The organism is Lutibacter sp. (assembly GCF_013041805.1).
Taxonomy (GTDB): Bacteria; Bacteroidota; Bacteroidia; order Flavobacteriales; family Flavobacteriaceae; genus Lutibacter.
Genome location: NZ_JABDRI010000029.1, coordinates 1 through 57671 on the forward strand (window position 1 = coordinate 1; position 57671 = coordinate 57671).

Sequence of the window (57671 nt, forward strand, 5' to 3'; positions counted from 1 at the left end):
CGAATGCAACACAGTGAAATGAAGCAATCTGTTGCTAAAATTAGCAGATTACTGCGTTGCTATCGCGCCTCGTAATGACGGTAAGCAACGCACCTTATCACTCTTCACTTCTCACATCTCACTTATCTTGAAGTTGTGCAGTCTATTTTTTTACTTAAACTAAAACGAAGACCAAGACTCTTTACTTTTAGAGTCGTGCAGTTGTGCAGTCTCGGTCGTAACGTCATTGCGAATGCAACACAGTGAAATGAAGCAATCTGTTGCTAAAATTAGCAGATTACTGCGTTGCTATCGCGCCTCGTAATGACGGTTATCACTCTTCACTCTTCACTGTTTCACTATTCAGCCCAAATGCGCCAGCTGGCACATTCACTAAAAACAGCCAGTGGCTGTTTTTTTTACGTTCTGTCCTACTTCTCAAACGGATGCTTTGCTAATGGTTTTTTCACAAAGGGATGATAGTCTCCTGTCGCACCAAGTGGTGTTGCGTGGCGAACCGCATGAACAATTTCTATGGCTTGACGTGGCGCTTCTAAACCATACCCATTTCCGTTGATAATTTCTTGATAAGACACCGTATGTAAATCAGTAAAACCTCCGCTAAATTCTAATTCTTCCCCTTCAATAGTGATAGAGCGATAGGTACGTTGTCCTTTTGCTTTTATTTCATCGGGTAATACATCATAATTGATAGACAAAAACCAACGTACCCGTGCTTGTTTAAATTCTAAATATCCTGCTGAACGATCGTGGGTATTTACGTGTACTGTATTTTGTTGTAAGTCTCCAAAGATCCATGAGAGCATATCAAAAAAATGGACTCCAATATTGGTTGCTATTCCACCTGATTTTGAGATATCTCCTTTCCATGAGGTATAATACCAATGTCCGCGTGATGTTAAATAGGTTAAATCTACATCATATACCTTATCCTTTGGACCGTTGGCAATCTTTTCTTTGAGAGCTATGATACTTGGATGCACTCTAAGTTGTAATATATTGTATACTTTTTTTCCGGTTTCTTGCTCTATTTTTCCTAAAGCATCCATATTCCAAGGATTTAATACCAATGGTTTTTCACAAATGGCATCAGCACCTTGTCGTAAGGCAAAACGAATATGTGCATCGTGCAAATAATTGGGTGTACAAATACTTACATAATCTAACTGTTGTTGCTTTTCAAACTTTAGTTTTGAAATATGACGATCAAAACGTTCAAATTCGGTAAAGAAATCGGCATTTGGAAAATAGCTATCTATAATTCCAACACTATCAAATTTATCAAGAGCGGCCACTAAATTATTATTGGTTTCTTTAATAGCTTTCATATGGCGCGGTGCTACGTAACCACTTGCTCCTATTAATGCGAAGTTTTTCATTGTTTTTATATATTACTTTGACCTAAACGAAGACAAAAAGGTTACTTTAATTTTGACATTGCCTAGCTTTTGAAAAAAGTTGCAATCATCTGCTACTAATGGTGAGATTACCACGTCGTTGACACTCCTCGTAATGACCGTTTATTTTTTATTCTTTTCTCTTTGTTTTCGTCTTTGTTTTCGTCTCTGTTTTAGTCTTTGTTTTCGTCTTTGTTTTATTCTTTGTTTTATTCTTAGTCTTCGTTTTAGTTATTCCCCCTTTGGGGGTTAGGGGGCTTCTTCACTCTTCAGCCCAATCGTGCCAACTGGTATCTGCTCACCAGCTCGCCCATAGCTTTCGCTATGTCGTGCTAAAAATATTCACTTAATAATTTTCTTAACGCTCTGCCCTCCCAATCTGATAATACTCAAATCCTTTGTCGGCTAAATTAAACATATTGTATTGATTTCTTCCGTCAAAAATTACAGGATTGTTTAATAGTTTTTTAATTTCTTCAAAATCTGGAGATCTAAATTCTTTCCATTCGGTTAACAATATCATAGCATCTGCTTGCTGTAATGCTTGGTATTTTGAATCGACATAGATTACCTGATTCACGTCTTTTAAATAAAACTCTTGCGCTTCTTGCATAGCTTTAGGATCGTAGGCCTGAATTTTAGCACCTCGTTTTACCAATTCTTTTACAATATAAATGGCGGGTGCTTCTCGCATATCATCAGTTCCTGGTTTAAATGCCAATCCCCAAATACCAAATGTTTTACCGTGTAAATCTTCTCCAAAACGCTTGATAATTTTATGGGCAATGACTAATTTTTGTGCATCGTTTACCTCTTCTACTGAAGTAATTAATTTTGCGTGGTAATCATATTCCGAAGCTATTTTTTTTAAGGCTTTTACATCTTTTGGAAAACAAGAACCTCCATAACCACAACCAGGATAAATAAAATTATACCCAATTCTACTGTCTGAACCTATTCCAATGCGTACTTGGTTGGCATCTGCCCCTACTTTTTCACAAATATTTGCAATTTCATTCATAAATGAAATTTTGGTGGCTAGCATGGCATTTGCAGCATATTTTGTCATTTCAGCTGAACGTACATCCATCACAATAAAACGTTCATGCGACATAGAAAATGGTGCGTATAATTGTTTCATTTTTTCTATGGCATAGTCACTCTCGGCACCAATTACAACTCTATCTGGTTTCATAAAATCGTTGATAGCGGCTCCTTCTTTTAAAAATTCAGGATTCGACACTACTTCAAATTCTACTTTGAGATCTCTTTTATCTAATTCTTTTTGAATGGTTGCCGTTACTTTGTCTGCTGTTCCAATAGGCACGGTAGATTTGTCTACTATGACCATTTTTTTGGTGATTGCTTGCCCAATTGATTTAGCCACTGCTAACACATATTGAAGGTCTGCCGATCCATCATCACCCATTGGGGTTCCTACAGCAATAAATACAACTTCTGCGTTCTGTAATGCTGATGCAAGATTCGTAGTGAAAAACAAGTTTTTATTCGTCGTGTTTTTTACCACCATAGGTTCTAATCCTGGCTCGTAAATTGGAATAATCCCTTTATTTAAATTTTCTATTTTGGTGGTATCTATATCTACACAGGTTACTTTATTTCCCATTTCAGAAAAACAAGTTCCTGATACCAATCCTACATAGCCTGTTCCTATTACTACAATGTTCATATTTTTTGTTTTTTAACTTTAATTCCACTTCGACAAGCTCGGTGTGACATTCCATTTAATTATTACCTAATTACCGTCAGTCTGAGCCTGTCGAAGACCCTTTTTGCTAAAATTACACTTTGACAAGCTCAGTGTGACATTACGTTTAATCATTACCTTATTACTGTCAGTCTAAGCCTGTCGAAGACCCTTTTTGTTACAATTACACTTCGACAAGCTCGGTGTGACATTACGTTTTATTAATTTTTTGGTTTCCCGTATTCAGTGTAATTTTTAGAATACAACATTAATTTTTCCCAATCTTCATTTACTAATGCTTCTTTCTTTTTTCTACTCCATCCTTTTATTTTTTTCTCTATTTGAATAGCATCATTCACATCAGAAAAGGTTTCAAACCAAACTAATTTTACGGGTCTTTTTGAAAAAGTATATGCTCTCTTATCTCGTCCTAAATTATGTTCATTTAATCTACGTACAATATCATTTGTTATTCCTGTATAATAAGAATTGTCTGAACATTCAACTATATATACAAAATATTGTTTCATTTACCTTTTAAAAACACTTCGACAAGCTCAGTGTGACGTTCCATTTAATCATTACCTTATTACTGTCAGTCTGAGCCTGTCGAAGACCCATTTATGTTACAATTATACTTTGACAAGCTCAGTGTGACGTTCCATTTAATCATTACCTAATTACTGTCAGTCTGAGCCTGTCGAAGACCCTTCTTGTTACAATTACACTTCGACAAGCTCAGTGTGACATTACGTTTAATCATTACCTAATCACTATTCAATCTTGACTCAAGACTGCACGATACTAGACTTTTCGACTCTTACAATTTCCCATCAACCTTGCCTTCTAGTACCCCTTTCACATCATAAATAATCCCGTTTGCATTTAAATATTGGCTAAAATCTATATCTAAAAACTCTTTATGTGCTACCGCTAACACAATACCATCAAATTTTGTTTGAGGCATTTTATTTACGGTTTCAATAGCGTATTCATGCTTTACTTCATCTGGACTCGCCCAAGGGTCAAAAACAGTAACCTGCGTACCAAACTCTTCTAAATTACGAATCACATCAACCACTCTTGTATTCCGCACATCTGGACAATTTTCTTTAAACGTGATTCCTAATAGTAGAATAGAGGCCTTTTTAATAGGAATGTCATTTTTAACAAATAACTTAATGACTTCAGAAGCCACATAACTTCCCATACTATCATTCATTTTTCTCCCTGCCAAAATAATTTCAGGATGATAACCTACTTCCTGTGCTTTTTGAGCTAAATAATACGGATCAACACCAATACAATGCCCGCCAACTAAGCCTGGCTTAAATGGTAAAAAATTCCATTTTGTACCTGCTGCTTCTAATACTGCTTGGGTATCAATAGCAAGAATATTAAATATTTTTGCCAACTCGTTTACAAATGCAATGTTAATATCACGTTGAGAATTCTCAATGACCTTTGCTGCTTCTGCCACTTTTATAGTAGGTGCTAAATGAGTTCCTGCAGTAATGACATCAGCATATAAATTATTTACTTTCTCTCCAATTTTAGGTGTTGAACCTGAGGTCACTTTTAATATTTTTTCAACGGTATGTTCTTTATCTCCAGGATTGATTCGCTCTGGCGAATAGCCTACATAAAAATCTTTATTATAGGTAAGTCCTGAAAATTGTTCAAGCACCGGTACACATATTTCTTCCGTAGCACCTGGATACACCGTAGATTCATAAATAACAATGGCTCCTTTTTTGAGCACTTTCCCAACGGTTTCACTCGATTTTATCAATGGTGTTAAATCGGGTTTGTTATTTTTATCTACAGGTGTTGGAACAGTTACAATATAGTAGGTGCAATTTTCTATATCTGAAATTTCTGTAGTACAATACAATCCGTTTACATCTGTTGGATTGGTTACTAACACTTCTTGTAACAACTCATTTTCAACTTCCAACGTGGTGTCAATTCCCTTAGTCAATTCCAACACACGTTCTTTATTGATATCGAACCCAATCACTGGATATTTAGTGGCAAATAATCGTGCTAAAGGCAAGCCAACATAACCTAGGCCAATAATTGCTATTTTAATTTGTTCTTTCATTGTTTTTTAAAATTACTACGAAGACTAAAACTTCGAGATTATTTTTAATTTTCCTCTTAGTCTTAGTCTTAGCCTTAGTCTTCGTTTTTTGTCTTCGTCTTAGCCCTTCCGTCCTCGTTTTTAGTCTTCGTTTTAGTCTTCTTTATATTTTTTTACGTACCAATCTACCGTTTTCACAATACCCGAATCAAAATTTTCATTGGCTTTCCAACCTAAGTCAGTTTCAATTTTTGTTGCATCTATGGCATATCTATAATCGTGTCCAGCCCTATCTTTCACATAGGTAATTTGTTCTTTATAACTTCTCTCTTTTGGGTGTTTAGCATCTAACAGCTCGCAAATTTTAGCTACAATATAATTGTTATTTTGTTCGTTTTTACCGCCAATATTATAAACTTCGCCACTTTTACCGGTATGATAAGCTAGATCTATTCCTTTACAGTGATCTAACACATATAACCAGTCTCTTACATTTTTACCATCGCCATATACTGGAATAGGCTCACCTGCTAATGCTTTTCTAATAACAGTTGGAATTAGTTTTTCATCATGTTGTTTAGGTCCGTAGTTGTTAGAACAATTGGTGATGACTGTTTCCAACCCATAGGTATGATGGTAGCTGCGCACTAGCATATCACTACTCGCTTTTGAGGCGCTATACGGTGAGTTAGGTGCATAGGGTGTTTCTTCGGTAAACAATCCCGTTGCCCCTAATGTTCCATACACTTCATCAGTTGATACGTGCAAAAATTTATTGTTTTCATATCCCTTTTTATATGTAAAAGGTTTTTCCATCCAATATTTATAAGCGACATCCAATAAGGTAAATGTACCTTTGATATTGGTTTCAATAAAAACATCAGGTTTTGATATTGAGTTATCTACATGCGATTCAGCAGCTAAATGAATAACGCCGTGTATGATATAATGTTGAAAAACGCGTTCCACTAATTCTCTATTACAAATATCGCCTTGAACAAATGTATAATTTGGGGCACTTTCAACAGATTTTAAGTTTTCTGAATCTCCCGCATAGGTTAACAAATCAAAATTAACGATGTTATATTCTGGGTATTTTTGAACAAGGTGTTTAATTAAATTTGAACCTACAAACCCTGCCCCACCTGTTACTAATATTGATCTCATACCTTATAATTTTAGTCGATTTAACAAAAGTTTAAAGATACCTATTTTAAAGCGATTCCACAAAAGGTTTCATTTGATATTTTACACTGAACAAACCTGTTTTTTAAATAAATATGCTGTGGTTTATATTTTTTCAATACAGGTACGAAGTGACTCTTTCCAATGCGGAATTTCAACCTTAAATATTTCTTGAATTTTTTGCGTATTTAACAAACTATACGGTGGTCTTTGAACCTTCGTTTTAAATTCTGAAGAGGCAATAGGAACTACTTTACAGTTGTGTTTGGAAATGTTTACAATCTCCTCTGCAAATTGAAACCAACTGCAGGAGCCTGTATTTGCATAATGGTAAATTTGTACTCCCTCATTTTTTAATAACGGAATTAGTTGAAGGATTGTTCTAGCCAAATCAGTTGCATAGGTTGGAGACCCTATTTGATCTTTCACTACTGAAATAGTCTCTTTTTCTTTGGTTAAACGCAGTATTGTTTTTACAAAATTAGCACCGTGTTCTGCATATACCCATGAGGTTCTAATCAATATAGAATTAGATGGATTGATACGCAACATTGCTTGCTCTCCTTTTAATTTGGTTGCTCCATAGCTATTTTGTGGATTGGTGATATCTGTTTCTTTATAAGGTATTTTTGAAGTCCCCTCAAATACATAATCTGTTGAGATATGAATCAACTTAATATGATGCTTTTTGGAAATTTTTGCTAAATGCTCAACTGCTAAATGGTTAATTTTATTGGCTACGTTAGGTTCATCCTCGGCTTTATCAACATTGGTATACGCAGCACAGTTAATAATAACTTCAATTTTATCACATTCAATAAGTTCTTCAACTGCTTTCGCATTTGAAATATCTAGTTCGCTTTTGGATTTAAAAATCAGTCGAAAGTTTGGAAAATTCGTTGCTATATTAGCTATAGAAATTCCCAATTGTCCTTTTGCGCCTGTAACTAAAATCGTAGTCATAACCGAAGTTGAAATTTATACAAACAAATCGGCCTGCTTAAATAAAGGCTGATTTTTATCCTTTTCAGAAATTATCAATTCATTTGCTGGTAATTGCCAATCTATTTGCAATGCAGGATCGTTAAACATAATACCTCTTTCAGATTCTTTATTGTAATAATTATCTACTTTATAGCTAAAAATGGCCTCGTCACTTAGTACTACATAGCCATGAGCAAATCCTTTTGGTATATACAATTGTAATTTATTTTTGTCGCTTAATTCAATCGCTTCATATTGACCAAACGTAGGTGAATGTTGTCTAATATCAACGGCAATGTCTAAGACACATCCTTTTATTACACGAACTAATTTAGTTTGAGCAAACGGTGGCAATTGATAATGTAAACCTCTTAAAACACCCTTAGTAGATTTTGCTTCATTATCTTGGGTGAATTGCAATTCACTTCCAATAAATGCTTCAAAAAGTTCCTTTTTAAACGATTCAAAAAAATAACCACGTTCATCCTTTAAAATGTTCGGTTCACAAACAATAACATCTGGAATTTCTGTTCTAGTAAATTTCATGCATTTTGGATAAATTGAATAAAGCGAAATTAACTATTTAAAATGTAATTACAATTCCAAAAGAAAACAAATACTTATTGAGGTTGGTATTTCAAGAGATAAAAGAATTTTTGATGTTTCTTAAATGAATGTAAACCGCATAAAAAAAGCATCTCAATTGAGATGCTTTTCGCGGTCTGGACGGGACTCGAACCCGCGACCCCCTGCGTGACAGGCAGGTATTCTAACCAGCTGAACTACCAGACCGTTGCTCTTAGCGGATGCAAATATAGTAGTGTTTTTTATATCTGCAAAGCTTTTTTAACAATTTTTATAAAAATCTTTTTCGACTAATTAAATACGAAACTAATATTTGATGAAATCCTTTGTGTATATCTACAGGTACGTATTCAATCTTATATTGCATACATTTCATTTTCAATTCATTAAAATAAGTTTCCACTTTAAGTTTGTAGTCCTTTTGTATTGTAGACGCATATAAATTAATTTCATCACCTGTTTCTACATCCACAAACTTTTTTGGAGAATTTTCAAAATCAAAATCTCGTTCTAATTTCCCGTCATACGTATGAAATAAAATTACCTCGTGTTTATTATATTTTAAATGACGTAATGCCTCAAATAACTCCTTTTCGTTTTTAGTAGCTTGAAACATATCTGTAAATAAAAATACCAATGATCTCCTATGAACTTTTTCTGCTATTTCGTGTAAAACAGCATATGTATCGGTAGAAGATTTTGAAGGTTTCTTTAATAAATCAGCTAAATGCGCTAACAACATTCTTCGATGTCGATCGCTTCCTTTTGTTGGGGCATAATATTCTTCCTTATTGGAATAAATACTCAATCCTACAGCATCTCTCTGACGCTTTAAAATTTCCATTAATGCAGCCGACGCTATTGCTGAAAACCCAATTTTATTTAATTGATTAATTGAAGGATTCGCAACAATTGGATAGTGCATAGAAGCTGAATTATCAACTATTAAATGACAACGTAAATTGGTCTCTTCTTCATAACGCTTTACAAACATTTTTTTTGTTTTCGCGTATAACTTCCAATCAATATGGCGGGTACTTTCACCTTTGTTATATAATCTATGCTCAGCAAACTCTACTGAAAAGCCGTGAAAAGGGCTTTTATGCATTCCCGTAATAAAACCTTCAACTACTTGATTTGCTAACAATTCAAGGTTATTTAATTCTGAAATATTTTTTACGGCTAACGGACTCATTATTTTTTTTAATCTACTTGTAAATATACTATAAAATAAAAAGGCTTAACAAAATTATTGTTAAGCCTTTTTTACAAAATTATTCTTTTATATTATAAATGCGCATCAATTTTTTGTGCATATACAGTTTTTGGAGCAACACCTACTTGTTTTTCAACAACTTCGCCATTTTTAAAAACCAATACTGTTGGAATATTACGCACTCCATATTCAGCCGCAAATTTTTGATTTGCATCAACATCTACTTTAGCTATTGTTGCTTTTCCTTCATATTCAGTTGTTAATTGATCCATAATTGGAGCAACCATTCTACAAGGACCACACCATGCTGCCCAAAAATCAACCATTACGGGTTTATCTGATTTTAATACTACTTCGTCAAAAGTTGCATCTGTTACTTCTAATGCCATGTTTTATTTTTTTAAAATTATTATTAGCTCTATTAAGCTGTACAAAAGTAAACAAATATTTCACCTTTTCTAGCTATTACATATTACTTTTATCTATGGTATTATTAACAAAATTAATTTTTAAAAAACGGCTGATGCTATCTCCTTTATGTTATCCGATTTTCCCATCGAATAAAAATGAACCACAGGTACTCCTTTGGCAATTAATTCTTTAGATTGCTCAATAGCCCATTCTATTCCAACTTGGCGAACTTGTTTGTTATTTGTACATTTTTCAACTTCAGAAATTAATAACTCTGGCAAATCTAACTTAAACACTTGCGGTAATACTTGTAAATGTCGTTCAATAGCTATTGGCTTAATTCCGGGAATGATAGGGACAGTTATCCCAATATCACGTGCCTTTTCAACGAAATCAAAATATTTTTTATTATCAAAAAACATTTGTGTTACTACGTAATCGGCTCCTGCATCAACTTTTTCTTTCAATCTTCTCAAATCCGAATCTAAACTCGGAGATTCTAAATGTTTTTCGGGATAGCCCGCCACCCCAATGCAAAAATCAGCATTATAAGTGGTTTCAATTATTTCATGTAAATATTTTCCTTTGTTCAAATTTTTAATTTGAGTGACCAACTCTGAAGCATACTTATTTCCATCCTTAGAAGGTGAAAAATATGTTTCGTGCTTCATCGCATCACCTCGCAATGCCATTACATTGTCTAATCCTAAATAATGACAATCTACCAATACATATTCTGTTTCTTCTTTGGTAAAACCTCCGCACAATACATGTGGTATTGCATCTACATTGTACTTGTATTTTAATGAAGCACAAATACCAACTGTACCTGGGCGCATTCGTGTGATTTTTTGTTCTAAAAGTCCATTCTCTTTGGAGATATATACGTATTCCTCTCTTGAAGTCGTTACATCAATAAAAGGTGGCTTAAACTCCATTAATGGATCTATATTATTATACAATTGCTGTATATTTTGTCCTTTTTGTGGAGGCACAATTTCAAATGAAAATAGTGTTTTACCTTTAGCGTTATGTATATGTTCCGTTACTTTCATTTGTTTAATACTATTTAAAAATTTCTGTATTCATTGATTTATTATGACAACATACTTTTTACCCACTCTTTATAATTGTTGGACGTTCCCTTTTAGGTCTAATTTTCAGCTAAATTAGGGTTTAACCATTTTTTAGCCTCATCTAAACTCATGTTTTTTCTAACAGCAAAATCCTTCACTTGATCTTCTGTTATTTTCCCAACTCCGAAATATTTAGCTTGTTCATTCCCAAAATAATAACCAGACACTGATGCTGCAGGCCACATTGCTAAACTATCAGTTAATTCAACTCCAATGGTTTCTTTTACACTTAATAATTCCCAAAGTGTTAATTTTTCTGTATGGTCTGGACACGCCGGATAACCTGGTGCTGGTCTAATTCCTTTGTAATTTTCTTTAATTAAATCTGCATTTGTTAAATCTTCGGAAACTGCATAGCCCCAATGCTCTTTTCGAACCTTTTCATGCAAATATTCAGCAAAAGCTTCTGCCAATCTATCAGCTAAAGCTTTAATCATAATGGAATTATAATCATCGTGGTCTTTTTCAAACTCAGCGGCTAATTCAGCTGTTCCAAATCCTGTTGACACACAAAATGCGCCAATGTAATCTTCAATAGTTGATTCCTTTGGCGCAATAAAATCAGCTAAAGCTATGGAAGGAATCCCTTCTTTCTTTTTTAATTGTTGACGCAAGGTTACAAATTTAACATTCACTTCTTGTCTTGTTGAATCTGTGTACACTTCAATATCGTCCTCAGCAGCATTTGCAGGAAAAATTCCAAAAACAGCTTTTGCCGTTAACAAATTTTCATCTAGAATTTTGGCTAATAACAATTTAGCATCTGAAAACAAATTTGTTGCTTCTTTTCCTACTACTTCATCTGTTAATATCTCAGGATACCTGCCGTGCAATTCCCACGTTCTAAAAAATGGACTCCAATCAATATAATCTACCAATTTACTAAGATCAAAATCTTCAATTACCTGTGTTCCAAGATAATTTGGTGCCTCGATTTTTGTTGCATTCCAATCTATCTTAAATTTATTATTTCTTGCTAGTTCCAGCGTCAAATATTCTTTGCGCTTAGAGCGGTTTAAAAAGCCATCACGTACCTTTACATAATCGGCTTTTATATCGAAAACATATTGCTTGTTTGTTTTAGCATTCAACAAATCACCAACCACCGTTACTGCTCTAGAAGCATCGTGAACGTGAACCACAGCGTTTTTATACTGCGGATCAATTTTTACTGCTGTATGTGCTTTTGAAGTAGTAGCCCCACCAATTAATAGCGGTACTTCAAAATTTTGGCGCTCCATTTCTTTTGCTAAATATACCATTTCATCTAATGATGGCGTAATTAAACCACTTAATCCAATAGCGCTTACTTGTTCGGCTTTGGCGGTTTCAATAATTTTTTCTGGTGGAACCATCACACCTAAATCAATAATATCATAGTTATTACATGCTAAAACAACACCTACAATATTTTTACCAATATCATGAACATCACCTTTTACAGTTGCTAATAAAATTTTACCATTCGACTGACTTACTCCATTTTTTTCGGCCTCAATATACGGTAATAAATACGCGACTGCTTTTTTCATCACTCGCGCAGATTTTACCACTTGTGGTAAAAACATTTTTCCAGAACCAAATAAATCTCCAACAACATTCATCCCTTTCATAAGATTCACTTCAATAACTTCAATCGGCTGTGAAGCTTGTAATCTAGCTTCTTCTACATCCTCTAAAATATATTCATCTAGACCTTTCACTAATGCATGTGTGATACGTTCTTGTAAGGATTTTTCGCGCCAAGACAAATCTACTTTATGTTCTTTAGCAGAAGTCACCACGGTTTCAGCAAATGTTAACAAACGTTCTGTAGCATCTTCTCGCCGATCTAAAATTACATCTTCAACGTGCTCTAATAAATCTTTAGGAATTTCATCATATACCTCTAACATTGTAGGATTTACAATTCCAATATTCATTCCCGCTTTGATCGCATGATATAAAAATACCGAGTGCATGGCCTCTCGAACCGCATTATTACCACGGAAAGAAAAGGAAACATTACTAACCCCTCCACTTACGCTTACATTTGGTAAGTTAGTGCGAACCCAACGCGTGGCTTCAATAAAATCAATGGCATTTCTTTTATGCTCATCCATTCCGGTGGCCACAGGAAAAATATTTAAATCGAAAATAATATCCTCTGATGGAAAGTGAACATCATCTACCAATATTTTATAAGAACGCTTTGCTATTTCTATTCTTCGCTCATAATTATCAGCTTGCCCAACTTCATCAAAAGCCATAATAATTACAGCAGCACCGTACATTTTTATTTTTTTAGCTTGCTCAATAAACTGTGCTTCTCCCTCTTTTAATGAAATAGAATTTACTACACATTTTCCCTGAGCTACCTGCAAACCAGCTTCAATAATTTCCCATTTCGAACTGTCGATCATGATAGGTACACGGGCAATATCCGGCTCGGCAGCGATAAGATTCATAAAACGAACCATGGATTCTTTTCCATCAATTAACCCATCGTCCATATTAATATCGATTATTTGGGCTCCACCTTCTACTTGATGGCGTGCAATCGCAAGGGCTTCATCAAATTTTTCTTCTTTTATTAATCGTAAAAACTTTTTAGAACCAGCAACATTTGTACGTTCACCAACATTGATAAAATTACTTTCTGGAGTAATAATTAGTGGCTCAAGTCCGGAAAGTTTTAAAAACTTTCTTTGGTTGTTAGTTGTTGGCTGTTGGTTATTGGTTGTTTTATGTAACATTTTTTCTATAATAATTTATAAATCCGTTTAATAACTTTTTACAGCTAGTAACTTGAACTAATAATAATTTTAATTCTTCAATCGACAAAAACTCTAAATCATTTGCTAGGTACAATTGGGTTTCTAATTCAAATAAAGAACCTCTTGATATATGTAAAAAATGAATTGTTTCATTTGAACTATGTCTTCCGCAACCTTCAGCAATATTTGAAGGGACAGAAACTGAACATCTTTTAATTTGACTAGTAAGCCCATACACTTCTTCAGAAGGAAACTTTTTACAAATGGCATATACCATTTTTACGAGTTTTCTAGTTTCTAACCAAACATCTAATTCTATATATGAAATCATTTTATTTATTTTAAACTAAAACCCAACAACTAACAACCATCAACCAATCTTGGCTTATAATCCTTTACCAAATCTGCAATTGCTTTAATATGTGCTGGTGTTGTACCGCAACAACCTCCAATTATATTGACTAGCCTTTTGTCTAAGTAGGTTTTAATTTGACTCGCCATTTGATCTGGAGTTTCATCATATTCACCAAAGGCATTTGGCAACCCTGCGTTAGGATGTGCTGAAATTCTAATTTTAGATTTTTGGGCTAACACCTCTAAATGAGGCGTTAACTGATTGGCACCCAATGCGCAATTAAACCCAACTGATAACATTGGAATATGCGAAACTGAAATTAAAAAAGCTTCAGCAGTTTGCCCCGATAAAGTTCTACCACTTGCATCGGTAATAGTACCACTTACCATAATTGGTATATCAATATTTCGTTCTTCTTTAATTTCCTCAATGGCGAAAAGGGCCGCTTTTGCATTTAAGGTATCAAATACGGTTTCAACCAATAACAAATCTGCTCCACCATCTAACAAGGCTTCTGCTTGTTGTTTGTACGCCACTCTTAAATCGTTAAAAGTAACTGCTCTATAGCCAGGATCATTCACATCAGGTGACATACTTGCTGTTCTGTTAGTTGGTCCTATTGAACCAGCTACAAAACGAGGTTTATTCGGATTTTTAGCCGTAAATTCTTGAGCTGCTTCCTTTGCAATTTTTGCCGACTGATAATTGATTTCATACACAAAATCTTCCATTTCATAATCGGCCATGGCAATGGTTGTTCCTGAAAAAGTGTTTGTTTCAATAATATCAGCACCGGCTTCTAAATATTTTCTATGAATTTCTTTAATAGCTTCTGGCTGGGTTAACGAAAGCATATCATTATTCCCTTTTACCGAAAGATGAAAATCTTTAAATTGTTCTCCTCTATAATCTTCTTCTGAAAAATTATATTGCTGAATCATAGTTCCCATGGCACCATCCAACACTAAAATTCGTTTTTTTATTTCTTCTTCTATTGTACTCATCTAATATTATTTTATAAATTCATAGCTTTTGCGTTAGGGATAAAGGTGACATCCTTTTTTGAAAAAAAAGATATAACCGAAAGCCCGACCGCTTGCGGTAACGCCCAAATTAGTATTAAAAAGAAAGAATTTACTTTATGAAGTTTTTCTTGTGTTATCTTCCCACAAAATTGCGGTAGAACGTAGCACCTTCTTTATAGATAAAGGGTTGCTAAGGCTTCAATAGGTCTATTCCCTCTGCCTTTCTTAATAACTTATATCAGCTTGTTTATGAACTTGACTGCAAATAAACGGAATATGAAGTTTATTTACAAGTCAAATTGTTATTTATTAATCAATAAAGCCAGCTCCTACCGTATTATTGGATTGAGGGTCTATCAATATAAAAGCTCCATTTGTTCTATGCTCTTTGAAAGAATCGAAAAATATTGGTTTATTTAATTGAAAAGAAATAGAAGCAATGTCATTTATTTTTAAACTGATTGCATTTGTTTCAATTCCTGAAAAATCGGTTTCAATTTTATTATTGATTGCTTGAACTTTAGCTAACACCTTATGAACGCCATGTTGTAATACATATTTTGAACCTGCAGTAAGCTCTTTGTTACACATCCAAGATACGGTTGCAGAAAATTGTTTTTCAATTTTTGGTAACTCCGTTGCTTTTACAATCATATCTCCTCTGCTCACATTTACATCATTTTCTAAAGTTAAAGAAATAGATGATCTGCGCGCAGCACTTTTAAATTTTTTATCGTTAAAGTAAATTTCTTTGACCTTTGTTTTCGTTTGTGAAGGTAAAACAACTACTTCATCTCCAACATTGATAGCTCCTCCATACACCTTACCTGCATAACTTCTAAAGTCATGATATGCTTCTGTTTTTGGACGGATCACATACTGTACCGGAAAACGCATTTTACCTTTGTTATAAATATTTTGGGTATCTAACTTTTCTAAATGAGAAAGTAATGTTTCGCCTTGATACCAAGACATTGTATGTGACTTTTCAACAACATTATCGCCTTTTAACGCACTTACAGGGATATAGGTAATGTTTTGATCTTCATAATCACTTTTTGTCACTAACTTTTGAAAATCTGCTTTAATTTCATTGTATCTTTCTTTTGAAAAATCAACCAAATCCATTTTATTAATCGCTACAATTACATCTTTAATTCTTAACAAATTATTGATAAAAAAATGACGATACGTTTGTTCAATAACTCCGTGACGTGCATCAATTAAAATAATAGCTGCTTGCGATGTAGAAGCACCTGTAACCATATTTCTAGTATATTCAACGTGCCCAGGTGTATCTGCTATAATATAACTTCTAGTTGCCGTAGAAAAGTAGATATGAGCTACATCAATGGTAATTCCTTGTTCACGTTCTGCAACTAAACCATCTGTTGCCAACGAAAAATCCAAATAATCATATCCTTTTTGTTTACTACTACGTTCAATAGCTTCTAATTTATCGCTTGTTAATGATTTTGTATCGTATAATAATCTTCCAATTAATGTACTCTTACCATCATCTACGCTTCCTGCTGTTGCTATTTTTAAAACTTCCATTAGCCCCTCCTTACCTCCCCAAAAGGGAGGAATATTTTTTAAATTAATTAGTTACACTTTTTTCTTAAACTTTCTATTCATCCCGTTTGGGGATTTAAAAATACCCTTGTTGTTTGCGCTTTTCCATTGCTGATTCTGAACGTTTATCATCTATTCTTGCTCCGCGTTCTGAAATACTTGAATCTCTAATTTCAGCAACCACCTCACTAATGGTGGTAGCATAAGAATCAACTGCCGCAGTGCAACTCATATCGCCAACCGTTCTAAAGCGCACCATACGCTCCTCGACCTCTTCTTCTTCATCTTTGTAAACATATTCCGAAGCTGACCAAATCATTTGATCTCGAACAAATATGTTTCGTTTATGCGCAAAATAGATGGAAGGAATTTCTAAATCTTCATTTTCGATATAAGTCCATACGTCTAATTCTGTCCAATTAGAAATTGGAAACACACGTACATTTTGACCTAATTCTATGGTTCCATTTAGCATATCAAATAATTCAGGTCGTTGGTTTTTTTCATCCCACTGTCCAAAATCATCACGCACTGAAAAAATACGCTCTTTAGCTCTTGCTTTTTCTTCGTCTCTTCTGGCACCGCCTATACACGCATCAAATTTAAATTCTTCAATAGCATCTAAAAGCGTTGTGGTTTGGAGCATATTTCTGCTTGAATAGCGTCCTGTTTCTTCAATTACTTTTCCTTGGTCTATGCTATCTTGTACATTTCTTACAATTAATTCAACACCTAGTTCTTTCACCAATCTATCTCTAAATTCAATGGTTTCAGGAAAATTATGACCTGTATCTATGTGCATTAAAGGAAAAGGAATTTTTGCTGGATAAAATGCTTTTTGAGCCAATCTTACCAATGTAATAGAATCTTTCCCTCCAGAAAATAATAAAACAGGTTTTTCAAATTGTGCGGCAACTTCTCTAAAAATATAAATTGCTTCGTTCTCTAATGCATTAATATGTATAGTTTCTGTCATACTCTATATTTATGAATGCAAACCGCATTCTCTGGTTGCTACTACTTTTGTTGGATCAAAATAGGTAAACTCATTTGGTAAGTTTCGTTCAACTAAATAAGTGTCGAGTTCAGCATCAGACCAATGATAAAATGGACTTACTTTTAATAAACCATCTTTGCTTCTCGAAACAATGTCAATACTGCTTCTAAAAGCTGTTTGACCTTTTCTTAAATTCGTAAACCAAACATCTGCTTTGTGCTCTTTCATTGCTCTATTAAAAGGTTCTAACTTTACTTGCTCTGTAAACAATTTATGAAGTGGATCTTCAATTTGAGGAATTCCCATCAATGCGTCTCTATATGCCGAAGTTTGTTTAGGAACATATAGATGAACATTTAATGCTAGTTTTTCAATTAGTTCATTTGCATGAGCATATGTTTGAGGTGTATTATACCCTGTATCGCACCAAATAACTTTTACATTTTTATCAACCTGAGTACAAGCATATAAAATTGCGACTTCATACGGTCTAAAATTAGTAGTCACTATTGGATTTTTAGCTTGACTTAATGCCCAAGTAATAATTTGTTCTGGCGACTTATCTTTTAATTGTTTGTTTATGTTCTCAATTTCTATATCAATCATTGTTTTCCCCATTTAATAAAATTCCAAATTCGTTCATGAAAAAAATACAGTATCATTTTAGTTACTACTTCTATTAAACCAATAGATAATGCCAGCGTAATTTTACCCGTAATAAGCCATGAAATAACCACAGTATCTATGGTTCCCACAATTCTCCAACTAATTGCTTTGACAACACTACGTAGTGCCTTTTCTGTGTTTTGGACTTCACGAAAGCTTTTTTCAGGCGCAGTGGCTCTTGAAGTAGCAATAGAATCTAAAATCATTTTAATGTATTCCGTTTTTTCAAAGGTCAAAAATACATGATTCAGAATACTCTACCAACTAACTAGACTTTAATTTTTAAAGAATTTTGTTTTTAAATTTAAATAAATGAAGTTTAATTTAAATATTATTTAGATAATGCCTGATTGATATCTTCTATGATATCCGAAATATGTTCCAATCCAACAGATATTCTAACCAACCCTGGTGTAATTCCCGCAGCCAATTGTTCTTCTGAAGACAGTTTACTGTGAGTTGTAGATGCCGGGTGCGTAACAATAGTTCTAGTATCACCTAAATTAGGAGATAATGAGCACATTTTAATTGAATTTAAAAATTGTTCACCTGCTAATAAACCTCCTTTTACTTCGACAGCAATAACATTACCTCCCAATTTCATTTGTTTTTTAGCAACTTGAAACTGTGGATGGGACTTTAAAAATGGATATTTAACTTTTAAAATTTTAGGATGATTTTCTAAAAATTCAGCTAATTTTAAGGCGTTCTCACAATGTTTTTCAACTCTTACAGCCAACGTTTCTAAACTTTTAGATAACACCCAAGCATTAAAAGGCGATAATGCCGGACCTGTATTACGAGAAAACAAATAAATTTCACGTACTAAACTAGATTTTCCAACTACCACTCCACCCAAAACACGACCTTGTCCGTCCATTAATTTTGTAGCCGAATGAATCACCAAATCTGCACCAAACTTAATAGGTTGCTGCACATATGGCGATGCAAAACAATTGTCGATTACCAATAGTAAATTGTGTTTTTTAGCAATAGCACCTAGCAATTCTAAATCAATAATATCAACACCTGGATTGGTTGGAGATTCTGCATATAATATTTTTGTTGAAGGCTGAATTAACTCCTCAATTTCTTCAGGTCTATTGATATCAAAATAAGAAGTATTGATATTCCATTTTGGAAAATAATTGATAAATAAGGAATGTGTTGATCCAAAAACTGAACGAGCAGAAACAATATGATCACCACTTTTTAATAAAGCTGCAAATGTTGAAAATACAGCGGCCATACCCGTAGCGAATGCAAAACCATCTTCTGCCTCTTCCATTTTAACTACTTTTTGAACAAATTCAGAAGTATTTGGATTGCTATAACGCGAATAAATATCTCGCTCTTTTTCTTCCATAAAAGTTGCCCTCATTTCTTCTGAATCCTCAAAAACAAAACTTGAAGTTAAGTATAATGGTGTTGAATGTTCTTGAAAATGTGATCGCTCTAATTGCGTTCTAATCGCTTCTGTTTCGAAATGCTTATTGCTCATAATATCGTTTATTTATTGAATCTCTTTTTTAATTTTTATCTGCTAATCGTAAAATATCACCAAAAACACCTCTCGCTGTTACGGCTGCACCGGCTCCCGCTCCTTGAATTACCAATGGTTTTTCTCCATAGGATTCGGTATAAATTTCAAAAATAGCATCAGCTCCTTGTATTTGCCCTAAAGCACTATTACTTGATACAGATACTAAATTTACATCTAAAATTCCTTTGTCTTGTTGTAAATCGCCTGATAAATCGCCAATGTATCGTAACACATGATTTTCTTGTTGATTATCTTTTAACTCTTGGTAATGTGTGTCCATGTCGCTTAACCGCTGCAAAAACTCTTGAGTAGTTCCTTGTCTTAAATCTTCAGGAATCAAATTTTCAATATTCACATCATCAAACTCGTTTTGTAAATCTAACTCACGAGCTAAAATTAATAATTTTCGTCCAACATCATTTCCACATAAATCTTCACGGGCATCAGGTTCCGTATATCCATTTTCTATTGCTTCTTTTAAAACTGCGCTAAACGGTTTGTCTTGTATGGAAAAATTATTAAATAAATAGCTTAACGACCCTGAGAATACACCGCGTATTCTGGTAATATTTTCACCTGAATCATGCAATAACTTAATGGTATCAATTAAAGGTAAACCAGCTCCAACATTCGTCTCATACAAATATGATTTTTTATGTTCCTTCATGGTTGCACGTAATTCTTTATATGAATTATATGTTATGGTATTTGCTATTTTATTTGATGATATTAAATCAAATCCATTTTCAACCAGCTGCAAATAGTTTTCAATAAACTCATTACTTGCCGTATTGTCTATCGCTATTAAATTTTCCAAATGATTTTTTTCGGCAAAATCAATGACATCAGTTACCTTATAATTTTCTAAAGAATGAACTTCAAAATCACTTTCCCAATTAGATGAAATTCCTTCTTTATCTAATAGTACGGCTTTTGAATTTGCAACGGCAAAAATCTTTAGATTGATGTTTTTACGTTTTAAAATGTTTTGTTGACTTTGAAATATTTGATTAATTAGCGTACTACCAACTAACCCTTTTCCAAAAATGGCAATATTTATATTTTTTGAAACTCCAAATATTTCACCGTGAATTACATTTGCAGCTTTGTTTAAATCGGATTTTTGAACAACTAAACATACATTTTCACCTGTAACAGTGTTGTTAATTAAAATTGGTGTGATATTATTTTTAATTAAAGCACTGTACGATTGATTAAATGAGTGCAAACTTTGACCGATAATTGAGATTACTGAAATGTTTTCTGTAATATAAATCTGACTAACATCTTTATTTTTAAATTCATTTTCAAATTCATTTTCAAGAACTTGTTTGGCCTTATACCCATCTTTTGCATCAACAATAAAGCCAATACCTCGTTCAGAAGAGCCCTGAGAAATAATACTAACACTTATATTATCCTTCGCCAGCGCATTAAAAATTCGAGCATCAACACCTACTTTACCCAGCAAACCTCTACCTACCAAATTTACCAAAACAACATCTTCATCAACAGATAACGATTTTATACCACCAATTTCAGTTTCAGAACCAATTAAAGTACCTTCATTATCCGTATCAAAAGTATTTAAAATTCGTAAGGGAATGTTTTTTTCTATTAACGGTATAATTGTTTTCGCATGTAAAATATCTGCTCCAAAGTTTGCCATTTCATTTGCCTCTTGATAAGACAATTTTTCTATCTTTTTTGAAGTAGCAACTAAATCGGGGTTTGCCGTGTAAATTCCATTTACGTGTGTATAATTTTGAAGTTCTTCGGCATTTAAAAAATTAGCAATTAATGACGCTGAATAATTACTGCCATTTCTACCAAGTGTAGTAGTTTCTCCTTCTAAATTAGAACCAATAAAACCTGTAATAATTTGAATAGCATTTTTATTATGTTTAAAATGTTGAATCACATTTTCTTTTGAAAGACTGTGAATTGGCAACGCTTTTCCAAACTGATTATTGGTTTTAATTAACTCACGCGTATCTACAAAATTAGCCTTAAACCCTTGCTTATTTAATAAATGTACAATTGTCTTACCCGATACAATTTCTCCTTGGGACAGTACTTGATCTTTAATTTTTTCGCTGTAGTCGCCTAATAATTTTACACCTCTAAAAATCTCATGAAGTAGGTTAAACTCTTCAGATAAATTAACTGTGCTGTCAATCGCTGTTTGATAATTCTTAAATATTTCAAACTCTTCTGAATAATCAATATTATTTTTTGCCTTATCTAAAATTGATTCTAAATGATTTGTACTATTTCCTCTTGCCGAAACAACAATAGCTATTTTTTCATTTGCATTAATTTTGGTTGAAATAATTTTTAAACTACTCTCTAAACCCAAACCATTTGCTAAAGATTTTCCGCCAAATTTTACAATCTTAATATTATTGTATTTTGAATTTTTATTAAAAATTGGCGCAATTATTTTTTCTAATTGTTCATATTCAATTAAAAAAGCATCGTGCCCGTGTACTGAATTAATTTCATTATAGGTAACATTTGGATTTGTTAATGCTAATTGTTTGTGTGTTTCTTTGTTTTCTTCAGCAGTGAAAAACAAATCAGAATCCACACCAATAATATGAATATTGGCTTTTATGGTATCTAACACATTTTCTGATCTCTCTTTGGTAACATCAATGGTTTTTAACAATTGATTCATTAATTTATAGGCAGATAATTGAAAGCGTTGTTGTAATTTATTCCCATGATGTAATAGCCAACTTTCTACATTAAAAATTTCTAAATCGTCATTTTTTGAACGTTGGAAGCGTTCTTTAAAAGATTCAGGGGTCCTATAGCATAACATAGCATGCATACGAGCATCATGAACTGGGTTGCTTGAATTCGACAAAAATTGCTCTTGAATTTGACAATTAGCAATCAACCAATCGGTAGATTTCCAATCGGTTGCAACCACAATTAAATGTTTTGTAATTATTGGATTTAATACCGCCATTTCCCAAGCAATCCCACCACCTAAAGAACCTCCAACTATCGAAAATAATTGGTTAATTTTAAGTTCATGTAACCCAATTAAAAATAAATGAGCGATATCTCTCGCCACAAAATCTTTATAATTTTCAATTACAAATTCATCAAAACCATTCCCAGGTATATTAAATGCTAAAATGGTATATTTTGCTGTATCTATTACTTTGCTTTCACCTACTACATCTTTCCACCAACCTTTTTCTCCAGCAACATCAGAATTACCCGTTAATGCGTGATTTATTAAAACAATTGGTGCGGTATGCAACTTTTTTCCAAATAACTGATATGATAGTTGTATGTCTTGAGGCTCTGTTCCTTTTTCAGAACTGAAATTTTGTATTGTAATGTAATTTAATTGATTCATCAATTTATATTTATATATGTTAAACAACCATCTCACTGGTTTGATATACTTAAATAAAATTGTTAGAAAAAAATGCAGGAAACTACCAAATGGCAATTAGGTTTGGTTATCTATCCGTATGGGTAGAATTTAGCACCTTCTTTATTAATAAAGGGTTGCTAAGGCTTCACAGGGTCTATTCCCTCTGCCTTTCTTGATAACAATAGTCAATAAGTGTATGAACTAAGGAGCAAATTAACGCATTAAATTCTTACAAAACAACACTTTTTAAAATAAAAATAACTTTTTGTTTTTTATGATTTTTAGTTTTTGTAAATTTGCAGTCGATAATTCAAGAGGAAGGATTTGAACTGATTGCAACCTCATTAAAAAATGCTAAAGCAGTAATTATTTACTTCTTTTAGCGACTATAGCAATCACATCAATTCGACCTTAAATTTAACTAAAAATTAAAATTATGTCATATTTATTTACCTCAGAATCTGTTTCTGAAGGACATCCAGATAAAGTTTCTGATCAAATTTCAGATGCTTTAGTTGATAATTTTTTAGCATTTGATGAAAACTCTAAAATTGCTTGTGAAACTTTGGTGACGACTGGTCAAGTAGTTTTAGCTGGAGAAGTAAAATCTGAAACCTATTTAGATGTTCAAAAAATAGCAAGAGATGTAATCAATAAAATTGGTTATACTAAAAGTGAATATATGTTTGATGGAAACTCTTGTGGTGTTTTTTCTGCAATTCATGAACAATCACAAGATATTAATCAAGGAGTTGATAAGGCTTCAAAAGAACAACAAGGAGCAGGCGACCAAGGAATGATGTTTGGTTACGCTACCAACGAAACTGAAAATTTTATGCCGTTGGCATTAGATTTAAGTCATAAAATTCTAGTTGAACTTGCTGAATTAAGAAGAGAAAATAAGGATATTACTTATTTACGTCCCGATTCTAAAAGTCAGGTTACCATTGAATATACCGATGATAATGTTCCATTTAGAATTAAAGATATTGTAGTTTCAACACAACACGACGATTTTGGCCCAAATGATGATGCCATGTTGAAAAAGATTAAAAGTGATGTTATTTCAATTTTAATTCCTAGAGTAATTGCAAAATTACCAGCAGCGATAAAAGCATTATTTAATGATAGTATCGTCTATCACGTAAATCCAACAGGTAAATTTGTTATTGGTGGACCACACGGAGATACAGGGCTAACAGGACGAAAAATTATTGTTGATACCTATGGTGGAAAAGGTGCTCACGGTGGTGGTGCATTTTCAGGAAAAGACCCTAGTAAAGTTGATAGAAGTGCTGCTTATGCAACACGTCATATTGCTAAAAATTTAGTGGCAGCAGGAGTTGCTGACGAAATTTTAATTCAGGTTTCATATGCCATTGGAGTTGTTGAACCTATGGGAATTTATGTAAATACAAACGGCACTGCAAATGTTGAAAAATCTGACGGTGAAATTGCTGAAATTGTAGCTACTATTTTTGATATGCGACCTTTTGCTATTGAACAACGTTTAAAATTACGTCAGCCAATGTATTTAGAAACTGCAGCATATGGTCATATGGGTAGACAAACTGAAACTGTTTCTAAAACATTTAAAAATGTAGATGGAACGGAAAAAACTATGGAAGTAGAGCTATTTACTTGGGAGAAACTAGATTATGTTGAACAAGTAAAAGAAGCTTTTAATATCTAGTTTATTTTAAAAATTAAAAAATTAAAAACCTCAAATTAGAATTCTAATTTGAGGTTTTTAATTTATATTAGTGACGGTCTATTCGATTTTAAATTTGATGTTAATTTCACTTTGAACTTTAATTTTTTGGAATTCAATATCAATAGGTTCAAATTTTTTATCATAAGCAACTTCCATAACTAAAGATCTTGATTGCATTGAGTAATTGTTATTATTATAAACATCAGAAATATAAATTGCCCCACCTACTTTTTGGTTTAATGGTTTTAATAAAGCGGCTGCTTCTCGTTTAGCCTTACTAACCGCTTTCGTTTTTAAATTAAGTTTCAATTCATCAATTTTTGAATACTCGGTTTTATGAAATTGCACATTTGAAATTCCAATTTCTTCAAGCCCAACAATTACCTTGCCCGCCGTTAAACCATCATAAACAACTAATGAGTATGCTTTACTTTTCAATATATCTTGTCTTTTTAGAAAGTACTTTTTAAAATTACTTGCTACATCATTTATCATTAGCTGTTTTTTTAAATCTATTCCTAAAGAAACTAATTTAGCTGCCATTGCATTTTCAAATTCCTCAACAGAAACTTTACCTTTGGTATCTTTTTCCGCTATTAGAATATTTAAATAAATCCTATCGGGTGTAACAAGCGTATCAACTTGTGCTCGAGTTTCAATATAAGGTTGATCAATAAAATTTTTGGTTTGTGCAAACGCACTCGTAATAATTAGACTAAGAACAAGAAGAAGGATCAATTTTTTCATTTTACTATTTTTAATTGTTAAACTACTTTGAATGAACAATAGTTATACCAAATTATAATTTCACTATTTATTTAAGAGTTAATACATATTTATTGAGCACAATTCACACAAAATAAACTTTCTGGTCGAATTAAAATTCTCCCTATTGGGATTGGTTTTTTACATTTTAAACAAATTCCAAATTCTTCACTTCCCAGTTGAGAAAAAACACGTTGTAAATTTCTCAATTTACTTTCAGCTTGCCTAAGAGATGCTTCCACAACGCTTTTATTGTTAATCGCATCCATACGAGAAACACGACCAATTGCGCAATCTGGCTCAATAGGTTTTGACAATTCTTTATATTCTTTAATTGTGTTTTCTGTTAAAGATATTTCTTCAAGAAGTTTTTGTTTAATTTCATCACTGTCCATAGATCAAATATAACTATTCTATGCGTATTACATCGTTTCGATTTAATATAAGAATAGTTGATGATTCATTACATTTGCATATCCATAACCAACCGTAGAGCTCCAATAACCATATTCCCAATACCCAGCAGAAGGTTCTGTGAAATTCTCTCCATATCCACCATAAAACTCTTCATTACCAACATCGGTTGCTCTATAATATCGCACCTCAAAATGAAGGTGTGGTCCGCCAACAGTTTCTGCATATAAGTGTTTTGAAATTAAAGCTCCTTCTCTAACATACTGTCCTTCTTGGTATAAAAATTCTTGAGCATCTAAATCCAAATCAATATGGGCATATATTGTTACTAGCTTTCCAATTAATTCGCCAAGATCATCTTCTATATTTTTTGTAATTGAAACATATTGACGGTATTTATCTACATCTCTTGCCGTTGAAATATACCCTTCGTGGGTTGCATATACATTAACGTTAGTTACAAAATTTCCTACGTATACATCAACCGCGGGATGATATTGGGTTGCTGGACCGATCCCTTTTTCATCACCAAATTTAGTTTTAACCACATAATTGGGTCTTTCTTCTGATGAACCTAACGGATGATAAAATTGGATTTGCTCAACCTCACTTATAAATTGATCGACTTCATTTTTAAATGGATTCGCTATAGTTGACACATAATAAGATGGAGTTAGCATATTCATATAGGTACTCTCAGTAGATATCGTATTATCTTCATTTATAATAACGTCCTCAATAACTGAAGAGTCTTTCGAACAACCAAAATTGAAGGAAACAATAAAAATTATTAAAAAATATGGAAATTTGGTAAACATAACCTTGTTTCAAACTTTATTCAATTATTATAATTAATTTTTAGACTCTTAAAATTTGATTTAGTTTAATGTGCTATTATTTGAGTGGGCGCTTTTTTATCATTCCCCCTTTGGCATCTTTTATACTATGCATTACAATAAAAGCTTCTTTGTCAATTTTATCAATTTCTGTGTGAAGTTTCGCCAATTCTAACCTCGTAATAAGTGTATAAAGTATATCTATTGATTTTAATACGTGCCCTCGCTTACCAAAACCTCTTTTACCATCATAAATAGTACAACCCCTTCCCATAGTTTCAACAATAGCAAGTCTAATTTCCTCATTTTTATCTGAAATTATAGTTACACCAACATATTCTTCTATACCTGAAACTACAAAATCTACTGTTTTTGAGGCTGCCAAATACGTTAAAATAGCGTACAAAGCAATTTCCATTGAAAATACATAAGCGGCAACTCCAAAAATTAAAATATTGAATATTAAGATAATATCCCCAATTGTTAGGGATGTTTTTCGGCTGATAAAAACCGCCAATACTTCTGTTCCGTCAATAACCGAACCTCCACGAATTGCTAAACCAATTCCCATTCCTAAAAAGAAACCACCAAAAACTGCAATTAATAATTTATCATTTGTAATTATTGGGAATGGAATAAAATGTACAATAATTGCTAATAACAAAATAGCTACAATACTACGTAAAGCAAACTGTTTACTTATGGTTGAATATGCCATAATTATAAACGGTAAGTTAATAACTACTAATAAAATAGATAATGGTAATTCCGTAGATTCTGAAATTATAAGTGAAATACCTGTTACACCTCCATCAATAAAAGTATTGGGTAATAAAAACCCTTTTAAACCAAATGCAGCTGATATAATACCTAATAAAATGAAGAAACTATCTCTAATTAAATGCGAAAATTCAACTTTTGTATTTATAATTACTTTTTCAATTTCATTTAATTCAATTTTTTTCCTTCTTAACTTTCGTTTTGTTAACTCATCTACAATAAATTGAAAAATTGGCTTCATATATACTATTTTTTAACTTTTATAATTTTTACTCAACCGAGCAATTGGAATGTCCGCTTCAAATATTCCATTTCTAAGGTCTATTCTATTTTCTAGTTTTTACTTGAAATAAAGTTAAAAACTTCACGAATTGTTTTTTTTCTAATTTTTCGTTGTAAATCCATATCTACTGATATCAGCGTGTATTGAAATTTCACCTCTAAATAATCCATTTTCATTTCAACAACTCTTAAATTATATGATTGTGGTTCTATATAATCACTAAAACCTTCTAGTGATAGAATGATTTCCTTTTCTAGTTCTTCAATATTGCTTATATATTTTAAAGCAATTTGAAAATCTACAGTCATTAATCTTGCATCTCTTTTCGTGTAATTTATAATTTCATTGTAATGCACTTTCGAATTTGGGATAATTACCGTGTCATCATCATCATTAAGGATTTTTACTTTGAGCATATTTATTTCAACAACTTTACCTTTTTGATTATCTATTTTAACATAATCATTTATTTCGAAGGTGTTTGAAAAACTTAAATAAATACCACTTAAAAAATCAATAATATACTCTTTTGATAAAATCGCTAAGGCTGCTGCTACAATTGTTAAAGAGGTAATTAATTCTTTAGGATTTACTCCAAATAAGCTTATAATTGTTAAAAGCAATCCAATTCCTATTGTGAAATTAGCAATATTTTCAATTCCAAAATGGACATTATTTTTCTTTCCTTTCTTAATTTTATTTTTTTTAGAATAAAAATATTTAATCACATTTGCTGTTATATTTATAGCAATGTAAAAAATTAAAAAAGCCATTATTGTTTGAAACTGATAATACTCAAAAATTATTTTTGAAGTAATCGCATTGAAATATTTTACATATAGTATTAGAACTAATAATATAACATTTAATAAAAATATCCATTTCTTTTTCATTTCTTAACTTTAATTCAAGAATAAGTATAGCTGCAAAGATAATTGAAGTTAGTATCTAAAAAATATATTTTTTAAACTTCATTTAATAATAGCTGTTATGGGCAAGCAATTAATTTTGAGATTATTATCTTCAAATTAACAACTAGAAAAGTTTAATTTATTTAACAAAAATCAGCAATAAAGTAAGAATAATACCACCTAGCGTAAAATACAAGCCTTTTCGAAATGTTTTAGTTTTAGGTAAAAACATCCAAAAGGATGAGATTGCAAAAAACAAAAGTGACAAACCAAAAAAGATATTTAACCAATATAATGGACTTTTTGTAGAGGCTTTATGCAATTGAGTCATTTTATTTAAAAGAAAAGGAAGTTCTTTTACCGTATAAGTTACAACTCCTGTTTTACTATTATAAGAACCATTCGAAAACTGTAAAATCTCATTTTCAGTGTTAGTAATCTTAAAATTTTTAATTTTTAATTCTTTCCCTATTTCGGCTGCTTCTAATGATGGTTGCAGTTTCTTTTCAATTTGGTTATCAACTTTTAATGCATCGGTATTTCTAAAAACCAAAATTATTCCGCTTAAGGCATAAACAGTCATAATACCTGCTAAAAAAAAACCTAAATAACGGTGAATAATTCTCATATAAAATTGAGTTGATTTTTTCCTTGTCATAAATTTTAGTTTTTTTATGTTTAAAATTTTAATTAGATACAAACTTATAAATTCTTTATCAAAATAGTAGGTTAATTAGTGTTAACTACTGTTAAGCAATTCGGATAATACAATTTATGTCCTTAACTTTGAAATATGAATAAGAAAAACTACAAATGGGTTGTTTATTTTATTGGTATTACGGTAGTTACAACAATTGCAGTACAAGTATATTGGAATTACAGAGAATATCAAATTAACAAACAAAATTTGATTAGCAAGGTACAACTAAGCCTAGATAACTCCGTAGAAGCTTATTTTGTAAACTTAACAAAATCGGGAATTATTACCTACAAATCTTTAGATTCTACAAATTTAAAAGAAAGAACGGATACGATTGTTTTAAGTACAAATTCTAAACGTAGTTTAAGAAAAAAAATGGATAGTGCCATTTACAATATGGCAAAGTTATTAGAAGACGAACGACCAATTTTAGTGAAAAGCAGAGAAGATAATTATTATCCTTTTATAACTGCAAATCGAGCATTTCCTAAAAGTATAGATAGCTTAATTTCTAAAGTATTTGTTTCTATTTCTAGAGACACTTTAGATTTAGAAAAACTAAACACGTATATAAGCAATGAGTTTGTTAGAAATAATATTAATGTTAGCTATGGTCTTAAATACAATTATCATGTAAGGCATTCGGGTGATAGTATCATAAAAAAAACGAAGGAATACCAATTAGAAAATTTATCAAACAAGTACCTAACTACAACTTCAAATTCTACATATTTACCTCATCGAAGTCAATTAGAATTATTCTTTACCAATGAGACCGCTCTACTTTTAAGAAATTCGTTTATTAGTATTTTACTCTCTCTGCTATTATCGGCAAGTATTATTGCAAGTCTTTTTTATTTATTGAAAACTATCTATAAACAAAAACAGTTAGCTGAAGTAAAAAACGATTTAATAAGCAATATTACACACGAATTTAAGACACCTATTGCCACAATTTCTACTGCATTAGAGGCTATGAAAAATTTTAATGCCCTAGATGATAAAGTAAAATCTCAAAAATATATTTCTATAGCTCACTCTCAAGTTGATAAATTGAATTTAATGGTTGAAAAAATACTTGAAACTGCAACACTCAATCAAAAGAAGTTAGTTTTACATAAATTACCTGTAGATATTGCACGTTTAATTGAAGAAATTGTAGAAAAGTATATGGTTGTAAATACAAGTAAACATTTTAGTTTTAACAATAATATTGGTACAACGTTTTTAAACTTAGATCAATTTCATTTCGAAAATGCCATTGGTAATATTTTAGACAATGCAATTAAATATGGTGGAAATTCAATTCATTTAGAATTAAATTCAGAAAATAATCGTATTTTTCTAATCATTAAAGATGATGGAAACGGAATTTCTAAAGTGTATAAAGATAAAGTTTTTGAACAATTTTATAGAATTCCAACAGGCAACACTCACAATGTAAAAGGCTTTGGTATTGGATTGTATTACACGAAAAACATTATTGAAAAGCACGGTGGAAGCATCCGTATCATTTATGATGAAAACAATTTTACATTGTTTAAAATTGAATTACTAAATGAACACTAAAATAAAAATATTACTAGCTGAAGACGAACCTTCTTTGGGACAAATAATTAAGGAAAGTTTAGAAACTAGAAATTTTGAAGTACTCCTTTGTGAAGATGGAGAAATAGCCTACAATACTTATAAAACTGAAAGCCCTTTGCTACTAGTTTTAGATGTAATGATGCCAAAAAAAGACGGATTTACATTAGCCAAAGAAATTAGAGAAGAAAATTCAGAAATTCCAATTATATTTTTAACAGCAAAATCACAAACCAACGATGTTGTGGAAGGATTTAATTTAGGTGGAAATGATTATTTAAAAAAACCTTTTAGCATGGAAGAGCTTATCGTTCGCATAAACTCTCTGCTCAAAAGAGCTAAAAAAGATGAAAACACCGAGCATATGGCTATAGGTAGTTATATTTTCAATCTAAAAAAACAAACACTACAATTAAATGAAGTAATTGAAACTTTAACCCATAGAGAAGCACAACTTTTGTTTCACCTTGTAACCAATAAAAATAAAGTTTTAGATCGCTCTTTTATTTTAAAAAAACTTTGGGGAGATGACGATTTTTTTAATGCGAGAAGTATGGATGTGTTTATTTCAAAACTTCGAAAAAAATTAAAAGGAGATTCTACTATTCAAATTTTAAACATTCGTGGCTACGGTTATAAATTAATTTATTAACAGTTTCCAATTGTTTTATTATAACATAAAAAAAATAAGTAACTTTATCACCTTAAATTTACTTAACAATTAATTATGCACGTAGCAATTGCTGGAAATATTGGAGCTGGAAAAACAACATTAACAAAGCTTTTAGCGAAACATTATAAATGGGAGCCTCATTTTGAATCTGTTGATGAGAATCCATACTTAGACGATTTTTATGGTCAAATGGAACGTTGGTCTTTTAATTTACAAGTATACTTTTTAAACAGTAGATTTCGCCAAGTTCTTGAAATAAGAGAAAGTGGAAAAAGTATTATTCAAGACAGAACTATTTATGAAGATGCTAGAATTTTCGCTCCTAACCTACATGCAATGGGCTTAATGCCAAATAGAGACTTTAATAATTACGAATCTCTTTTTGAACTAATGGAACGTTTAGTGAGCCCTCCTGATTTGTTAATTTACCTAAGAGCTTCTATTCCAACCTTGGTTGGTCAAATTCACAAAAGAGGACGCGATTATGAAAATTCAATTAGCATTGATTATTTAAGCAGATTAAATGAACGTTATGAGGCTTGGATAACAAAATATACAAAAGGAAAATTATTAATTATTGACGTCGATAATTTAAATTTTGTAGACAATCAAGAAGATTTAGGAAATGTTATTGGAAAAATTGATGCTCAAATAAACGGGTTATTCTAATAATATTTATTGTACGCTCAATACTTGACCAATATTAATATTGTTAGAATTTAAGCCATTTAGTTGCTTCAATTCTTCAACAGTTAATCCATATTTTTTTGAAATAGAATACAATGTATCTCCTTTTATTACAATATGCCTTGTAGAAGTATCAACGTTCTGTTTTGTAAATGATTTTCCTAAAACCTCTGTATCAAATTTATGCAAATCGTACTTTTCAATCAATGCTATTAACTTCGCTGGATATCTTCTATCTGTTGCATAACCTGCCGAACTTAAACCTTTGGCCCATTCCACATAATCTCCTTCTTGCAATTTAAATAAATTTGCATATCTGCTTCTTCCAGTTAAAAATAAAGAATGGTCTTTAAATGAATTTGCAGGGTCTTTATAAACTCTAAAACAATCATCCTTTTTATCGTCATCATGATAAACGCGTTTACCTTTCCACCCTTTATGACATTTAATTCCAAAATGATTATTAGATTTTCTGGTTAACTCACTTCGACCACTTGATGATTCTAAAATTCCTTGTGCTAATGTAATACTTGCAGGAATTTTATATTTTTTCATAGATTCCATAGCGGTATTTTTATAGCGCTTTATATAGTCTATTGTAGCATTTGTTATGGGACTGTTTGAAGGTTTCTTTGTTATAACCGAACTTTGTCCTCTTTTCTTAACTACAACTTGTTTTTTTGTACTTCTAGAAATCGTTTTCTTTTTTGATTTACAGCTAAATAATAAACCAATTGATAAAAGACATATAAAAACATATTTCAACTTCATAAATTATAATATTTGAGGTAAGTTCTTCTTCTTTAAAAGTACATTCATTCCTTCAATTCCTTGCAAACCACCTGTATGAATTGCGAGTATTTTAATTCCTTTTTTAAAATATCTGTTTTTAATTAAATCAACAATTCCGAATAACATTTTTCCAGTGTAAATTGGATCTAAAGGTATATTCGTTTCATTTTTAAACTTATTGATAAATGTAATTAATTCTTTCGAAATTTTAGCATAACCTCCAAAGTGATAATTAGTATTTAAACTCCAATTATCCATATTTCGTACATATGGATTAATTTCATTCTTCAGAAAATCGCCTTTTAAAGCAGGAAAACCAATGACTCTTTGATGATTTTTAGCAGAATTTATCAACCCGGAAATGGTTCCTCCAGTTCCAATAGATGAACAAATAATATCAAATTGCTTATCGTCTTCTGATAAGATTTCTTCGCAGCCTTTCACTGCAAAATGATTTGTACCGCCTTCAGGAACAAGATAAAAATCACCAAATTTATTTTCTAAATTTTTTATAAAATGTGATGTTGTTTTATTTCTATAATCACTTCTTGAGACAAAATAAAACTGCATATTATGCTCTGATGCGAATTTTAAAGTTGGGTTAGTTTCAAGTACTTCCTTTAAATTAGTGGCTAATTCATCACCTCTAATAACCCCAATTGTATTAAAATTATGTTCAAAACCAGCTGCTGCAGTTGCAGCAATATGATTTGAAAATGCTCCTCCAAATGTGAGTAACGAACTTTTATTTTGCTGAAAAGCTTCAGCTAAGTTGTATTTTAATTTTCGGTATTTATTTCCTGATATAAAAGGGTGTAATTGGTCTTCACGTTTTATAAATAATGAAATATCATACTTATCTATTTCAGAAAACCGAATTTGTTGAACAGTACTATTTTTAGTTTTTAAGAACAATTTTCTATCTTTTCTTGAAGTTCAGCCCATTCATCCATTAACTCATCCAATTCATGTTTTTTAGCTTGGTAATTTTTAAAAAAGTCAGGATTTGCATTTACTTTCTCTGAATTTTCAAATATTTCAGCATCTAAGTTAAGAATTTCTTTTTCTAAATTAGCAATGGTTTTCTCAACTTTACTTAACCTATTTGTTAATTGTTTTGCTTGTTTTTCTTGTTGTTTTTTTTCTAAATAAGCATCTTTTCCGGTTGTCTTAGTAGTTGTTTTTTCAACATCTCTTTTTTCTACTTCTCTAAAATCTTCTAAATTATGTTGTTCTAAATAATAATCAATATCACCTAAATACTCTTTAATCACTTTATTTTTGAACTCATATACTTTGTTGCTCAAACCTTGTAAAAAATCACGATCGTGTGAAACCAAAATTAAGGTTCCTTCAAAATTTTTCAGGGCTTGTTTTAATACATTTTTAGAAGGAATATCTAAGTGATTTGTTGGCTCATCCATTATTAAAACATTGAAAGGACTCAACAACATTTTACATAGGGCTAATCGATTCCGTTCACCTCCAGAAAGTACTTTCACTTTTTTATCAACATCTTCGCCTCTAAATAAAAAAGAGCCCAGCATATCTCTTAATTTTGTTCGGTTTGCATCAGTTGAAGCATCTTCCATAATTTGCAATACAGTTTGCTCACCATCTAGATATTCTGCCTGATTTTGAGCAAAATAACCAATTTGAACATTGTGCCCTAATTTTAAATTTCCATTAAAATCAATATCTCCAACCATCATTTTTGCTAATGTAGATTTCCCTTGTCCGTTTTGACCAACAAAAGCAATTTTACTATTGCGTTCAATTAATAAATCAATTGACTCTAAAACCTGATTGTTTCCGTAATTTTTAGCAAGATTTTCACCTTCAAAAATTATTTTTCCAGGCTGAATTGAAACAGGGAACCGCAGATTTAATACTGAATTATCATCGGCATCCACTTCAATGCGTTCTACTTTATCTAATTTTTTTATTAACGATTGAGCAAATGCAGCCTTTGAGGCTTTATATCTAAATTTTTCAATTAACTGCTCGGTTTGTTTGATTTCCTTTTCTTGATTTTTTTGAGCCTGAGCTTGTTTTTCTTTGATGTCTTTTCGCAATTCTAAAAACTGCGTATATGGTTTATTATAATCGTAAATTTTACCTAAAGATATTTCAATGGTTCTATTAGATACATTATCTAAAAACATCTTGTCATGTGAAACCAACACTACAGCCCCAGGATAATTTTTTAAGAAGTTTTCTAACCAAATAATAGATTCAATATCTAAGTGGTTTGTTGGCTCATCTAATAACAATATGTCATTTTTTTGAAGTAATAGTTTTGCTAATTCAATTCTCATTCTCCAACCACCAGAAAAAGTTTCAGTAAGTTTCCCAAAATCCTCACGTTTAAATCCTAACCCTTGTAATATTTTTTCAGTATCACCTTGGTAGTTATATCCTCCCAGCAAATCATATCTATGTGTTAAATCGTCTAATTCATGCAGTAAATCGTGATAACTAACTGATTCATAATCTTTACGTTCAGCTAAACTCTCGTTAATCGTTGATAATTGTTTTTCAACAGCTTTTATTTCAACAAAAGCGGTATAGGCTTCTTCTAATATCGTTCTTCCATACGTAAACTCTATATCCTGTTTTAAGAAACCAATACTTGTATTTTTCTCAAACGCCATAGTTCCTGTATCACATTCTAATTCCTTCGCTATTATTTTTAATAGCGTTGATTTTCCAGCTCCATTTTTACCAATTAAACCAACTCTATTACCTGCATCTAACTTAAAAGTTATGCCTGAAAATAAATCTGTTCCTCCAAATGAAATTGATACGTTGTGTGCGTTTAGCATAATTTGTTACAGTAATTAATTCTAAAATTTTAACTTTGCAAATCTATCATATTTTTAATAAAGTGTATGTTTAAAAAAGGAACGAAATTATACAGTATTTTATTTAATAAATGTCCAAAGTGCCATGAAGGTGATTTTATGGTTGAAAAAAATCTATTTAAACTTACAAAGGCATTTAAAATGCATGAAAACTGTCCAAAATGTAATTTTAAATATATGATGGAACCTTCTTTCTTTTATGGCGCAATGTATATAAATTATGCGCTTACGGTTGGTTTGGCAATTGCAACTTTTATTATTTCAGCGTTGGTATTTGATTTAAGTTTGTTAAAAAGTTTTATCCCAATTGTTGCTGTTCTAGTTGTAACGGCCCCATTTACCATTCGATTATCTCGAATCATTTGGATTAATATATTTGTATCTTATGATGCTAGCCTAAAAAAAGATGTTGAAAACGAGCAATAGAAATTTCATTATCTAGTGTAATGTTTTTCTCTAAGTGGTTATATAGTGCTTTTGCTGCTATAGGAGCAATCATGACACCTCTAGTTCCTAAGCCATTTAAAACACTTATATTTTTATATTTAGGATGTACACCAACTAAAGGTCTTCTATCTTTTACAGTAGGCCTTATTCCTGCTGAGTGGTCTACAATTTTATAGGGAACTTCTATAAATGAATTCAATTTATCAAGTAACTCTTTTTTTCCTTCTGCCGAAGGCTGCTTTGTTTTATCTTTCCAATTAAATGTAGCGCCCACTCTATAATAATCATTTCCTAATGGAAGAACAAATACAGCTGCCTTTAATGCAAAATCAATCGCTAGATTAGGCGCAAGAATTGTAATTAATTCTCCCTTTGCTTCTTGCATTGGCAAATAATTAAAATAAGGATTCTTCTTCAAGCCAAATCCTTCGCAAAACACTATATTAGATGCTTTTACTCCCTTATAGTTTAATTGAGTTTCACTAATGTTCAATTCTGAGTAGTCAAACCCTTGATTTCTTATAAGTTGTTTCTCTGATAAATAGTTTCTATAATCTTGAAGTAACAGTTTAGTATCTACTCTTCCTGTATTGATCAATTTTCCAAAACCAAAATCAGCTATAATTCCTTCAAATTTTTTATGAATTAAATCAGCATCCATATAGTTTGCAAGTAATGGATTATCTGAGGCTATAAACCAGTTATTTTGTTCTTCAACTGATTTAAATATGCGATAAATAGGAATGGTAAAATCATACTTCTTGCCAAATTTATATTCTAAAGACTGATAAAAAGGCAGTGCTACTTTTAGTTGTTCTATTGCGTTCCAAACTGGCGTAAATCTTTTTAAAATTACTGGATTATACATCCCACCAGCTACTATTGATGAATTTTGAGAATTATCTTCATAAACTACAAATGATTTGTTGGCTTCTTCTAGCTCTTTTGTAAAAGCTAAACCTGCTAATCCTAAACCAACAATTATATAATCTACATGCATGCCACAAATGTAGTTCTTAAAACAAAAAACTCTTGCGTTTGCAAGAGTTTTTTAAATAATTTAAAAAAGAATTTAGTAATTCCACATATCTAATTCTTTATTACGAATATCGTCTTTAATTTTATTAGATTCTATAACCTGAAATAATGCATTCCCTTTCACATATTCAGATACGTCTCTGTTTCCATAAATATTTTCTTCTCTATAAATAATAGAGTTGAACCTTCTAGCATTTAATAAATGATCAAATGAAATTGGGTAGGCTGAGTTCTTAGAATTGAATACTTTCATTTCATGAAGAATGGGTCTTGCATCTGGAAACCAAACCCAAAACAATGCTAATTGCTCACTGATATCCATATCCTCTCTTCCCATTGTTTGAACATCTGGTGCTACAGGTGCAATCGCTAATAAACGGTATTTTAACTCTCCTTGTCGTTTATCAAAATACCAAAGCCCCTTAATTCTGAAGCCCTCAATATCTTGAGAAGTTAAATTAATTTTATCAATATATTCATCAATATTAGTTGCTCCTGCATTTAACTCATCAATACCAGCTTCAGTTGTGTCAACTCTGTATAATTTCTTACTTATTTCAGATTTAGTCATTTTTGCAGTGAAATAAGAATCATCATAAACCTCTGTAATTTTTCCAGATTTAATACCTCTTAATAAGGTGTCAAATAATGAACGTCTATTATTTGAAACATTTGTAGTGTCAACAGGGTAATACATTGGTAAATTGATACGCTCATTTAAATCTATAAATTCCCAAACAACTTTAGACCATAAAATATCTCTATCATCAATAAAACCATATTCTAAAGGCTTATCATTATCGACAGCTAACTGCTGATCTGTTTTTACTCCAATATTAGAAGGATTTTTTGCATTCAATAAATTTGACTGTGCATATGTTGTTGTGTACAGCACAAATGCTAAAATAAAAATTCCAATATGTCTCTTATTCATCATTTAAAACTATTTTATTGTATTTCAATACTAACTGCTGAAGCTGATTTTATTTTATAGGTACTATTACCAACTAACGATGATTTAATATCGAATATTGTAACAACATCTCCTCTTTTAGCTTTTGCAATTGCCTTTTTAGCTTGAGCATCCATTTTATTTCCTCTCACAACTACTGCTCCTTGACCTGGGACTTTTAGCGTGAATCCTGAAGTTCTTAACTCTAAGTCAAAATCAAAATCTTCTAATAATGCTCCAACAGTTGAGTTTTCTAAACTTGTTTTAGGCATTTTTACATAGCCTATTTGTTTTCTTATACTTCCACTAGGTGAAGGAATTCCTTTAATTCTAAAAACTTGAGAAGTAGTAACTGTTTGACCATTAGGTAACTTTCCTGATACACTAATTTTAACTTCTTTTCCAGCTCCAGGTGTCATTATATATTTTCCTGAACCCGATGCCCTAGCAAGTCCAATTCCATTTGCTGTCACTAAATTATCTGGTATTCCTGGAATTGAAATTGTCATTGGATTTGCCACTCCCCTATATACAACATTCATTTTATCTGCAGAAATAACGGCACTATTTGGTTTTGGTATTACAGCATAAGAACTATTAATTTCAATTTCAACAGGTTCTCCATTTTCAATAAAAATAAATTTACCTTTTACGTCGCGCTCACCAACTGCACCAGCAGGAAAGTCTAGAATTGCACCACCATCCTCTATTTTTGTAATATTTCTTCCATTAACCACAACTTCTGATGGTTTTAATGAAGAATCATAACGACCTAAAACAATTTTCCCTTTAAAGTTTTCCCCTTGGAAAAATGCAGATTTTTCAGGTATTAAAATTGTTTTATAATTGGACATTGAAACATCACTTTCTAATTGACCACCTAAAAGTGTTCCATATATTTCAGATTGTGTTGTTTTAATGTCAGTTTGCATAGATGTTAAGTTCGTTACTGTAGAAATTAAAGGAAATCCTTCATATCTATTTTTCAACCAAGCTTGTTTACCATCTTCAGTTTCTTGATCTGAAGTATCAAACCTTTTCTTAATGGTTGGAACCAACATATTACCTTCATTTAAAAGTGCTATTATATTATCTCTATAACCATTAACACGATCTATAAATTCTTGCCCTTCTGCAGTAAAACCATCGCCCACAAAAAAATGTTCATTTACAATATCAATTTTATCCATCGCCTCATAATTTTTTAGATCATCTTGATCTTCAAGAAATAAGGTTTTTTTAGCATCTAAATAGGCGTTAAAAGATTTTGACAATTCATCAACTTTTTTCGCTGTTTCATAAAGTTCGGCATACTTTTCCTTTTGCTCACTCGCTTTTGTCGCTAAGTTTTCAAGAGTTGCATTATTCTTTTCTGTTGCCGTAACGTTATTATCGGAAAGCTTTTCATTCATATAACCGAAAGCAGAAAGCACTTCTTTTGACATTTGCATTGCAATCATCGCAATGAAAATTAAGTACATAAGGTTGATCATTTTCTGCCTTGCTGATAATTTACCTGAAGCCATATTAACTAGTTTTTTTGTTTATAATTTTAGTTTTATAAGTAAACTAATTAATTGTTTTTAGACATTGCAGACAACATACCACCATAAACTCCATTTAATGAAGAAAGGTTAGTTGCTAGCGATTCCATTTGCTCTTTAAGTTTTTCTGAATTCACAACAACCTGGTCATTTATCTCTGCTTGACGTGTAGAACTTTCTAATTGAACTTTATACAAGCTATTTAATGATTCCATTTGAGCTGCAGCCATAGACATTTGCTCGCTGTATCTATTCGTAGCAGCAATTGAATCAACTGCCGGTGCAATATTTTCAGCTGCACCTTTAAAGCTTTGAATACTATCTCCTAAGCTTTGCATTAAACCAGCATCTAATTTTGCATCTTTAAGCATTGTGTCTAATTTTTGAGAGAGCAGACTTTGTGACTCTCTAGCGTCTTTTCTATCTTTATCTCTATCTTGTCCTCCAGATAATTCAGGATACACAAGACTCCAATCTAAATCTTCTTCAACAGAATCAAAAGCAGATACGAAGAACACTAAAGCTTCAACTATCATACCTATAGAGAGCATCATTCCTCCACCAGTCCAGTGTTGAATTTTAAATAAAGCTCCTAAAATTACAATTGACGCTCCAATACCATAAGCGTAGTTAAAAAGTTTTTTTGTATTTCTTGATTGTGCCATAATTTAATTTTTAAGTTTGGGTTATTTGATTTGGATTGATTTTAATTTCCTTCGATATTAGTTCCTAAAAAATCTTGAACAGTTCTAAAACCAATATAGCTTCTAGAAGAATCTGCATACTCATAATCACGAGTACTAACCTCTAAAAAATAAGCTACATCTTTCCAAGAACCTCCTCTAATTATTTTTCTATGATTTTTAGTGTTTTCTACATTTGGATTCATTGTTGAACCTATATAATAAGAAGCTTCATTATAAGCTGTATTCGTCCATTCTGAAACATTTCCTGCCATATTATACAAACCATAATCATTTGGATTGTAAGATTTCGCTTCCATGGTGTATAGTGCTCCATCTACAGCATAATCACCTCTTACTGGTTTAAAGTTTGCTAAAAAACAACCTCTATCACTTGTTGTATATGGACCACCCCAAGGATATGTAGCATAGTCTAATCCTCCACGAGCTGCATATTCCCATTCTGCTTCAGTTGCCAATCTAAAATAAGGAACTGAGCTAGGATTTTTTTTCGAACGTAAAAAATCGTTTTTCTTTTTAGTTCTCCATCTACAAAATGCTTTTGCTTGACTCCAAGAAACTCCTACAACAGGATAATCATCATATGCTTGATGATGAAAATAATCTTGGTGCATTGGATCATTGTATGAATAACTAAAATCTTTTACCCAAACAGTCGTATCTGGATATACTTCAACAATTTCACTTTTTATAAAATCTTTTCGCTCTCCTTTTACTTTTGCTGCATTTTCTCTATCAAGCCATGAATATTTAAATTTTAATTTTTTCGTATCTAAAATTCTTTTCCCATCAAAACTGTTTTCAATAGAAACATACATGGTATCCATTACTTCTGAATAATACTCATCAGGAAATTCGCTAGTATCCCACAATAAATCTTCTTCCCAACTTAAAGATCTTCCTTGCAAAGGTGAATTTACATCGCCTAAACTACCGTAATTATTCATCATATATTTTTCATACGGAGTCATGTCAGCGGTATCAATATTTTTAAATTGATAGTCTGGTAAAATAGTATTTGTATCATCAGACATTAGCTCTGATAATATTGCTAGTTTTGTTCTCACAATTGAATCTCTAACCCAAAATACAAACTCTTTGTATTCTGCATTGGTAATTTCAGTTTCATCCATATAATATGGGCGTACTGTTACTGTTCTCGCTGGAGTAGTTAAAGAACCCGCAACATCTTCATCTTCTTTACCCATTGTAAATGAGCCTCCTGGAATTAGAACCATTCCTAATGGTTTTTGAGAGTGCCATTTAGTTTGAGATCTTTCCCCAACCAATTCTCCTTGGTCACTACCTCCACAGCTATAAACTAATAAAGCCATTAAAATATACAATGATATTTTCTTCATACTTATTTTCTTCATCTATTTAGGCAAACCTATTACTAATTATTTAAAAAAACAATATTTAATTTAATCTGTTCTAAACTAAAAAAAATGAAATTTATTTTAAGTTACACCTAAATTATTCCAATTTTTTTAATGTTTTTATCCATCTATCAGGAATTTCCTGATTAGTTGCGCTTATATAATCTTGATAAGTACATGGTATTAACGCATGCCTCTTAAATTTATTATTTTCATTTAAACTAATTTCCATCCACCAGCGACCACTCTTATTACTTTTATGAAAATTCAATACTTGATCATCAATTGGAACGATATATTTTTGGTAATTATCTTTTAACCCAAAAGGATAATCTTTAGCTCTATAGTTGACTCCTTCAATAAAATACCAGATCATTTGTGCTATCAATTGGGCTGTTCGATTTTTAACATCAAACTTTGCATTGTATTCATAAATTCCAAACGATGATACTTTATCACTAATTCCAGCGTACCTAGAAATTGCACAAATTTCAGAACCTGAAAATCCGTTTGGTGTTGCATTATTATTTGCAGGAGCATCGGCACTTCTAATTGCCGATAAATCTATGGAAACAATATCTGCATCTCTCATTAATGGCTCAACTAATTGAATTGAATTTGTAACTTCCCCAAGCCTATAGGTGTCAAAAAATAAACTATCTAATAAGTCAATCTCGTCTTGTGAATTAAAATAAGTTTGAAATCCAATATTACTAAAATTGAATAAATTATTTGGCTTATTCATTACAATTTTACTCAAGAAGGATTCAGATGTTAATTCATCTTCAATTGCTCCAACATTAAACTTATTATCAACAGACACCATATTCACGGTCTGCTCTAAAACATCATAAGCTCTATAATTGGGATATGTTAAATCTTGGCTGCCTCCAAGAATAATAGGAATAATTTGATTTTTAACTAGATAAGATATTAAACTTTGTAACGCAAAATATGTATCTTCAACTGAACTACCCTGTTTAATAGTACCTATATCAGCTACATGAACAGGCCAATTACCAGAGTATAACTTATATAACTCCTTCCTAATTTCATCCAAATTAGAACCTGTTCCATAATTACCAACAGAAGCTCTACTTTCTTGAACACCAATAAGTGCTATTTTTTTATTTGCTAAATCAGGGAAACCATTTTGTGTAGTATAAATTTCAATTAACTGACCAAGAGTTTGATTTGGTTGCATTTTGGCGTGAGCCAATAATGTTTCATCAACAGGATTCAAATATTCGAAATTCATTAAAAAGGGGTTATGTCTTTTTCTTTATTTTAATGCAAGATAATGTTTTTTTTTATTTTTTGGATGTTTTACGCTTTGTAGTTTTTTTTACAGCTTTCTTTTTTGGGGTCTTCTTTTCAATAATTGATTTTACTTCCTCTAATGTTAATTTAGTTGCATCAACAGTTTTAGGTAATTCAATTTTTAATTTTCCTTTTAAAATATTTGATCTACCCCAGCGCGCCTTTTCAACTCTAATTCCTTCCTCTTCCCAATTATGAAGTACTTTTTCAATGTCTTTCCTTTTTTTATCTTCTATTAATTCAATAATATTCTCTTGAGTTAGATGATCAAAATCGTACTTTTTATTTACATTGATAAATGTATTATTCCATTTTAGAAAAGGTCCAAATCGTCCAACACCTTTTTGAACTGGCAAATTTTCATATTCAGCAATAGGAGCATCTGCCTTTTGCTTTTCTTTTATTAACTCCGTTGCTCTATCCATATCAACCGACATTGGATTTTCGTCTCTTGGTATTGAAACAAACATCTTATCATATTTAATATATGGACCAAAACGACCATTAGCTACAATTACGTCAATTTCTTCATAAGTACCAATAGTTTTTGGAAGTTTAAACAAATCCATCGCCTCTTCATAAGAAATAGAGGTTAATGTTTGATCTCCTTGCAAACTTGCAAATTTTGGTTTTTCCTCATCTGTAGCTTCCCCAATTTGAACCATTGCTCCAAACCTTCCTAAACGTGCATATACATTTTTACCGCTTTCTGGATCTACTCCTAACAAGCGTTCTCCTTTAGCTCTATCTGCATTTTCTAATACATCTTCAACAATTGGATGAAATTTGGTGTAGAAATCTTTTATCATTGCAATCCAATCTTCTTTTCCTTCTGAAATATCATCAAATTCTGATTCTACCTTGGCTGTAAAACCAAAATCTAATATATTAGAGAAATTTTCTACAAGAAAATCGTTTACAATGTTTCCAATGTCTGTTGGAATTAACTTTCCTTTATCTGAACCAACTTTTTCTGTTAAAGTTGTTACAGTTACTTTTTGACTTTCTAGTTTTAACTGTGTATAATTTCTATCAATTCCTTCAACTGTTCCTTTTGCAACATATTCTCTTTTCTGAATTGTTGAAATTGTTGGAGCATATGTTGAAGGACGACCAATACCAAGTTCTTCTAATCTTTTTACTAAAGAAGCCTCTGTATAACGATAGGGAGCTTTTGTATATCGCTCTGTTGCTGTTATATTATCATTAATTAAAACTTCCCCAACCTTCATAAATGGCAACATGCCTTCTTGCTCTTCATCTTCATTATCAGTCCCTTCTAAATACACCGTTAAAAAACCATCAAATTTTATCATTTCACCATTTGAAGTAAACACCTTTGAATTATTGGCATTCGATATTTTAACATTCGTACGTTCTAATTGTGCATCACTCATTTGAGAGGCAATAGTTCTTTTCCAAATTAAACTATACAATCTATCTTGGTCATAATCAACTGAAACAGTTTGTGTACTCATATTTGTAGGCCGTATGGCCTCATGAGCTTCTTGTGCACCTTTAGCCTTATTACTGAAACTTCTTGGCTGACTATATTTTTCTCCGTAAGAAGAAATAATTTCTTGCTGTGCATCATCTTTAGCATCATTTGATAAGTTTACACTATCTGTCCTCATATAGGTAATTAAACCTGCTTCGTACAAACGTTGTGCTATCATCATTGTTTTTGACACAGGAAAATACAATTTTCTTGATGCTTCTTGCTGCAATGTTGAAGTTGTAAAAGGAGCTGCCGGAGATTTTTTAGCTGGTTTTTTTTGCAAATCATCCACCTTAAAATCAGCAGCAATACAAGAATTTAAAAACGATTCTGCTTTGGCTTTTGACTGAAAGTTTTTAGGTAATGATGCTTTAAATTTTTTACCTTCTTCTGTTAAAAATTCACCAACAACTTTATAAGATGCTGCTGGTGTAAAGCTTTCTATTTCTCTTTCCTTTTCAACAATTAAACGAACAGCAACAGATTGAACTCTACCCGCTGACAAGCCTCCTCTAATTTTTCTCCAAAGTACAGGAGATAACTCATAACCTACCAATCGATCTAAAACTCTACGCGCTTGCTGTGCATTCACCAAATTATAATCAATACTTCTTGGGTTTTCAACAGCTTTTAATATTGCTTTCTTAGTAATTTCATGAAAAACAATACGCTTTGTATTTATGTTTTTTAATTTTAATTGTTCAAATAAATGCCACGCAATAGCCTCTCCTTCACGGTCCTCATCCGATGCTAACCAAACAGTATCGGCTTTTTTTGCTAAATCCTTTAGTTTTTTTACAATTGCCTTTTTATCTGTAGCAACTATATACTTTGGCATAAAATCACCCTCTACATTTATTCCAATTTCTTTTGAAGGCAAATCTGCAATATGCCCAAAACTTGATTCTACCTGAAAATCTTTACCTAAAAAATTTTCAATTGTTTTTGCTTTTGCAGGTGACTCAACTATTACTAAATTTTTAGCCATAAATACGTATTAAAATTATTTTTCAACCTTCAATAAAACCATTTTCATCATTCCAATTAAATTGAATGTTATTGAAATTTTCGATTGCAAAAGTATATAGATTTTTTTAAATGCAACTTTTAAACTTTCAAAATCACATATTTTAACAAATAATTCACTTACAAAATTCTGCCAATATGTCATCTTTTTGAAAAATTGGTTATATCTTTGCAGCCGAATAAACGATATATGGGAAGCGAAAAAGTAATAGAAGAAAAAAATCAGGGTCAAGCTCTTTTGACAGATCATAAAGAAGGCAATAACAAAAAATTGTACATAGAAAGTTATGGTTGCCAAATGAATTTAAATGACAGTGAAATTGTAGCTTCAATTCTTTCAGAAGAGGGTTATAATACTACACATTTAATTGAAGAAGCAGATTTAGTGTTAGTCAATACTTGTTCCATTAGAGAAAAAGCTGAGCAAACAGTTCGTAAACGTTTGCAAAAATATAATGCCATAAAAAAAATAAATCCAACCATGAAAGTTGGTGTTTTAGGATGTATGGCAGAACGCTTAAAAGCCAAGTTTTTAGAAGAAGAAAAAATAGTTGATTTGGTTGTTGGACCAGATGCCTATAGAGATTTACCAAACTTATTACAAGAAGTTAGTTCTGGTAGAGATGCAATAAATGTTATTTTATCTAAAGAAGAAACTTATGGTGATGTCGCACCAGTTCGTTTAAATTCAAATGGAGTTTCTGCTTTTGTTTCCATCACAAGAGGCTGTGATAATATGTGTACTTTTTGTGTAGTACCATTTACTCGCGGACGTGAACGAAGCAGAGAACCTAAAAGTATTTTAGATGAAGTTAAACAACTCAGCGAAAAAAATTACAAAGAAATTACCCTACTTGGACAAAATGTAGATAGCTATCTTTGGTATGGTGGAGGATTAAAAAAAGATTTTAAAAATGCTTCTGAAATTGCTAAAGCAACTGCGGTAGACTTTGCACAATTATTAGATATGGTTGCTACTGCTTTTCCAAAAATACGAATTCGTTTTTCTACTTCTAACCCTCAGGATATGAGTTTAAATGTAATTCATACCATGGCAAAACATGAAAATATTTGTAAATATATCCATTTACCTGTGCAGTCTGGAAGTACTTCAGTTTTAAAAAGAATGAATCGCCAGCATACCCGTGAAGAGTATATGGAGTTGATTGATCATATTAAAAAAATAATTCCTGATTGTGCAATATCTCAAGATATGATGACTGGTTTTTGTGGTGAAACTGAAGAAGAACATCGAGATACGTTAAGTTTATTAGAGTATGTGAAATACGATTTTGGATTTATGTTTGCCTATTCTGAAAGACCAGGAACACCAGCTGCCAAGAAAATGCCTGATGATATTCCATTAGACGTCAAAAAAAGACGTTTAGCTGAAATTATCTTAGTTCAACAAAAACATAGTTTGCTTCGTTTAAAACAATTTGTTGGAAAAACTGTTGAAATATTAATTGAAGGTTCATCAAAAAAATCTGATGCCCATTGGAAAGGTAGAAACTCGCAAAATGCTGTTGCTGTATTTCCTAAAGGGAATGAAAAAATAGGGGATTTTGTAAATGTTTATATTGAAGATTGTACTTCGGCAACCTTATTAGGAAAAAGAGTTTAACTATGGAATCATTACAAGCAATAAAACAGCGTTTTGAAATTATTGGAAACGACAATCACTTAAACAGATCACTTGAAAAAGCGATGAGAGTTGCCCCAACAGATATATCTGTTTTAGTAACTGGTGAAAGTGGTGTAGGGAAAGAAAGTATCCCGAAAATAATTCATAACTTATCACATCGAAAACATGCGAAATATATTGCGGTAAACTGTGGTGCTATTCCAGAAGGAACTATAGATAGTGAACTCTTTGGCCATGAAAAGGGTTCCTTTACTGGTGCTACAACAGCTCGAAAAGGCTATTTTGAAGTGGCAGATGGCGGAACAATTTTTTTAGATGAAGTTGGAGAATTGCCACTAACAACACAAGTTAGATTGTTACGTGTTTTAGAAAATGGAGAGTTTATAAAAGTAGGATCATCTCAAGTACAAAAAACAAATGTTCGGATTGTTGCTGCTACAAATATAAATATGCACGAAGCTATAGAAAAAGGAAAATTTAGAGAAGATTTATACTACCGCTTAAGTACTATTGAAATAAATTTACCTCCCCTAAGAGATCGTTTAGGCGATATTCACTTACTATTTAGAAAATTTGCTGCAGATTTTGCACAAAAATATAAAATGCCAACTGTAAGACTTTCTAACAATGCTATAAAGATGTTAGAAAATTATGGTTTCCCTGGGAATATTAGACAATTAAGAAACATTGCTGAGCAAATTTCTGTAGTTGAAGAAAACAGAGAAATTTCTTCAGAGAATTTATTACAATATTTACCTACTAAAGGAACTAATTTACCTTCCGTTATTAATAGTGAAAAAACAAATAACAACTTTGCAAATGAACGTGATATCATGTATAAAATCTTGTTCGACATGCGAAATGATATTAATGACTTAAAAAAGTTAACATTAGACTTGATGAAAACTGGTGATAATGATAAAGTTCAAAAAGAAAATAAAAATTTAATTGAAAAAATTTATAAAGAAGAAACTGCCAAATTACCTCAAGAAAATGAAGTTGAATTACTTCGTATTAATGAAAAATATAATGAAGATGACAGTTTTGAATTTGCAGAAACAATAGATGCTGATGAAAGCTTAACAATTCAAGATAAAGAAATTGAACTCATCAAAAAATCTCTAGAAAGAAACAATGGGAAGCGAAAACTTGCAGCTAAAGAATTAGGAATTTCTGAAAGAACACTCTATCGCAAAATAAAACAATATGATTTATAGTTTAAATACTTAACTTTGAGACTTTCTAAAACTCGATTAAAATATTTTAATGAAAACATATAGTTACTTCATCCTATTTTTATCAATAATTTCAATACAAAGTTGTGGAATTTATGGATTTACAGGAACCACCATCAACCCTGATGTAAAAACAGTACAAATAGATTATTTCCCTAATAATGCAATTTTAGTAGAGCCATCACTTAGCCAAGAGTTTACAATTAAATTTCGAGATTTATTTGATACTCAAACAAATTTAACCTCAGTCAATTCGGGAGGAGATTTACAATTTGAAGGAGAAATTACTGGCTATAAAATAAATCCAATGACGGCAACTGCGCAACAAACGGCTGCTCAAAACAGATTGACCATTACGGTAAACGTTCGTTTTTTCAATAATAAGGTAGAAGAAGATAATTTTGAAAAAACATTTTCACATTTTTATGATTTCGACGCAAATGCGCAATTAACAGGTGGTGTTTTAGATGATGCATTTACCATAATATTAGAACGTATTACCCAAGATATTTTTAATGCTTCAGTAGCAAATTGGTAGGAATATGAATCACAGAGAATTTACAGCTATATTACAAAATCCAGAAAGTATTGATGCACTAAAAACGCAACAATTAGAAGAAATTATTACCGAGTTTCCCTATTTTCAATCGGCAAGGGCAATTTGGCTTAAAGGATTAAATAAAACAAAAAGCTATAAATATAATTCAGCATTAAAAAAAACAGCTGCATATACAATTAATAGAAAAGTTCTTTTTGATTTTATAACTTCTCCAACATTTGCTAAAAATGTTGTTACAAAACCTGAAGTATTAGAAAATATTAAACCTTCTAAAGAAGAAAATGTTAAGGAGTTACATCAAAAAATAAGCCAATCTGTTACCACTAAACAAGAAGAAAATAAACCTACTGAAATATCGAAAGAAGAAATTAGTATAACCAGCCAACACGCATCTGAAACTTTAGAATTAGGTACCCCTATTAAATTTAGCAGTTTGGAGCCACATTCTTTCAATGAATGGATGCAATTAATTTCAAAAAAACCTATTATTAGAGAAGCAAAAAGCAATGACAAATCTACTATTATTGATACATTTATTGAAAAAAACCCAAAAATAAAACAGCTAGATAAAACTGCTATAAATGCTGATATTTCTTCGGAAAGTTTAAAAGAAAACGATAGCCTGATGACCGAAACTTTGGCTAAAGTTTATCTCGAACAAAAGAAGTATGAAAATGCAATAAAAGCTTATCACATTTTAAGTTTGAAATATCCAGAAAAAAGTGGTTTCTTTGCAGACCGAATTAAAGCAATAAAAATTTTACAAAAGAATAAATCATGACCTACACATTATTTTTAATTTTAATTATGATCGTAGCATTTTTGCTAATACTAATTATTATGGTGCAAAATCCTAAAGGTGGTGGATTATCATCTTCATTTGGAGGTGGTGGAACTCAATCATTAGGTGGAGTTCAAAATACAACTAACTTTTTAGATAAAAGTACTTGGACATTGTCAATTGTGTTACTTGCACTTATATTGTTATCAAATTTTGCAGCGCCAAAAATGACTGCTGTTGATACAAGCTCAGAAATAGAAAATACTATTGAAAATCGAGAAGTTCAAGACGCTCCGATGCAAACCGAAGCAACTACAACTTTAAAAGATTCGGCTCAATAATTATAAACATACTATAGATATGAAATGCCAACGTAAATGACACGTTGGCATTTTTGTTTTCTAGTATTTTATGTTTAAGGTACATTTGTCAGTATTTATACATTGGCACACTTTTAGAAAGCATAAGATACATAGAATTAATAATTTTTTAAACTAAATACACATGAGTAAAATCAATATTAAACCATTAGCCGATAGAGTTTTAATAAAACCTATTGAAGCAGAAACTACAACAGCCTCAGGATTAATAATCCCAGATTCAGCAAAAGAAAAACAACAAGAAGGTACTGTAATTGCTGTTGGTAATGGAACAAAAGATGAACCTTTAACTGTAAAAATTGGTGATACTGTTTTATTTGGAAAATATGCAGGCACTGAACTTGTTTTAGAAGGTAACGAGTATTTAATTATGAGAGAAGCTGATATTTTAGCAATTATTTAATTTTAAAAAACATAAAATGGCAAAAGATATAATTTTTGATATAGAAGCACGTGATGGTTTAAAGCGTGGAGTAGATGCATTAGCAAATGCAGTGAAAGTAACTTTAGGACCTAAAGGAAGAAATGTAGTTATTGGTAAAGCTTTTGGCGGACCAGCAATTACAAAAGATGGTGTTACAGTTGCTAAAGAAATTGAATTAGAAGATGCTTTAGAGAATATGGGAGCTCAAATGGTAAAAGAGGTAGCTTCAAGAACCAACGATTTAGCTGGTGATGGAACTACAACAGCAACCGTTTTAGCGCAAGCAATTGTAAAAGAAGGCTTAAAAAATGTTGCAGCAGGTGCAAATCCGTTAGATTTAAAACGCGGAATTGACAAAGCCGTTGAAGCTATCGTTAAAAATTTAGCTGAGCAATCTCAAGAAGTAGGAAACAAGTCTGATAAAATTAAACAGGTGGCCTCTATTTCTGCAAATAACGATGAAACTGTAGGTGATTTAATTGCTCAAGCTTTTCAAAAAGTTGGAAAAGAAGGTGTAATCACTGTTGAAGAAGCTAAAGGAACTTCTACTTATGTAGATATTGTTGAAGGAATGCAATTTGATAGAGGTTATCTTTCTCCTTATTTTGTAACCAATGCAGATAAAATGTTAACTGACTTAGAGAATCCTTACATTTTATTATTCGAAAAGAAAATAATAAACCTTAAAGATTTACTGCCAATTTTAGAGCCAGTTGCTCAAAGCGGTAAACCATTACTTATTATTGCTGAAGATGTGGAAGGAGAAGCTTTAGCTACTTTAGTAATGAATAAATTAAGAGGCGCTCTTAAAATTGCTGCTGTTAAAGCTCCTGGTTTTGGAGATAGAAGAAAAGCAATGTTGGAAGATGTTGCGATTTTAACAGGTGGGACTGTGATTTCTGAAGAAAGAGGCTTATCATTAGAAAAAGCTACACTTGATATGTTAGGTACAGCTGAAAGAGTAAGTATTGACAAAGATAATACTACGATTGTAAATGGTGCTGGAAATACAGATACAATTAAAGCAAGAGTAGCGCAAATTAAATCACAAATAGAAACAACCACATCTGATTACGACAAAGAAAAATTACAAGAACGCTTAGCAAAATTAGCGGGTGGTGTTGCAGTTTTATATGTAGGTGCTGCTAGTGAAATTGAAATGAAAGAGAAAAAAGACAGAGTTGATGATGCATTACACGCAACTCGTGCAGCTGTGGAAGAAGGAATTGTTGCTGGTGGTGGTGTTGCTTTAGTAAGAACTAAAGAGGTTCTTAAAGCTATTACAACTGATAATTTAGATGAACTTACAGGAGTAAAAATTCTAGATAGAGCTATTGAAGAACCATTGAGACAGATTGTTGAAAATGCAGGTGGTGAAGGTTCTGTTGTGGTTGCTAAAGTTATGGAAGGTAAAGCAGATTTTGGTTATAATGCAAAAACAGATGAATATACTAAAATGTTAAAAGCTGGAATTATTGACCCAACTAAAGTAACTAGAATTGCTCTTGAAAATGCAGCTTCAGTTGCTGGTATGATTTTAACTACTGCGTGTACGCTAGTTGATATTAAGGAAGATGTTCCTGCAGGAGCTGGAATGCCTCCAATGGGTGGTGGCGGAATGCCTGGAATGATGTAATTCATTCTTAAAGTTATAAATAAAAAAATCCGATGTTCTTAGCATCGGATTTTTTATTTTATAAAGAAAACTCTTTCTATGCTTTACATTCGCATTTGCCTGGTTCACACTTTGTACATTCCATTTTTTTTGCAGCCATTTCAGCTCCACACTTACATTCACCATCGGCGCATTTAGTGCATTCCATTTTATTTGAAGCAACCTCTGCACACTTACATTCACCGGGCGCACAAGTACACTCTCCACCTTCTTGACATTTGCAAACAACAGTATTTTCTAATTCTTTAGAATCTACAGATTTCATTTTTAAATCCATTTTACAAACTGGACAAGTTCCTTCATTCTCATAAACTTTTCCTTCTTCGCAATCCATTGGGCATTGATAAACATCTTTTGAAGCCATTTCTTCAGAATCGTGATCGTGACCTTCATGACTTTCCATCTTAACATCTTCTTTCACTTCCTCTTTTTTAGTTTCTTTACAAGCAGTAAATAGCAATGTAAACGAAAATATTGCAGCAAATACAAAAATTGATTTTTTCATTATTATGATTTTTTTAGTTCAACTATTAATTTATGCCGACTAAAATAGTAAAAAATGACAATTATTAATGATTTTTTTATTTTTTAAACCGAACTTTTCTTGTTTTTAACTGTTGATAATAAAAGGCAGGAAGTAAAATCAATAAAAAAATTGGATGAATTAAAAATCTTCGTACATAAAAAATAAGCTGATAGTCTAAATTTAAATTATATTTTAAGAGTAATAAAAGAATCATGCAAAGCACTACAAAAGCAATTATATAAATTTTTAACGAAAACATAAGGGTTTTTATGTTTTTAAAAACTAAATATATAATAGCTAATGAAATAGTTGAATTTAAAGAATACCTGTATAAAAGGTTTAGAAAAAAAAGTTTAAAATTAATTTGAGGAATTGGCTTAGAAAGATAGTCACTTTTAAAATAATCAATTAAAGGATCGTAAAAGTAAGGCTGAACAAAAACTCGTATAGCAATTAGCATCAAAACTAACATCAAAAGTGCAACTATTTGAACTGTTTTTTTCATTCTTAAATTTTAGAAAATTTCTTGATCCAAATAAACCACAATAAAAAAGTAAACCCATAAATAATCAGTGGAAATAATATATCATGTAAAATATATTCATATTGTGGAAATTGATATAAGGAAATAGAAATTATGGCAATTCTAATAATATTCACAATATAAATAAGTAAGCTCCCTACTAAAATAAATAAAAATGTTGATTTAAAATTACTAGAAAAAGCAATTACAAAAGAACAAAATAAAATAATTATACTAATAGAATTACAACCTTCAATAATACGTGAAACATACTTTTCATTAATAAATAACTTTACAGAAACCTCTTTAGTATGTTGTTCAATTTTAGCGTCAAAACCAACAGTATTCAATAATAACTGAGTTTGTTTAGCTACTGAATTAGTAATTGGAGCACAAGCAAATACACCTGATTTACTTTGCGTTTTATTTAAGTACAAAGAATACATTAAAAATAACAGTATGTATGTACCAAAAAATTTACCTAAAAATAAAAGCACTATTTTATTGCTTTGCACTCTAAAAGAATTTTAATTTTGCATAAAACTACAAATTTATATGAACATTACTCTATTAAAAGAATCGATAATACAGCAGATTCAATTGAATAAAACAGTTTCGGAAAAACTACAAGCTATTTGTAATTATTTAAAACAAGAAATAGAATATTATGACTGGGTTGGATTTTATTTTAAAAATGGTGATAAGCAGGAATTGAAACTTGCTGAATTTGCTGGTGAACCTACCGAACATATAATTATTCCTTTTGGAAAAGGCATTTGTGGACAAGTTGCTATAAGCAATGAAAATTTTATTGTTCCAAATGTTGAAGACCAAGACAATTATATTTCTTGTGGTTTTAAAGTGAAAAGCGAAATTGTAATTCCAATTTTTGTGAATGGAGAAAATATTGGACAAATAGATATCGATTCACATGCCATAGATCCATTTACTAAAAATGATGAAATGCTGTTAGAATTTGTGTGTGAAAAAGTTAGTGAATTTCTTCAATAAAAATAAAAATTTACTATAAAATTTATATTTTTTTATGTTGTTAAGCTGCTGATAATTATTAGCTTTGCGTAAACTTAGAAAGCTACAAATGAATTCAACAAAAAAAGCAAAAACAGCATTAATTTCGGTATTTCACAAAGATGGTTTAGCTCCTATTGTAAAAAAGCTAAATGAACTTGGAGTTATAATTTATTCAACTGGTGGTACAGAAAAATTTATTAAAGAATTAGGTATAAACGTTATCCCTGTTGAAGATTTAACTTCATATCCTTCAATTTTGGGAGGAAGAGTAAAAACGTTACACCCAAAAGTTTTTGGAGGGATTTTATCAAGACGTGAAAACGAAAATGATTTATCACAATTGAATGAATATAATATTCCTGAAATTGATATTGTAATTGTTGATTTATATCCTTTTGAAAAAACAGTTTTAAGTGATGCTACTGAACAAGATATTATTGAAAAAATAGATATTGGTGGTATATCACTTATACGAGCTGCAGCAAAAAATTTCAAAGATGTTATTTGCGTATCTTCTATGAACCAATATGATGATTTTTTAGAAATAATGTCAAATTCAAATGGCGAAACCACACTTGAAGAAAGGAAGAACTTCGCAGCAAAGTCTTTCGCTATTTCAAGTCATTATGACACTGCTATATTCAACTATTTAAATAATAGCGAAATAACATTTAGAGAAAGTTTTGATACTGTTTCAACATTGCGTTATGGTGAAAACCCTCATCAAAAAGGGTATTTCTTTGGTGATTTAGACGCTCTTTTTGATAAATTACATGGTAAAGAACTTTCGTACAATAATTTGTTGGATGTTGATGCCGCTGTTAATTTAATTAACGAGTTTAAAAATGACACACCAACTTTTGCTATTTTAAAACATAATAATGCTTGTGGATTAGCACAACGTGATTCCTTAAAACAAGCGTATTTGGATGCGCTAGCAGGAGATCCAACATCCGCTTTTGGTGGTGTTTTAATTTCAAATAGAGAAATTGATACTGATACAGCTTCTGAAATTCATAAATTATTTTGTGAAGTTGTAATTGCTCCAAGCTATACTTCTGAAGCTTTAGAAATTTTAAAAGGCAAAAAAAATAGAATTATTTTAATTCAAAAAAATATTGAATTACCTAAAAATCAATATAGAACTGCTTTAAATGGTGTGCTATATCAAGAAAAAGATAATAAAACAGATAATGCTAGTGGTATAACTACAGCTACAATTAAACAACCAACTACTAATGAATTAGAAGATCTGTTTTTTGCATCAAAAATTTGTAAGCACACTAAGTCAAATACCATTGTATTAGTAAAAAATAAACAGCTTTGCGCAAGCGGAACAGGGCAAACTAGTCGTGTTGACGCGTTGAATCAATCAATTACAAAAGCTACTCATTTTAATTTCGATTTAAAAGGTGCTGTGATGGCAAGTGATGCATTTTTCCCATTTCCAGATTGTGTTGAAATAGCTGATAAAGCTGGTATTAATGCTGTAATTCAGCCAGGAGGTTCAATTAAGGATAAATTATCTATTGATTATTGCAACGATCATAAAATGTCGATGATATTTACAGGAACGCGTCATTTTAAACACTAATTTTAGTAACTTTGTTAGATTCCAATTTAAAAATTAATAAACATTTAATATAGTATGGGTTTTTTCGACTTTATGACTGAAGACATTGCCATTGATTTAGGTACTGCAAATACACTAATAATTCATGACGGCAAAGTTGTTGTTGATGCTCCTTCAATAGTTGCAAGAGATAGAAATACTGGGAAAATTATTGCAATTGGGAAAAAAGCCAGCTTAATGCAAGGGAAAACTCATGAAAATATTAGAACAATTCGCCCTCTAAAAGATGGTGTAATTGCAGATTTCGAGGCTTCGGAACAAATGATTAAAGAGTTTATTAAAAATATTCCGAACATTAAAAAACGTTTTTTCTCTCCCTCACTACGCATGGTTATTTGTATACCATCTGGAATAACAGAAGTTGAAAAACGTGCAGTAATTGATTCTGCAGAACATATGAATGCTAAAGAAATTTACTTAATTCATGAGCCAATGGCTGCAGCCATTGGTATTGGAATTGATATTATGCAGCCAAAAGGTAATATGATTATTGACATTGGTGGTGGTACTACAGAAATTGCAGTGATAGCTTTAGGAGGTATTGTGTGCGATAAATCGGTAAAAGTTGCAGGTGATGTATTTACTTCAGATATTGCCTATTATATGAGAACGCAACACAACCTATATGTTGGTGAGCGTACTTCTGAAAAAATTAAAATTCAAATTGGTGCTGCTACTGAAGATTTAGAAACACCTCCTGATGATATGCTCGTTCAAGGAAGAGATTTATTAAGCGGAAAACCAAAACAAGTTCAAGTTTCTTTTAGAGAAATTTCAAAAGCTTTAGATAAATCAATATTAAGAATTGAAGATGCAGTTATGGAAACATTATCTAAAACTCCACCTGAATTAGCCGCAGATATCTACAATACCGGAATTTATCTTGCCGGTGGTGGATCTATGCTTAGAGGGTTGGACAAAAGATTATCAAGAAAAACTGATTTACCAGTTTACGTTGCTGAAGATCCGCTAAGAGCAGTGGTTAGAGGAACTGGAATTGCGTTAAAAGATATTGGCAAATACAGAAATGTATTAATGAAATAGACTAACTTCTATAACTACTTATGCAGCAGCTGTTTTATTTTATTAAAAAATTTAGATATTCTCTGCTGTTTATACTGTTAGAAATTCTAGCCTTATATTTTACCATTCAGCACCATTCATATCATACAAGCAGATTTATAAACTCAGCTAATTTTGTTACAGGCGGTATTTATAGTAAAGCTAATTCAATCAATGAATTTTTTCTTTTAAAAGATGAAAATAAGCTTTTAATCGAAGAGAATATTCGTTTAAAAAACCAATTAAACAAACAAAATTTTAAT

Annotated in this window: 54 protein-coding genes, 1 tRNA gene and 2 riboswitches (1 of these 57 running past the window's edge); of the genes, 16 read left to right on the forward strand and 39 right to left on the reverse strand. The window is 31.5% G+C overall.

Annotation, left to right across the window (positions count from 1 at the left end; all coding sequences use genetic code 11):
* Window positions 1–410 precede the first annotated feature (410 nt).
* The 20 genes from HKP59_RS04120 to thrA all read right to left on the reverse strand — a co-directional run bounded on the left by HKP59_RS04120 (window position 411) and on the right by thrA (window position 22998).
* Window positions 411–1379, reverse strand: a complete 969-nt coding sequence (locus HKP59_RS04120; protein ID WP_291803701.1) for a Gfo/Idh/MocA family oxidoreductase — start codon at window positions 1377–1379, stop codon at window positions 411–413.
* A gap of 376 nt (window positions 1380–1755) precedes the next feature.
* Window positions 1756–3087 (reverse strand): UDP-glucose/GDP-mannose dehydrogenase family protein, encoded by a 1332-nt coding sequence (locus HKP59_RS04125; RefSeq protein WP_291803703.1) that lies wholly within the window; start codon window positions 3085–3087, stop codon window positions 1756–1758.
* 239 nt (window positions 3088–3326) lie between these two features.
* The gene (locus HKP59_RS04130; RefSeq protein ID WP_291803705.1) at window positions 3327–3635 is read right to left on the reverse strand and encodes a GIY-YIG nuclease family protein; all 309 of its coding nucleotides are present in this window, start codon (window positions 3633–3635) and stop codon (window positions 3327–3329) included.
* 290 nt (window positions 3636–3925) lie between these two features.
* On the reverse strand, window positions 3926–5209 hold the full coding sequence (locus tag HKP59_RS04135) for a nucleotide sugar dehydrogenase (RefSeq protein WP_291803707.1): 1284 nt from the start codon (window positions 5207–5209) through the stop codon (window positions 3926–3928).
* Between the two features lie 132 nt (window positions 5210–5341).
* Window positions 5342–6355 (reverse strand): dTDP-glucose 4,6-dehydratase, encoded by a 1014-nt coding sequence (gene rfbB, locus HKP59_RS04140; protein WP_291803709.1) that lies wholly within the window; start codon window positions 6353–6355, stop codon window positions 5342–5344.
* A gap of 123 nt (window positions 6356–6478) precedes the next feature.
* Window positions 6479–7336, reverse strand: coding sequence for a dTDP-4-dehydrorhamnose reductase (gene rfbD / locus HKP59_RS04145; RefSeq protein ID WP_291803712.1), 858 nt, complete (start codon window positions 7334–7336; stop codon window positions 6479–6481).
* 15 nt (window positions 7337–7351) lie between these two features.
* Window positions 7352–7903, reverse strand: coding sequence for a dTDP-4-dehydrorhamnose 3,5-epimerase (gene rfbC, locus HKP59_RS04150; RefSeq protein WP_291803714.1), 552 nt, complete (start codon window positions 7901–7903; stop codon window positions 7352–7354).
* Window positions 7904–8075: 172 nt separating this feature from the next.
* Window positions 8076–8149: transfer RNA gene (locus HKP59_RS04155), tRNA-Asp, on the reverse strand.
* A gap of 64 nt (window positions 8150–8213) precedes the next feature.
* Window positions 8214–9137, reverse strand: a complete 924-nt coding sequence (locus tag HKP59_RS04160) for a DUF58 domain-containing protein (RefSeq protein WP_291803716.1) — start codon at window positions 9135–9137, stop codon at window positions 8214–8216.
* Between the two features lie 92 nt (window positions 9138–9229).
* Window positions 9230–9547: a thioredoxin gene (gene trxA / locus HKP59_RS04165; protein ID WP_291803719.1), complete on the reverse strand. Its 318-nt coding sequence runs from the start codon at window positions 9545–9547 to the stop codon at window positions 9230–9232.
* A 120-nt stretch (window positions 9548–9667) separates the two neighbouring features.
* Window positions 9668–10624 carry a methylenetetrahydrofolate reductase [NAD(P)H] gene (metF, locus tag HKP59_RS04170; protein WP_291803721.1) on the reverse strand — a complete coding sequence of 319 codons (957 nt, stop codon included), beginning with the start codon at window positions 10622–10624 and terminating at the stop codon, window positions 9668–9670.
* A gap of 98 nt (window positions 10625–10722) precedes the next feature.
* Complete coding sequence (gene metH / locus HKP59_RS04175) at window positions 10723–13440, reverse strand: methionine synthase (protein ID WP_291803723.1); 2718 nt, start codon at window positions 13438–13440, stop codon at window positions 10723–10725.
* Window positions 13430–13792: a four helix bundle protein gene (locus tag HKP59_RS04180; protein ID WP_291803725.1), complete on the reverse strand. Its 363-nt coding sequence runs from the start codon at window positions 13790–13792 to the stop codon at window positions 13430–13432. Before HKP59_RS04180 ends, metH begins: the two co-directional genes overlap by 11 nt.
* Window positions 13793–13821: 29 nt before the next feature.
* Complete coding sequence (locus HKP59_RS04185; RefSeq protein WP_291803726.1) at window positions 13822–14820, reverse strand: homocysteine S-methyltransferase family protein; 999 nt, start codon at window positions 14818–14820, stop codon at window positions 13822–13824.
* A gap of 151 nt (window positions 14821–14971) precedes the next feature.
* A riboswitch (SAM riboswitch) is annotated at window positions 14972–15076 on the reverse strand.
* A gap of 74 nt (window positions 15077–15150) precedes the next feature.
* Window positions 15151–16398, reverse strand: coding sequence for a GTP-binding protein (locus HKP59_RS04190; protein ID WP_291803727.1), 1248 nt, complete (start codon window positions 16396–16398; stop codon window positions 15151–15153).
* A gap of 94 nt (window positions 16399–16492) precedes the next feature.
* Window positions 16493–17392, reverse strand: coding sequence for a sulfate adenylyltransferase subunit CysD (gene cysD, locus HKP59_RS04195; protein ID WP_291803729.1), 900 nt, complete (start codon window positions 17390–17392; stop codon window positions 16493–16495).
* 9 nt (window positions 17393–17401) lie between these two features.
* Window positions 17402–18019 (reverse strand): phosphoadenosine phosphosulfate reductase family protein, encoded by a 618-nt coding sequence (locus tag HKP59_RS04200; RefSeq protein WP_291803730.1) that lies wholly within the window; start codon window positions 18017–18019, stop codon window positions 17402–17404.
* A complete protein-coding gene (locus tag HKP59_RS04205) occupies window positions 18016–18285 on the reverse strand; it encodes a DUF2061 domain-containing protein (RefSeq protein ID WP_291803811.1) in 270 nt (89 codons plus the stop codon). Before HKP59_RS04205 ends, HKP59_RS04200 begins: the two co-directional genes overlap by 4 nt.
* 125 nt (window positions 18286–18410) lie before the next feature.
* A complete protein-coding gene (locus tag HKP59_RS04210; protein ID WP_291803731.1) occupies window positions 18411–19580 on the reverse strand; it encodes an aminotransferase class I/II-fold pyridoxal phosphate-dependent enzyme in 1170 nt (389 codons plus the stop codon).
* 28 nt (window positions 19581–19608) lie between these two features.
* On the reverse strand, window positions 19609–22998 hold the full coding sequence (gene thrA, locus HKP59_RS04215) for a bifunctional aspartate kinase/homoserine dehydrogenase I (protein WP_291803733.1): 3390 nt from the start codon (window positions 22996–22998) through the stop codon (window positions 19609–19611).
* A 103-nt stretch (window positions 22999–23101) separates the two neighbouring features.
* Window positions 23102–23201, reverse strand: a riboswitch (SAM riboswitch).
* A 254-nt stretch (window positions 23202–23455) separates the two neighbouring features.
* Here thrA and metK point away from each other — a divergent pair.
* Entirely contained in the window at window positions 23456–24712 is a 1257-nt protein-coding gene (metK, locus tag HKP59_RS04220; RefSeq protein ID WP_291803734.1) for a methionine adenosyltransferase, read from the forward strand.
* Between the two features lie 78 nt (window positions 24713–24790).
* Here the strand turns inward: metK and HKP59_RS04225 are convergent, their stop codons facing one another.
* The 6 genes from HKP59_RS04225 to HKP59_RS04250 all read right to left on the reverse strand — a co-directional run bounded on the left by HKP59_RS04225 (window position 24791) and on the right by HKP59_RS04250 (window position 29380).
* Complete coding sequence (locus HKP59_RS04225; RefSeq protein WP_291803736.1) at window positions 24791–25480, reverse strand: SIMPL domain-containing protein; 690 nt, start codon at window positions 25478–25480, stop codon at window positions 24791–24793.
* An 89-nt stretch (window positions 25481–25569) separates the two neighbouring features.
* Window positions 25570–25893, reverse strand: a complete 324-nt coding sequence (locus HKP59_RS04230; RefSeq protein ID WP_291803738.1) for a TraR/DksA C4-type zinc finger protein — start codon at window positions 25891–25893, stop codon at window positions 25570–25572.
* Window positions 25894–25935: 42 nt separating this feature from the next.
* Entirely contained in the window at window positions 25936–26730 is a 795-nt protein-coding gene (locus HKP59_RS04235) for a M23 family metallopeptidase (protein WP_291803740.1), read from the reverse strand.
* A 76-nt stretch (window positions 26731–26806) separates the two neighbouring features.
* Window positions 26807–27769: a YitT family protein gene (locus HKP59_RS04240; RefSeq protein WP_291803742.1), complete on the reverse strand. Its 963-nt coding sequence runs from the start codon at window positions 27767–27769 to the stop codon at window positions 26807–26809.
* A gap of 92 nt (window positions 27770–27861) precedes the next feature.
* Window positions 27862–28584 carry a mechanosensitive ion channel domain-containing protein gene (locus tag HKP59_RS04245; protein ID WP_291803744.1) on the reverse strand — a complete coding sequence of 241 codons (723 nt, stop codon included), beginning with the start codon at window positions 28582–28584 and terminating at the stop codon, window positions 27862–27864.
* Window positions 28585–28861: 277 nt separating this feature from the next.
* Window positions 28862–29380: a PepSY domain-containing protein gene (locus HKP59_RS04250; protein ID WP_291803746.1), complete on the reverse strand. Its 519-nt coding sequence runs from the start codon at window positions 29378–29380 to the stop codon at window positions 28862–28864.
* Between the two features lie 135 nt (window positions 29381–29515).
* Here HKP59_RS04250 and HKP59_RS04255 point away from each other — a divergent pair, with 135 nt between their 5' ends.
* From HKP59_RS04255 to HKP59_RS04265, 3 genes are all read left to right on the forward strand, one after another.
* The gene (locus HKP59_RS04255; protein ID WP_291803748.1) at window positions 29516–30991 is read left to right on the forward strand and encodes a HAMP domain-containing sensor histidine kinase; all 1476 of its coding nucleotides are present in this window, start codon (window positions 29516–29518) and stop codon (window positions 30989–30991) included.
* Window positions 30981–31661, forward strand: coding sequence for a response regulator transcription factor (locus tag HKP59_RS04260; RefSeq protein ID WP_291803750.1), 681 nt, complete (start codon window positions 30981–30983; stop codon window positions 31659–31661). The genes HKP59_RS04255 and HKP59_RS04260 overlap by 11 nt, the downstream gene beginning before the upstream one ends.
* Window positions 31662–31736: 75 nt before the next feature.
* Complete coding sequence (locus HKP59_RS04265; protein WP_291803752.1) at window positions 31737–32351, forward strand: deoxynucleoside kinase; 615 nt, start codon at window positions 31737–31739, stop codon at window positions 32349–32351.
* 6 nt (window positions 32352–32357) lie between these two features.
* Here the strand turns inward: HKP59_RS04265 and HKP59_RS04270 are convergent, their stop codons facing one another.
* Genes HKP59_RS04270 through HKP59_RS04280 form a run of 3 tightly spaced genes read right to left on the reverse strand, consistent with a single transcriptional unit; the run spans window position 32358 to window position 35986 of the window.
* Window positions 32358–33140, reverse strand: a complete 783-nt coding sequence (locus tag HKP59_RS04270) for a glucosaminidase domain-containing protein (protein ID WP_291803754.1) — start codon at window positions 33138–33140, stop codon at window positions 32358–32360.
* A gap of 3 nt (window positions 33141–33143) precedes the next feature.
* On the reverse strand, window positions 33144–34040 hold the full coding sequence (locus tag HKP59_RS04275; protein ID WP_291803814.1) for a pyridoxal-phosphate dependent enzyme: 897 nt from the start codon (window positions 34038–34040) through the stop codon (window positions 33144–33146).
* A 26-nt stretch (window positions 34041–34066) separates the two neighbouring features.
* Entirely contained in the window at window positions 34067–35986 is a 1920-nt protein-coding gene (locus HKP59_RS04280; RefSeq protein ID WP_291803756.1) for an ABC-F family ATP-binding cassette domain-containing protein, read from the reverse strand.
* Window positions 35987–36052: 66 nt separating this feature from the next.
* Here HKP59_RS04280 and HKP59_RS04285 point away from each other — a divergent pair, with 66 nt between their 5' ends.
* Entirely contained in the window at window positions 36053–36451 is a 399-nt protein-coding gene (locus HKP59_RS04285) for a DUF983 domain-containing protein (protein WP_291803758.1), read from the forward strand.
* Here HKP59_RS04285 and HKP59_RS04290 read toward each other — a convergent pair.
* The 7 genes from HKP59_RS04290 to topA form a co-directional block, all read right to left on the reverse strand.
* Window positions 36417–37472 carry an FAD-binding oxidoreductase gene (locus tag HKP59_RS04290; RefSeq protein WP_291803760.1) on the reverse strand — a complete coding sequence of 352 codons (1056 nt, stop codon included), beginning with the start codon at window positions 37470–37472 and terminating at the stop codon, window positions 36417–36419. The two genes, HKP59_RS04285 and HKP59_RS04290, sit on opposite strands and share 35 nt — an antisense overlap.
* A 72-nt stretch (window positions 37473–37544) precedes the next feature.
* Window positions 37545–38444 (reverse strand): gliding motility protein GldN, encoded by a 900-nt coding sequence (gene gldN, locus HKP59_RS04295; protein WP_291803816.1) that lies wholly within the window; start codon window positions 38442–38444, stop codon window positions 37545–37547.
* Window positions 38445–38458: 14 nt separating this feature from the next.
* The gene (gldM, locus tag HKP59_RS04300; protein WP_291803761.1) at window positions 38459–39988 is read right to left on the reverse strand and encodes a gliding motility protein GldM; all 1530 of its coding nucleotides are present in this window, start codon (window positions 39986–39988) and stop codon (window positions 38459–38461) included.
* 47 nt (window positions 39989–40035) lie between these two features.
* Window positions 40036–40671 carry a gliding motility protein GldL gene (gldL, locus tag HKP59_RS04305; RefSeq protein ID WP_291803763.1) on the reverse strand — a complete coding sequence of 212 codons (636 nt, stop codon included), beginning with the start codon at window positions 40669–40671 and terminating at the stop codon, window positions 40036–40038.
* A 41-nt stretch (window positions 40672–40712) separates the two neighbouring features.
* The gene (gldK, locus tag HKP59_RS04310; RefSeq protein ID WP_291803818.1) at window positions 40713–42071 is read right to left on the reverse strand and encodes a gliding motility lipoprotein GldK; all 1359 of its coding nucleotides are present in this window, start codon (window positions 42069–42071) and stop codon (window positions 40713–40715) included.
* A gap of 115 nt (window positions 42072–42186) precedes the next feature.
* A complete protein-coding gene (locus HKP59_RS04315) occupies window positions 42187–43347 on the reverse strand; it encodes a formimidoylglutamase (RefSeq protein WP_291803765.1) in 1161 nt (386 codons plus the stop codon).
* A 52-nt stretch (window positions 43348–43399) separates the two neighbouring features.
* Window positions 43400–45895, reverse strand: coding sequence for a type I DNA topoisomerase (topA, locus tag HKP59_RS04320; RefSeq protein ID WP_291803766.1), 2496 nt, complete (start codon window positions 45893–45895; stop codon window positions 43400–43402).
* Window positions 45896–46123: 228 nt separating this feature from the next.
* Here topA and miaB point away from each other — a divergent pair, with 228 nt between their 5' ends.
* The 7 genes from miaB (at window position 46124) to groL (ending at window position 52593) form a co-directional block, all read left to right on the forward strand.
* The gene (miaB, locus tag HKP59_RS04325) at window positions 46124–47557 is read left to right on the forward strand and encodes a tRNA (N6-isopentenyl adenosine(37)-C2)-methylthiotransferase MiaB (RefSeq protein WP_291803769.1); all 1434 of its coding nucleotides are present in this window, start codon (window positions 46124–46126) and stop codon (window positions 47555–47557) included.
* 2 nt (window positions 47558–47559) lie between these two features.
* On the forward strand, window positions 47560–48795 hold the full coding sequence (locus HKP59_RS04330) for a sigma-54 dependent transcriptional regulator (protein WP_291803771.1): 1236 nt from the start codon (window positions 47560–47562) through the stop codon (window positions 48793–48795).
* A gap of 49 nt (window positions 48796–48844) precedes the next feature.
* Window positions 48845–49351, forward strand: a complete 507-nt coding sequence (locus HKP59_RS04335) for an LptE family protein (protein WP_291803774.1) — start codon at window positions 48845–48847, stop codon at window positions 49349–49351.
* 4 nt (window positions 49352–49355) lie between these two features.
* Window positions 49356–50153, forward strand: a complete 798-nt coding sequence (locus HKP59_RS04340) for a hypothetical protein (protein ID WP_291803776.1) — start codon at window positions 49356–49358, stop codon at window positions 50151–50153.
* Window positions 50147–50494 carry a preprotein translocase subunit SecG gene (secG, locus tag HKP59_RS04345; RefSeq protein ID WP_291803820.1) on the forward strand — a complete coding sequence of 116 codons (348 nt, stop codon included), beginning with the start codon at window positions 50147–50149 and terminating at the stop codon, window positions 50492–50494. The genes HKP59_RS04340 and secG overlap by 7 nt, the downstream gene beginning before the upstream one ends.
* Window positions 50495–50657: 163 nt before the next feature.
* Window positions 50658–50936: a co-chaperone GroES gene (locus HKP59_RS04350; protein ID WP_291803778.1), complete on the forward strand. Its 279-nt coding sequence runs from the start codon at window positions 50658–50660 to the stop codon at window positions 50934–50936.
* A 16-nt stretch (window positions 50937–50952) separates the two neighbouring features.
* Complete coding sequence (groL, locus tag HKP59_RS04355) at window positions 50953–52593, forward strand: chaperonin GroEL (protein WP_291803781.1); 1641 nt, start codon at window positions 50953–50955, stop codon at window positions 52591–52593.
* A 76-nt stretch (window positions 52594–52669) separates the two neighbouring features.
* Here the strand turns inward: groL and HKP59_RS04360 are convergent, their stop codons facing one another.
* The 3 genes from HKP59_RS04360 to xrtF all read right to left on the reverse strand — a co-directional run bounded on the left by HKP59_RS04360 (window position 52670) and on the right by xrtF (window position 54196).
* Complete coding sequence (locus tag HKP59_RS04360) at window positions 52670–53137, reverse strand: heavy metal-binding domain-containing protein (RefSeq protein WP_291803784.1); 468 nt, start codon at window positions 53135–53137, stop codon at window positions 52670–52672.
* Between the two features lie 76 nt (window positions 53138–53213).
* Window positions 53214–53663 carry an exosortase F system-associated protein gene (locus HKP59_RS04365; RefSeq protein ID WP_291803787.1) on the reverse strand — a complete coding sequence of 150 codons (450 nt, stop codon included), beginning with the start codon at window positions 53661–53663 and terminating at the stop codon, window positions 53214–53216.
* A 2-nt stretch (window positions 53664–53665) separates the two neighbouring features.
* A complete protein-coding gene (gene xrtF, locus HKP59_RS04370) occupies window positions 53666–54196 on the reverse strand; it encodes an exosortase family protein XrtF (RefSeq protein WP_291803789.1) in 531 nt (176 codons plus the stop codon).
* Between the two features lie 40 nt (window positions 54197–54236).
* On the opposite strand from xrtF, the gene HKP59_RS04375 reads away from it, so the two are divergent.
* From HKP59_RS04375 to mreC, 4 genes are all read left to right on the forward strand, one after another.
* Entirely contained in the window at window positions 54237–54692 is a 456-nt protein-coding gene (locus HKP59_RS04375) for a GAF domain-containing protein (RefSeq protein ID WP_291803791.1), read from the forward strand.
* Between the two features lie 88 nt (window positions 54693–54780).
* Complete coding sequence (gene purH / locus HKP59_RS04380) at window positions 54781–56307, forward strand: bifunctional phosphoribosylaminoimidazolecarboxamide formyltransferase/IMP cyclohydrolase (RefSeq protein ID WP_291803793.1); 1527 nt, start codon at window positions 54781–54783, stop codon at window positions 56305–56307.
* Window positions 56308–56361: 54 nt separating this feature from the next.
* Complete coding sequence (locus tag HKP59_RS04385; RefSeq protein ID WP_291803796.1) at window positions 56362–57390, forward strand: rod shape-determining protein; 1029 nt, start codon at window positions 56362–56364, stop codon at window positions 57388–57390.
* A 20-nt stretch (window positions 57391–57410) separates the two neighbouring features.
* A protein-coding gene (mreC, locus tag HKP59_RS04390) for a rod shape-determining protein MreC (protein ID WP_291803799.1) crosses the window boundary here: on the forward strand, window positions 57411–57671 show its 5' end (the start). 570 nt of this gene lie beyond the right edge of the window; 261 of the gene's 831 nt are visible here — the first part of the coding sequence; its start codon is at window positions 57411–57413; its stop codon lies off the right edge, out of view.

Bases quoted from the DNA above. Each gene is read 5' to 3' on its own strand.
- HKP59_RS04120 (WP_291803701.1), bottom strand. From the start codon at position 1,379: ATGAAAAACTTCGCATTAATAGGAGCAAGTGGTTACGTAGCACCGCGC.
- HKP59_RS04125 (WP_291803703.1), bottom strand. From the start codon at position 3,087: ATGAACATTGTAGTAATAGGAACAGGCTATGTAGGATTGGTATCAGGA.
- HKP59_RS04130 (WP_291803705.1), bottom strand. From the start codon at position 3,635: ATGAAACAATATTTTGTATATATAGTTGAATGTTCAGACAATTCTTAT.
- HKP59_RS04135 (WP_291803707.1), bottom strand. From the start codon at position 5,209: ATGAAAGAACAAATTAAAATAGCAATTATTGGCCTAGGTTATGTTGGC.
- rfbB (WP_291803709.1), bottom strand. From the start codon at position 6,355: ATGAGATCAATATTAGTAACAGGTGGGGCAGGGTTTGTAGGTTCAAAT.
- rfbD (WP_291803712.1), bottom strand. From the start codon at position 7,336: ATGACTACGATTTTAGTTACAGGCGCAAAAGGACAATTGGGAATTTCT.
- rfbC (WP_291803714.1), bottom strand. From the start codon at position 7,903: ATGAAATTTACTAGAACAGAAATTCCAGATGTTATTGTTTGTGAACCG.
- HKP59_RS04160 (WP_291803716.1), bottom strand. From the start codon at position 9,137: ATGAGTCCGTTAGCCGTAAAAAATATTTCAGAATTAAATAACCTTGAA.
- trxA (WP_291803719.1), bottom strand. From the start codon at position 9,547: ATGGCATTAGAAGTAACAGATGCAACTTTTGACGAAGTAGTATTAAAA.
- metF (WP_291803721.1), bottom strand. From the start codon at position 10,624: ATGAAAGTAACGGAACATATACATAACGCTAAAGGTAAAACACTATTT.
- metH (WP_291803723.1), bottom strand. From the start codon at position 13,440: ATGTTACATAAAACAACCAATAACCAACAGCCAACAACTAACAACCAA.
- HKP59_RS04180 (WP_291803725.1), bottom strand. From the start codon at position 13,792: ATGATTTCATATATAGAATTAGATGTTTGGTTAGAAACTAGAAAACTC.
- HKP59_RS04185 (WP_291803726.1), bottom strand. From the start codon at position 14,820: ATGAGTACAATAGAAGAAGAAATAAAAAAACGAATTTTAGTGTTGGAT.
- HKP59_RS04190 (WP_291803727.1), bottom strand. From the start codon at position 16,398: ATGGAAGTTTTAAAAATAGCAACAGCAGGAAGCGTAGATGATGGTAAG.
- cysD (WP_291803729.1), bottom strand. From the start codon at position 17,392: ATGACAGAAACTATACATATTAATGCATTAGAGAACGAAGCAATTTAT.
- HKP59_RS04200 (WP_291803730.1), bottom strand. From the start codon at position 18,019: ATGATTGATATAGAAATTGAGAACATAAACAAACAATTAAAAGATAAG.
- HKP59_RS04205 (WP_291803811.1), bottom strand. From the start codon at position 18,285: ATGATTTTAGATTCTATTGCTACTTCAAGAGCCACTGCGCCTGAAAAA.
- HKP59_RS04210 (WP_291803731.1), bottom strand. From the start codon at position 19,580: ATGAGCAATAAGCATTTCGAAACAGAAGCGATTAGAACGCAATTAGAG.
- thrA (WP_291803733.1), bottom strand. From the start codon at position 22,998: ATGAATCAATTAAATTACATTACAATACAAAATTTCAGTTCTGAAAAA.
- metK (WP_291803734.1), top strand. From the start codon at position 23,456: ATGTCATATTTATTTACCTCAGAATCTGTTTCTGAAGGACATCCAGAT.
- HKP59_RS04225 (WP_291803736.1), bottom strand. From the start codon at position 25,480: ATGAAAAAATTGATCCTTCTTCTTGTTCTTAGTCTAATTATTACGAGT.
- HKP59_RS04230 (WP_291803738.1), bottom strand. From the start codon at position 25,893: ATGGACAGTGATGAAATTAAACAAAAACTTCTTGAAGAAATATCTTTA.
- HKP59_RS04235 (WP_291803740.1), bottom strand. From the start codon at position 26,730: ATGTTTACCAAATTTCCATATTTTTTAATAATTTTTATTGTTTCCTTC.
- HKP59_RS04240 (WP_291803742.1), bottom strand. From the start codon at position 27,769: ATGAAGCCAATTTTTCAATTTATTGTAGATGAGTTAACAAAACGAAAG.
- HKP59_RS04245 (WP_291803744.1), bottom strand. From the start codon at position 28,584: ATGGCTTTTTTAATTTTTTACATTGCTATAAATATAACAGCAAATGTG.
- HKP59_RS04250 (WP_291803746.1), bottom strand. From the start codon at position 29,380: ATGACAAGGAAAAAATCAACTCAATTTTATATGAGAATTATTCACCGT.
- HKP59_RS04255 (WP_291803748.1), top strand. From the start codon at position 29,516: ATGAATAAGAAAAACTACAAATGGGTTGTTTATTTTATTGGTATTACG.
- HKP59_RS04260 (WP_291803750.1), top strand. From the start codon at position 30,981: ATGAACACTAAAATAAAAATATTACTAGCTGAAGACGAACCTTCTTTG.
- HKP59_RS04265 (WP_291803752.1), top strand. From the start codon at position 31,737: ATGCACGTAGCAATTGCTGGAAATATTGGAGCTGGAAAAACAACATTA.
- HKP59_RS04270 (WP_291803754.1), bottom strand. From the start codon at position 33,140: ATGAAGTTGAAATATGTTTTTATATGTCTTTTATCAATTGGTTTATTA.
- HKP59_RS04280 (WP_291803756.1), bottom strand. From the start codon at position 35,986: ATGCTAAACGCACACAACGTATCAATTTCATTTGGAGGAACAGATTTA.
- HKP59_RS04285 (WP_291803758.1), top strand. From the start codon at position 36,053: ATGTTTAAAAAAGGAACGAAATTATACAGTATTTTATTTAATAAATGT.
- HKP59_RS04290 (WP_291803760.1), bottom strand. From the start codon at position 37,472: ATGCATGTAGATTATATAATTGTTGGTTTAGGATTAGCAGGTTTAGCT.
- gldN (WP_291803816.1), bottom strand. From the start codon at position 38,444: ATGAATAAGAGACATATTGGAATTTTTATTTTAGCATTTGTGCTGTAC.
- gldM (WP_291803761.1), bottom strand. From the start codon at position 39,988: ATGGCTTCAGGTAAATTATCAGCAAGGCAGAAAATGATCAACCTTATG.
- gldL (WP_291803763.1), bottom strand. From the start codon at position 40,671: ATGGCACAATCAAGAAATACAAAAAAACTTTTTAACTACGCTTATGGT.
- gldK (WP_291803818.1), bottom strand. From the start codon at position 42,071: ATGAAGAAAATATCATTGTATATTTTAATGGCTTTATTAGTTTATAGC.
- HKP59_RS04315 (WP_291803765.1), bottom strand. From the start codon at position 43,347: ATGAATTTCGAATATTTGAATCCTGTTGATGAAACATTATTGGCTCAC.
- topA (WP_291803766.1), bottom strand. From the start codon at position 45,895: ATGGCTAAAAATTTAGTAATAGTTGAGTCACCTGCAAAAGCAAAAACA.
- miaB (WP_291803769.1), top strand. From the start codon at position 46,124: ATGGGAAGCGAAAAAGTAATAGAAGAAAAAAATCAGGGTCAAGCTCTT.
- HKP59_RS04330 (WP_291803771.1), top strand. From the start codon at position 47,560: ATGGAATCATTACAAGCAATAAAACAGCGTTTTGAAATTATTGGAAAC.
- HKP59_RS04335 (WP_291803774.1), top strand. From the start codon at position 48,845: ATGAAAACATATAGTTACTTCATCCTATTTTTATCAATAATTTCAATA.
- HKP59_RS04340 (WP_291803776.1), top strand. From the start codon at position 49,356: ATGAATCACAGAGAATTTACAGCTATATTACAAAATCCAGAAAGTATT.
- HKP59_RS04350 (WP_291803778.1), top strand. From the start codon at position 50,658: ATGAGTAAAATCAATATTAAACCATTAGCCGATAGAGTTTTAATAAAA.
- groL (WP_291803781.1), top strand. From the start codon at position 50,953: ATGGCAAAAGATATAATTTTTGATATAGAAGCACGTGATGGTTTAAAG.
- HKP59_RS04360 (WP_291803784.1), bottom strand. From the start codon at position 53,137: ATGAAAAAATCAATTTTTGTATTTGCTGCAATATTTTCGTTTACATTG.
- HKP59_RS04365 (WP_291803787.1), bottom strand. From the start codon at position 53,663: ATGAAAAAAACAGTTCAAATAGTTGCACTTTTGATGTTAGTTTTGATG.
- HKP59_RS04375 (WP_291803791.1), top strand. From the start codon at position 54,237: ATGAACATTACTCTATTAAAAGAATCGATAATACAGCAGATTCAATTG.
- purH (WP_291803793.1), top strand. From the start codon at position 54,781: ATGAATTCAACAAAAAAAGCAAAAACAGCATTAATTTCGGTATTTCAC.
- HKP59_RS04385 (WP_291803796.1), top strand. From the start codon at position 56,362: ATGGGTTTTTTCGACTTTATGACTGAAGACATTGCCATTGATTTAGGT.